This window comes from Mycetocola sp. 2940 (assembly GCF_040548835.1).
Lineage (GTDB): Bacteria > Actinomycetota > Actinomycetes > Actinomycetales > Microbacteriaceae > Mycetocola_A.
Window position 1 is genome coordinate 393,481 of record NZ_JBEPSK010000003.1, and the last position, 57,327, is coordinate 450,807.

Below are 57,327 nucleotides of genomic sequence, written 5' to 3' on the forward strand. Positions count from 1 at the left end.
CCAGCCAGTACTGTGACGCGATTCCGAGGGCGGCGACCGCACCCGCCAGCTCGACCTCGCGGGCGCGCGTGAGGGCATCCGCACCGGTGCCGGGCAGCGCACCGGCGACGATCTCGCCGCGTTCGCCCCGGGAAGCCGTCAGCAACGTCACCCGCACGCCGCGGGCAACGAGGTCCGCGATGAGCCCGCCCGAGGCGAGCGTCTCGTCGTCGGGGTGCGCATGCGCGAACAGTACCGAAGAGACGCCGTCGAGGATGCCGCCCGTCACGCCGAAACCCCGGCGCGAGCGCGAACCAGGCGCTCGTACACCTCGGCCGTCGCCGCAGCGGCGCGATCCCAGGTCTGGGTCGTCGCGTGGGCGCGCCCGGCGGCGCCGAGCCGGGCCGACAGGGCGTCGTCCTCGAGTAGTCGGCGCACGGCATCCGTCCACGCGGCGGGATTCCGGGAGTCGACGAGCAGTCCGGTGACGCCGTGCTCGACCGCTTCGACCAGTCCACCCGACGCCGTCGCCACGACGGGGATGCCACTCGCGGCAGCCTCGAGCGCGACCAGCCCGTAGGTTTCGGAGTGCGACGGGACGAGCAGCATCCGGGCGCCGCGGAGCAGGGTGGCGAGGTCCTCACGTGACTGCGGACCGAGAAAACGGATGCCGTCGGCCAGCCCGTGCGCGCGGGCATGCTCCCGCAGTTCAGCGGGGTAGGCGTCGTGGCCGGTGGTCGGTCCGCCGGCGATGACGAGCTCCGGCCGGATGCCGTCGGGCAGCGCCGCGATCGCTTCGATGGCGAGGTCGAGGCCCTTGAGCGGTTCCAGCCGGGCAGCGACGACGACGTAGCCGGGGTGCGCCGGTTGCGATGCAGCGGGGGAGAAGAGGTCAGCGTCGACACCGGGCGACACGACGACCACCCGGTCCGGGGACGCGCCGAGCCGCCGCACAACCGTGTCGCGCTCGGCGGCGCTCACCGTGAGAACGGCATCCGACGCCTGCGCGAGGTGCGCTTCGCCACGCATCCGACCGGGGGACTCGGGGCGTTCACCGTCGGACAGCGGCGTGGACGGGTCGGCGGCAATGCTGTGGAAGCTCTGCACGTGCGGGATGCCGCGGGCCGCCGCGTAGTCCAGCGCGGCCATGCCAGAAAACCAGTGGTGCGAGTGCACGACGTCGTACGGCCCGAGGGCCTGCATCGCGCGGGCGAACTCGGCGATATACGCCTCGTGGTCGCCCTTGACGCGGCGCTCGGCGGGTCCGGCATCGAGGTGACGAAGGGTGGCCCCCGGGGCGAGGTCCATGGAGGCGGGTGCATCGCGTTCGGAGCGACGGGTGAGAATCTCCACCGCGTGGCCGGAAGCGGCCAGCGCGAGGGCCGTCGCCCGAACCGCGACGTTCATGCCCCCCACATCGCCGACGCCTGGGTCGTCGTCGGGAGACGTATGCAGACTGACCAGGGCGATGCGAAGAGGCACCCGGCGAGTTTACGTGGCTCTACCTGAATGTTCCGTTTGTGCTTTTCGGGGAGGGGAGGGGCGACCGGGCTCAGCGGGTGGCGGGCACAGGCTCCGGCGCGACGTGGGCGGGCTTCCGCCGCAACTCCGAGCGAGCGACCGCGCGACGGTGAACGGCATCCGGACCGTCGACGATGTGCAGCGCCCGCGCCCATGCGGAGAAGTACGCGAGCGGGGTGTCGTTGCTGATGCCGGCCGCGCCGAAAACCTCGATCGCCCGGTCGATCACATTGGTGGCGACCTCGGGGGCGGCCACCTTGATGCCGGAGATCTCGGTGCGGGCTTCTTTCGCACCGACGGTGTCGATGAGCCACGCCGTCTTCTGCACGTAGAGACGCACCTGGTCGATCTCGATGCGCGAGCGGGCGATCATGTCCTGAACCACGCCCTGCTCGGCGAGCGGCTTGCCGAAGGCGACCCGGCTGTGCGCGCGTTCGACCATGAGCGCGAGGGCGCGCTCCGCCATGCCGATCGCCCGCATGGCGTGGTGAATGCGTCCGCCGCCGAGCCGCGCCTGCGAGATGAGGAAACCATCCCCTTCTCCGGCGATGAGGTTCGCGACAGGTACGCGCACATCGGTGAACCGCAGTTCGGAGTGTCCGTGCTGGTCCTGGAAGCCGAAGATCGGGAGGTGCCGCTCGATCTCGAAACCCGGCGTTCCCCGAGGAACGAGAACCATCGACTGCTGGCGGTGAGGGGCGGCATCCGGGTCGGTCTTGCCCATGACGATGAAGATCGAGCAGCGTTCGTCCGCGGAGCCGGTGATCCACCACTTGTGGCCGTTGATGACGTACTCGTCGCCGTCACGCTCGATGCGGGTGCTGATGTTCGTGGCATCCGACGACGCCACTTCGGGCTCGGTCATGGCGAAGGCGGATCGGATCCGGCCGTCGAGGAGCGGCTCGAGCCACTCCTTCCTCTGCGCCGGAGTGCCGAACAGGTCGAAGACCTCCATGTTGCCCGTGTCAGGCGCCTGGCAGTTGATCGCCTCCGGGGCGAGAACCGGAGACCAGCCGGTGATCTCAGCGAGCGACGCGTACTCGAGGTGGCTGAGGCCCGATAGCCGGGGGAGGAACAGGTTCCACAGGCCGCGAGCGCGGGCCTCGCGCTTGAGCTCCTCCATCACCGGAGGGTGTTCGTGCGCTCCGTGTTCGGCGAGGTACGCGTCCCATTCCTTCTCCGCCGGCAAGACGTGCTCGCGCATGAATGACCAGAGCTCTTCGCTCAGTTCGGTGACTCGTGCGCTCGGCTCGAAATCCATGGGGTCTCCTCGACGATGAGTTGAACCGACTCGCGGGTCGGTAGCATCCATCCTGCCTCCTCAGGCACTCGAATGCAATGGCCGCTTTCTCCGCGATTCCATTGACACTTACCCACCCCGCTCCTACCCTTGGTTTACCGACTGAGTGGTCGACTGCGTTCAGGAACGATGGCGTTCCCGCCGTCACCGCGGAACGGAGCCACCGTGACGGCAACCGCGCTTCCGGGCCTCGACCCGCACAACCTGCGCGAATACCTGCGCGACAGCATCCCCGGCGCGGGCGACGAGCCACTCAGTGCCGTGCTGCTCGCCGGCGGGCGATCGAACGTCAGCTACCTGATCGAGCAGGGCAGCAGGCGGCTGGTGCTGCGCCGCCCGCCGCTCGGAAACATCCTCCCCAGCGCCCATGACATGGGTCGCGAGTTCCGGCTCCTCTCCGGCATGGGCCGGGTGCAGTTCCCCGCCCCGGCCGCTGTCGCGCTCTGCGAGGACACCGCCGTGATCGGGGCACCGTTCATGCTGATGGAATTCGTCGAGGGCGAGGTCATCGCGACGGCCGAAGAGGCTGCGCTTCTCACGCCAGCCCAGGCGGATGCCGTCAGCTCGTCTCTCGTGACCACACTCGCGCGCCTGCATGGCGTGGACGTGCAGGCCGCGGGACTGGAGAACCTCGGCCGGCCGGAGGGTTACCTCGTGCGCCAGGTGGTGCGGTGGAGCGACCAGTGGCAACGCACGAAAACGCGCGAACTCGACGACATGGATGCGCTGTCTGCCTGGCTCGGTGAGCGCGTGGGCCAGGTCCGCCCGGATGCCCCGTGGTCGATCGTGCACGGCGACTACCGCATCGACAATGTCATCCTCGATCCGACGGACCACTCCGTGCGGGCCGTCCTCGACTGGGAGATGTCGACCCTCGGTGACCCGGTGAGCGACCTCGCGATCTCCCTCGTCTACTGGAGTGAAGCCGCGGATGTTCTCCGCCAGGACATCCCCGTGTCGACCGGCGTGACCGCCGGCGCCGGGTTCTGGACCCGGGAACGCATCGTCGAGGAGTACGCCGACCAGACCGGCTTCGACCTCGGCCACCTCGACACCTGCGTGGCGCTGGCCTGCTTCAAGCTCGCCGTGATCATGGAGTCGATCCACAAGCGCACGCGCGACGGCCAGCAGCTGGGCACCGCCTCGACGGACGACGGTGCGATGGGAGTCGCCGCGACCGCGCTGGCCCGTCTCGGCCGGAGCGTCACCGACGGTGGGGAAGTCGCCGCGTTGGGGCGGTGAGCGTCCGAGCCGACTCGAGCACAACTCCGCCATTCCCCAGGCGGCGGCCGGCCGCGACCGCTGAATGCCGCGGCCCGCATGGCGATACCGGAGGTGTCAGGCGGAGTTCTGCGCACGCTCAGTTTGTGACCCGCCCGGACGGGACGAGTCTCTCGGTGCAAAACTCCGCCAGTACGTTGGCCACCTTGAGCGCGTGCCGCGAAATGTCGCGGGCGCCGTCCCGGTGACGCATGGTTCAGGCGGAGTTGCGCGCGTGAGGGCGCACAAATCGGGCGGCGCAGCACAACGCCCCCGTCGACGAGGATCGACGGGGCGCCGTTGCCGTGCGGCTCAGGATCCCGCCGGGAACTCCTCGTCCAGGTAGCCGAGGGCGTGCGACCCGTAGTAGGTCGCGGGCCCGCCGCCCATGAGGATGGCGACGGAGATCGCCTCGGCGATCTCCTCACGGGTCGCGCCCTCCTTGACCGCCCCGCCGATGTGCCAGGCGATGCAGCCCTCGCACGAGGTGGCAATCGCAATCGAGACCGCCATGATCTCCTTGGTCTTGCGGCTCAGTGCGCCATCGGCGAGTGCGGCTTCATGCAACCCGCTGAAGGCGCGGTAGGCGGCCTTCGTCGTCGGGTCCTTGGCCAGCCGCCCGAGGCCTGCAGCGAATTCGTCCTTCGTGGTCGACATGGGGGCTACCTCTCGTTCGATGCGGGGGTCGTCACGGCGAGACCATGACCTTGATGGATTCGTTGCTGCGGCTCTGCACTTCGAACGCTTCCTGGATGTCGCCGAGCTGGAACCGGTGGGTGATGAGGCGGTCCGGCTGGACGGCCTTCGATGCGAGCAGCTCGAACGCGCCGCGCACGTCCTCGGTCGAGTAGGCGAAGCTCCCGACCACGCGGATCTCCTTCTGCACCACCACGTTGGGGTCGAGCGTGATCGGCTGGGCGGTCAGGGCGACGAGCGAAACCGACCCCGCTGCCCGAACGAGCTGGAAGATCTGGTCGAACACCGGCGCAGCGCCGGCGCACTCGAACGCGGCGCCGAACGCCCCGGAGCGATCCCGATACGGGGATCGGGTCACGCCGTACTTCTCGAGGAGCACGTCGACGACATCCTCCGACGTCGGATCCAGCACCTCGGTCGCACCGGATGCCAGGGCGCCTTCCCGCCGGATCGGTGACGTGTCGATCGCCACAATCCTCGACGCGCCCTGCGCGGCGAGGATCTGGACGACGCACTGCCCGATGGTGCCGAGGCCGGTCACGAGGATCGGCTCGTCGAGCGGCGGCCGCAGCTGGTTGATAGCGCGCATCGCCACCGACAACGGTTCGAGGAATGCGGCGGCCTCGAACGACACCTCGTCGGGAAGGACGAACACGTTGACGTCGCGCCGGGCGTTCGGAATGAGCACCCGGTCACTGAACCCGCCGGCGGCGCCAGACATGTTCTCGCAGAGGTTCTCGTGCCCGTCGAGACACCGGGCGCAGTGTCCGCAGTACGCGGCCGGGTTGACCGTGACACGGTCGCCGACCGAGATACCCTCCACGTTCGCGCCCACCTCGCGGACGACGCCGGCGAACTCGTGGCCGAGTGGCATCCCTTTCGCGATCCAGGCCCCCTCGGCGAACGAGTGGACGTCGGATCCGCAGATGCCGCAGGCAGAGACGTCGAGGACGAGGTCGGTCGGGCCGGGCGTCGGGGCGTCGATGGGGGAGACCTCCACAGAACGGATGCCCTCCCAGGTGGCAATGCGCATGTCGTGCCTTTCGTGACAGTGCGAGAACGACGGTGTATCTCGGCTCTCCCGACTCGCGGGTCGGGATGGAATCCACTGTGTCTTTCGGGAGCCCGGCTGTCAAGGGGATCCCGGCCCTTCGCCGGTTTCGCGGGGCGACAGACCCGATAAGCAGCGGGCGAAAGAAAATGAGGATTTGTGTTGACAACCCCAAACATCCCGTGCAGACTCATTCCGATCCGACCACCCGGTCGGTCGGGCGTCAGGCAGCGTAGCCTGGCCATAGGAATCCGAGCATCCAATGGAGGATGTGAATGAGCACTTCAACCGATCTCCCGTCTCTTGCGAAGCGCGACACGAACAAACGTCGCCTGGTTCTCATCACCATCGTTTTCGTCAATTTCGTGGTCTGGATGGATTCCGGCAAGTTCGGCCTCCTGACACCCTTCTGGTCTGCTGACCTCGGTTTCGACACCGCACAGATCGGCCAGATCTCGTCGGCCTACCTCCTCGGCTACTTCCCGATGCTGTTCATCGCCGGAATCCTGGCCGACCGGTTCGGGCCGAAGCCGCTCCTCATCACCTGCGTCGCCGGCGTCACCGTGCTCGGCGTTTCGATGGTGTTCGTCACCAACTACTCCGAACTGTGGTGGCGGAACCTGATCTTCGGCGTGTTCTTCGGTCTGCTCTGGGCTCCCTGCCAGCGGATGCTCGCGGTCTGGTTCCCGAACATCGACATTCCCCGGGTCACCGCGTTCTGGGTCGGCGCGATGATGCTCACCGGACTGGTCGAGCCTGTGGTCGCGCTTCCGATGGCGGATGCCTTCGGCTGGCGAGTCACCTTCATCGTCATCTCCATCCTCGGCATCCCGGCGATGCTCATGCTCATCTGGCTGACCTCGAGCAACCCGGCGACGAAGAAGGGCATCAGCGAAACCGAGCTGGCGTACATCCGATCCGACCGCCCCGCGTCGGTGAAGAGCGTTCCGTTCCGCGAGATCCTTGCCGCATTCAAGAACCGCACGGTCATCCTGCTCGTTATCGCCGGCGCCCTCGCTACGACGCCGACCTGGCTCACTGCGACGTGGGCATCGTACGGTGCGCTGACGGTCGGCGAGGCCGACCCGCTCATGGCGGCGTGGGTCATCCCGCTGCTCGCCATCCCCGGCATCGTCTACGCGTTCATGCACGGACGCGTCGTGAACACGGTCTTCAAGGGCCGGCTCAAGCCGCCGATGCTCATCGGCGTGCTGCTCCCCGCCTTCGGATTCTTCGCCGCGGCGCTCATCCCCGGGCTGCCCTGGTGGGCCTGGCTCTTCCTCGCCTCCACCCTCGGATTCTTCACGAACCCGCTCGTGTGGGGCAGCCTCAACCCGTTCTTCGTTCGGGTCGCCCGGCCCGAGGTCGTCGGCACGCTCAACGGAATCGCGGCGGGCCTGCAGGTGGCCGGCGGCTACATCCTCGTGTCGCTGTCAGGTGGCTGGATCAACCCGGAGCTCGAGGGCTTCCGCCAGCTCTCGCTCATGCTCATCATCGGTGGCGTCGTCTTCCTGATCGCCGCGATCCCGCTGCTGTTCATCAACGAGAAGAAGGTCGCGCCGATCCGTCAGGTCACGGAAGACGCAGGAGAACCGGTCGTGATCTCGCCCGTCGGGCACTGATCACTCGCGGCCCCTGCCTCCCTTCGAAAGGAATCCATCGTGACCATCGTGACAACACCCACCCCGACACCCGAAGCCGGCGTCAGCAACGATGCGCCGTTCTCGGTCGAGGGCAAGGTCATCTGGGTCACCGGAGCGAGCAAGGGCATCGGCGCCGCCGTCGCACGCGGGCTTGCAGCAGGAGGCGCACACCTCCTGCTGCAGGCCCGGTCGGGCGAGGCGCTGACCGCCCTCGGTGACGAACTCCGCGACAACGGCACCCAGGTCGAGACCATCACCGGTTCGGTCACCGACCCGGATGCCCTCGAACGCTCGGTCGAACGCGCCCAGGCCACCTGGGGCCGCATCGACGGTGTGGTCGCCTGCGCCGGGGTGAGCCCGATCTTCAAGCGGGCAGAGGCGATCTCGGTCGAGGAGTGGCGTGACGTCATCGACACGAACCTCACCGGAACGTTCCTCACCGCGACAGCCGCTGGCCGGGGGATGCTCGAACGGGGCTCCGGAAGCATCGTTCTCGTCTCGAGCGTGCACGGTACCGTGGGCGCACCGAAACTCTCGGCCTACTCCGCCTCCAAAGGGGCGGTGAACCTGCTCGCCAAATCGCTCGCCGCCGAATGGGGCCAGCGCGGGGTGCGGGTGAACGTCATCGCCCCGGGCTATGTCGAGACCGACATGACCAGTGCCCTGCGCGAGCACGACACCCACGGCCCGAGACTGCTGGCCCGGGTTCCCATGGGACGCTTCGCCGCACCCGACGAGATGTCAGGCGCGGTGCGCTTCCTCCTCTCGGATGCCGCCAGCTACATGACCGGCGCTGTCCTCGAGATCGACGGCGGCTGGACAAGTCAGTAGACACGACCGTCTTAACCAACGATCATCCGCATAGAGCAATCATTTTCAACGGAGAAAAGGAAACTCGGATCACCATGACCGACAAAGACACGCGAATCGCCATCTACCGCACGATGTACACAGCGCAGGCCTGGGAACTCGCCCTGATGCGCCTCATCGATGAGGGACTGGCGCCGCCCAGCTACCACCCGGGTCGCGGGTCTGAAGGCTCCGAAGTCGGGGCGACCCTGGCGCTCCGCAAGAGCGACTACCTGCTCTACGACCACCGCGGGATGTCGCACATCATCGCGAAGGGCACACCGCTGAAGGCCCTGTTCGGTGACTTCCTCGGCAACTCCTTCGGCACCACCCGGGGCCTCGGCGCCGGAATCGTGCACGTCGCCGACCCGGACAACGGGGTCCTCGGCCAGTCGGGCACCCTCGGCGGCAGCCAGCTCATCGCTGCCGGCGCTGCGCTCTCCTCCAAGATCCGCAAGACCGACCAGGTCACCATGTGCTTCTTCGGTGACGGGGCCGCCAACCGCGGAACCTTCCACGAGGCGGCGAACGCCGCCGGAGCGTGGAAGCTGCCCCTCATCTTCGTGATCCAGAACAACGGCTGGGCCGTGTCGACCTCGACCGAGCAGGCCACCGGCGGGCGCTATGTCGACCGCGCCCACGGCTACGGCTTCGTCGGCGAATGGGTCGACGGCGCTGACGCGTTCGCGGTCCACGACGTCGCCCAGCGTGCCGTCGACCGGGCACGCCGCGGCGAAGGGGCCACGCTCATCGAAGTGAAGACCGTCCGCCTGACCGGGCACTATGCCGGAGACCCGCAGGCCTACCGCACGACCGACGACAAGGAACTGGCGGCGACGCAGGATCCGATCGTCCTGGCGCGGGCCAAGCTCATCGAGCTCGGCGACCTCGACGAAGAAGGCGTCACCGACCTCGAGCTCGAGGCGCGTGCCGCGGTCGATGTCGCTGCCGAAGAAGCCAAGCCGGGCATCCAGCCCACCGCCGACCGTATCGACCAGTACATCTACGCCTAAGGATCCCGAGCCATGCCACGTACCATCAGCTACTCCCAGGCCATCAACGAAGCACTCACCGAAGAGATGGAGCGCGACGAGCGCGTCGTTCTCATGGGTGAGGATGTCGGACGGATGGGCGGGATCTTCGGGGTCACCCCTGGGATCTACGAAAAGTTCGGCGCCGACCGTGCCATCGACACCCCCATCTCTGAGATGCTCATCGTCGGCGGCGCCGTGGGAATGGCCATCACCGGCCTGCGGCCCGTCGCCGAGCTGCAGTTCGCCGACTTCATCTTCAACGCGGCGGACGAGACGTTCTCGAAGATGAGCAAGTGGCGCTACATGCACGGCGGTCAGTTCACCGTGCCGATGGTGCTGCGGCTCCCCGAGGGCGCGACGGGCGGCGGCGGCGCCGAGCACTCGCAGTGCCCCGAAGCCGCGCTGCTCGAACACCCCGGCTCGCACATCGTCGTCGCGTCGAACCCCGCGGATGCCAAGGGGCTGCTGAAGGCCGCGATCCGCGACGACAACCCGGTCGCGTTCTTCGAGCACAAGGGCCTTTACGCGATGAAGGGCGAAGTCCCCGACGGCGACCACCTCGTCGAGATCGGCAAGGCCGACATCAAGCGTCAGGGCACGGATGTCACGATCGTCGCCTGGGGCAAGATGGTCGGCCTCTCGCTGAAGGCGGCTGAGCAGCTGCAGAAGCAGGGGATCAGCGCCGAGGTGCTCGACACCCGCGGGCTTCGGCCGCTCGACACCGAGGCGATCTTCGCGTCGATCGAGAAGACCGGACGCCTGATCATCGCGCAGGAAGCACCGAAATCGGGCGGCGGAGCATCCGAAATCGCGGCGATTGTCGCAGAGGAGGCACTCGACCTGCTCGAGGCGCCGATCATCCGGGTCGGGGCGATGGACGTACCGATCCCGCAGAACGCCATGCTCGAAGCGCTCGTGCTGCCGACGTCTGCCGACATCGAGCGCGCCGCCATCTCGATGCTGCGCTGACCCGCTCCCACACACCCGTTCATTCGAAAAGGAACCCCGCGAATGCATCTGCTTCATCTGCCCAAGCTCGGCTACACCATGGAGACCGGCTCGATCACCGGCTGGCTCGTGGCCGAGGGCTCGACGTTCGACGTCGGCGAAACGCTGTACGAGGTCGAGACCGAGAAGAATGTCGTGGAGGTCGAGGCGCGGCTTCCCGGCACGCTCGTGCGGGTGATCGCCTCCTCCGACGAAGCGCTCGACGTCGGCGACCTGGTCGCCGTCGTCGCCGACCCGGGCGAGGATCTCTCGCCTGAGGACATCGACTCGGCCATCGGCAGCGACAGTCACGGGGATGCCGTCGACGACGGGGTGGCCGAGATCCCGCCGAGCGCGGAGACCGAAGCGCCGGGCATCACGTCGCAACTCGATGCTCCGATGGAAGGCCCCGCGTTCCTCGCGGCGTCGCCCAGCGGGCGGGTGCGTGCGCTGCCGAAGGTTCGTGCGGCGGCCGACCGCCTCGGTGTCGACCTCGCCACCGTGACCGGCACCGGCCCGCGCGGGTCGCTCACGGTCGAGGACGTCGAACGCGCCGCGTCGACCTCCGCGGCATCCGATTCGGGGAACGAGGGGCAGCCTGCGATCTCAGAGCGCCGCACACTGACCGGTGTGCGCAAGGCGATGGCGGCCGGCGTGACGAAGAGCTGGGCGGAGGTGCCGCAGTTCGTGCAGCAGATCCGCGTCGACATGAGTGCCGTCGCCGAGTACCGCGCCGCGAAGAAAGCTGCCGGTGAACCCGTCGGCGTAACCGCGGTGCTCGCCGCCGCGATCGCCCACGCCGTGCAGGCCGTGCCCGAGGTGAATGCGACGCTGCAGGGCAACGACCTTCTCCTCTATACCGACGTCAACATCGCTGTCGCCGTCAGTTCCGACCGGGGGCTCGTCGTGCCGACGGTCGGCGGGCTGCAGGGCGAGCCTCTCGCCGGCGTCGAGGCGAAGATCCAGTCGGTCGTCGCCGAGGCGCGGACCGGGTCGCTGCCCACCGACGTCCTTCCGACGATCACCCTGTCGAATCTCGGCGGATATGGGGTCGAAACCGGGATGCCGCTGGTCACGACACCGCAGGCGGCGATCGTCTTCGCCGGTGACATCGTCGACACCCCGGTCGTCGTCGACGGGCAGGTCGAGATCCGGCCGCTCCTCGGCATCGCGATCGGCTACGACCACCGGATCGTCGACGGGGCTACCGGCGGCGAGTTCTGCCGGGCCCTGCGGGCAGCACTCGAGGATCCGGGCTCGCTCGAGACCCCCGCACGGAGCGCATCATGAGCGGCCGTCGCGCGGTGATCACCGGGTCCGCCCAGGGCATCGGCAAGGCGGTGGCGCTGCGGCTCGCCGACGACGGGGAACGGCTGGTGCTCGTCGACCTCAAAGCCGACCGGCTCGAAGAGACCGCAGACGAGCTCCGGGGCCGAGGCGCCGAGGTCGAGACGGTGCAGTGCGACCTGTCGAAGTCCGACGGTGTCCTCGCGCTCGCCGAGACGCTCGAGGAGTCGCCGGTCGACATCCTCGTGAACGTCGCCGGCATCGGGATCATGTCCGAGTTCCGCGAGCTCACCCTCGAGCAGTGGAACCGCACCTTCGACATCAACCTCGTCGCGATGTTCCTCCTCTGCCAGAAGATCGGCGGGGCGATGGCCGACCGCGGTGCCGGCCGCATCGTCAACATGGCGAGCATCGCTGGCAAGCGCGGCGGCGAGAATCTCGCCGACTACTGCGCGTCGAAGGCCGCAACGATCACGCTGACGCAGTCCGTGGCATCCGCGTACGGAAAATTCGGGGTCACGGCGAACGCCGTCTGCCCCGGACTGGTCTGGACGCCGATGTGGGAGGCCACCGGTGCGTGGCTCGCCGACAACGCGCCCGGCTTCGCGGGATCCGGGATGAGCAACCACGATGCGTTCATGGCGAGTGTGAAGGCGACGACGCCGCTGCAGCGCCCAACCCGGGTCGAAGACATCGCATCGGCGGTGAGCTTTCTCGTCTCCCCGGACGCTGAGCTGATCACCGGCCAGGCGCTCAACGTCGACGGCGGAATCGAAGTGCACTGATGACGAACACAGAAATGGCCGGGTCCGATGTCTCTGCCGTGGCGACCGATGTCAACCGGCGGGTGATTCAGACCCGAACCGGTGTGCCGTCGGAGGTCGTCGAACTCGAGCGGGTCGAGGTGCCGCAACCCGGCCCCGGCGAACTGCTCGTCGAACTCGTCCTCGCGCCGATCAACCCGGCCGAAGTGCTCATGTTCGAGGGCAACTACGGGCACCGCGAGACGGTGCCGGCGCTTCCCCGGTTTGCGGGAATCGAGGGCGTCGGTCGCGTGGTCGGGGGAGCGACGGATGCCATTCCGCTCGGGTCACTCGTCTCGATCGCGGGAGTTCCCCCGGTTTTCGCCGACTACCGGGTGATCCCCGCGGCGTCGGCGCTCGTGCTGCCCGACGACATCGACCACGAATCGGTCGCTGTCGCCTTCGTCAACACCCAGGCGGTGCTGATGATGCTGCACGAGAGCCCCGAGATCGGGGCGGGCGACTGGATCATCCAGAACGCGGCCAACTCCGGTTACGGGCGGATTCTCGACGCGGTCGGGGCGAAGCGCGGCATCCGGGTGATCAATGTGGTGCGCTCCGAGTCGGCGGCCGAGATCATCCGCGAGTCGGCTGTCGGGCCGGTCGTCCTCGACGGTCCTGACCTGGAGGCGCAGGTCGCGGCGCTGACCGCGGGGGAGTCGCCGAAGCTCGCGATCGACGCGATCGGTGGGGAGGCGACCAACCGACTCGCCGCGACCCTGGCGCCGGGCGGGCGCGTGCTCGTCTACGGGCTGATGTCGGGCGAGGACTGCGTCGTGGATACGCGACTGATCGTGTTCGGCGGCATCCGGGTGGAGGGGTTCTGGATGCCACGGTCGTTTCCGCGGATCGGGGCCAAGGCGCTGGGTGACATCGCGGCCACCGCGCTGCAATACGTGCGCGAGGGAGGAATCGACGTGCCGATCGAGGCGCGCTACGGGCTCGACGACATTGCGGCCGCGCTGGAGCATGCCAGCCGGCCGGGTCGGACCGGCAAGGTGGTCGTCACGCGGTAGGCGTCGGAGTCGCCGTCGGAGCGTGCCGCGCGGGGCCGGTTCGCTCCGATATCCTTGCCAGAACGCTCACGAGGGGTAGGCATGTCCAATTCGAATCCAGCGCTCCGGGCCGCTCGGCGTCGGATGACATCAGACCAGCGGCATCATGAGATCGTGACGGTCGCCGCGCAGCTGTTCGACGAGTCCACTTTCGCCAACACGACGATGGACGACATCGCCAAGAGGATCGGCGTCGCCAAGCCGACGCTGTACCACTACTTCTCGAGCAAGGAAGAGATCCTCAACGCGATCCACGAGGAGTTCATCGACGTTCTGATCCGCCATCACAGCGAGCGCGACAACGCCGGGCTGCGCCCGGAGCAGCTTCTGCTCGAGGCGATGGCCGACATTCTTGAGCTGATGCAGACCCACCGTGGTCATGTACGGGTGTTCTTCGAGCACCACCGGGAGCTGGCGCCCGAGGCGCGCGCCGTCATGCGCAGCAAGCGAGACGACTACGAGCGAGTCGTCGAAGACCTCATCAAAGAGTGCATCGCGCGGGGAACGTTCCGTCCGGTCGACCCGCGGCTGGCCAGCCTGGCGTTGTTCGGCATGTGCAACTGGGCGTACCAGTGGTATCGGTCCTCTGGGTCGATCCGGCCGCGAGAGATCGCGTACCAGTTCTGGAACTTCCTCGTCTTCGGGCTGGCCGCGGACACCCTCCGTGCCGATGCGGGCCTGCTGCAGGGCCCGCCGCTCGCTGCGCGCGACTGAGCCGCCAATCGCCGTAATGCTATTATCTGCGTATGAATGCAGATAAGAAGATTTGCGGACGCGAGCCGGATAGTCAGTTTGTCGAACTCGCCGTCGAGGTCTTCGCGATGCTGGCGGACCCGACGCGTGTTCGGATGATCCTCGCCCTTCGAGATGGCGAACGCTCGGTGAGCGAATTGGCAGAGATCGTTGATAAGTCTCCTGCGTCGGTGTCCCAGCACCTGGCGAAGCTTCGCCTCGCCCGATTCGTGACAACAAGACAGGAAGGCACCAAAGTCTTCTATCGCCTCGAGAACGAACACGCGAGTCAGCTCGTTTCGGATGCCATATTCCAGGCCGAGCACTCCCTCGGAGGCACTCCGCGTCACCACCACGCCGGTATCGAGGCGGCATCGTGATGTCAGGGCATCCGCCGCGCGAACTGGATCACAACCACGACCACGACCATGACCACGATCACGGCGAAAGTCATGACCACAGTCACGACCACGGCCACCATCACGGTTCAGCCGGCCACTCTCATCCGAGCGGCATCAAGGGCTTTCTCCACGGGCTCTTCGTGCCTCACACCCATGATTCCTCGGACTCCATCGACGACGCTCTGGAGGCGAGCACACAGGGGATTCGGGTTCTGAAGATCAGTCTGTTGATTCTTCTAGCCACCACGATTCTCCAGTTCGCTGTTGTCCTCATCTCCGGTTCCGTCGCGCTCCTCGCCGACACAGTCCACAACTTCTCCGACGCCCTCACTGCTGTCCCTCTGTGGGTCGCGTTCATCCTCGGACGCCGAGCAGCCAGTCGCCGGTACACCTACGGCTATGGGCGCGCGGAGGACCTTGCCGGTCTCTTCATCGTTGCCGTCGTCGCTCTCTCCGCCGTGGTCGCCGGATGGCAATCCGTGGAACGGCTTCTCAACCCGCAACCGCTCGACAACTTGTGGTGGGTGGCAGTCGCCGGCATCATCGGATTTCTCGGCAACGAAGCGGTGGCGATCTACCGCATCCGCGTCGGGCAGCGGATCGGCTCGGCCGCTCTCGTAGCTGACGGCGTCCACGCCCGAACCGATGGGTTTACCTCACTCGCCGTGGTCATCGGGGCTTTTGGTGTCATGCTCGGGTTCCCGCTCGCCGACCCGATCGTGGGCCTCATCATCTCAGCCGCCATCATTGTGCTGCTCTGGGGGACAGTCCGCAGTATCGGACGTCGTCTCATGGACGGCATCGACCCCGATCTGCTGGATCGTGCTTCGCACGCACTCCAGCACACCCCGGGCGTCGTGTCCGTGCCGCGGCTGCAACTCCGGTGGGTCGGCCACCGCCTTCAGGGGGCAGCAACCATTGCCGTACCTGACTCGTCACTATCCGATGCCGAAGCGGTCGCAGTCGATGCGCAGCGTTCACTCGAGCGTGCCCTCCCCACGTTGGACGACATGACCATTCGGACGATCGCAGCCGCAACACCAGCGCGGTAACCCCCGGGATCCCCGGTGCATTGGCTTCGGGCCCATTCGCGGTGCCAACCCGGGCACAGCGAAAAGGCGGGGATGCCGCTCCGCGACATCCCCGCCCGTCTCAACTAGTCGCGACTAGTGGTCCTCTCCGTGCGAGTGACCGCCGCTGCTGCCGGTGGTGCCCTCAGGACCAGCCGGTGCAGGCAGGGTGAGCCCGCCGGGGATGTGCTTGCCGACCACTCCGTTGACCGACTCGGTGGAGTAGGCGTAGACGAGAACAGACAGCGCAATCGCATCGATGTTCACATCGAGCGCCTCGACGCTGATGTTGTCGATGGTGTCGCAGGCCTGGTGGTAGCACTGGTCGTAGGACTCACCAGCGATACCGCCCCAGATGGCTTCCTGCTCCTCGGTCTTGATGACCTCGGCGCCGGTGAACAGGCCACCAGCCGGAATGCCGTTGAGGATGAAGGCCTCGTAGTCACTGCGACCGCTGAATTCAGCGTCGTCATACGGCACGCCAACGCTCGTGAAGTAGCTCTCGAAGAGGTCCTCGATCGCGACCGATCCCTCGGGAACGACGACAGGGGCCGGGAACTGGGACTCGTCACCGTCGTACACCATGAAGATGTAGTTGGGCGAAGCGACCATGTCGAAGTTCAGGTACAGCGCGATGCGGTCCTTCTCTTCCTGGCTCAGTCCGGCAACGTACTCTTCGGAGCCGATCAGGCCGGCCTCTTCAGCACCCCACCACGCGAAGCGGAGGGTGTTTTCGGGCTTGAGCTTCGAAATCGACTCAGCGATCTCCAGCAGCGAAGCGGATCCACTGCCGTTGTCGTTGATGCCAGGGCCTGCCTGAACCGAGTCGAGGTGCGCACCGGCCATGACGACGTTGTCAGTGTTCTTGCCTGGGAGCTCCGCGATGACGTTCACCTGCGGGCGTTCCTCGGGCAGCGGCACCGTGATGTGGGCAGTCGATCCGGCCTGTGCCAGCGCGACGCCCTGCTGGTAGCTTGCGCCCACCACGGGGATGCCGACGACATCCGATCCGCCGAGGGTACCCACGATGAGGTCCTGACGGTCAGCCGTCGTAAGGTTTCCCTGGTTGAAGATGATGACGCCGGATGCACCTGCCGCTTCCGCGTTCAACGCCTTAACCGCGAAGTCACAGCTGCCGCGCTGGATGAGCGCGATGTTGCCCGCCGGGAATCCGGTGAAGTCCGCGACCTCGCAGCCGCTGGTGCTCGTGTTCGGCGTGGTGAGCTGCACATCGACAGGCGTAACAGCTGCCGTCACATCGCCGGGACCACTGCCGGTGAACGGGCCGGTTGGGTACTCGGCCGCGATCGGCGTGAGCTGTTCGAGAGTCGACGGCCCCACATAGGTGAAGTCGAACTCGTCAAGTGTGACGGTCCATCCAGCCGCTTCGAGAGTCTCGACGACGTAGTCGACGCTCGCGTCGTAGCCGGAGGTCCCGGCCGCGCGGTTGCCGTCGTTCGCGTCGGCGATCGCCTGTAACGCCTCGAGATGCTCGACAGCGCCGTCGGCGTCGACGCACTGAAGGAGCTTCTGGACGGTGTTGTTGTTCTGATTCGCGCAGCTTTGCGCGGATCCAGGTGCGGCGATTGCGGCCCCGGTCGGGACGAGCGCGAACGCGGCGGCTGTCGCTGTAGCGACCAGAACCGTCCGTGCTCGCCTTGTCAGTGTGGCAGTTGACTTCATTGTCTCCCTTTCACTCGGTACCCCTTGGTCGGGGCACACGTTGATCGAGAGCATAGGTGGATTGAGCGCGCCTCAACAGCCCCCATTGCAAAGAAGGGGCTCTTGCAACCCTCCGCTGGTCGAGTAGCGAGGAACGCGCGCATCGAGCCCGAATTCGGCGGGCCCGGGAGATCTAGGATTGACCGGTGCCCACCCCCACCCGCCTGACCAGGTTGAGCCCGCTCGTGCTCGCCGCCATCGCGGTGACCGTGCTCGCCTGGGCGAGCGCGTTCATCGTCATCCGGGGTGTCGGGCCCCATTTCTCCCCCGGTGCGTTGTCGCTCCTGCGGCTCCTCGTCGGCACGGTAATGCTCGGCATCCTGCTCATCGGACGCCGCTGGGTGAAGCCCACCGGTCGTGAATGGCTGCTCATCCTCGGCTTCGGCGTCGCCTGGTTCGGCGCCTACAACGTCGCGTTGAACACGGCGGAACTGTCGCTGGATGCCGGCACCACCGCGATGATCGTCAACCTCGCGCCGATCCTCGTCGCGCTCGGAGCGGGGCTGTTCCTCGGCGAGGGTCTCCCGAAATGGTTGGCCATCGGTGCCGGTGTCGCGTTCATCGGGGTGGTCCTCATCGGCATCGGAGCCCGCGACGCCAACGGCAGCATCGACCCGGTCGCCGTGCTCTGGGCGCTTCTGGCCGCCGTCACCTACGCCGCCGGTGTGTTGTTCCAGAAACCGGCGCTCACGCGCTTGCCTGCCGCGCAGGTGACCTGGCTCGGTTGCGCCATCGGCACGATCACCTGCCTGCCGTTCACCGGCCAGCTGATCGCTGACCTGCAGTCCGCGCCGGTGCCGTCCATTCTCGGCGTCGTCTACCTCGGTGTCGTGCCGACCGCGATCGCGTTCAGCACCTGGGCCTACGCCCTGTCGCGGGTGCCGGCCGGGCAGCTGACCATCTCCACCTACATCGTGCCGCCCCTGGCGATCCTGATGGGGGTGCTGTTCCTCGGCGAACTGCCTACCGTGCTCGCGATCGTCGGCGGCATCCTGTGTCTCGTCGGGGTGGCGCTCACCAGGCGCCGACCCCGGGTCCGGCCGACCAAAACCCCGCTCGTCCGCCAATCGCCGTAAAATTCACGAGCCGACCGGCTCACCGAAGGGAAAATTGTGTCCTCTCACTTTCACCAGGTGATCGCCCATTACAGTGTTCAGCCAGGCGAGGCCGAACGGGTTCTCGAACTGCTCGCGGATCTCACCGCCGCAAGCCGCGCTGAACCAGCGAACCTGGCCTACGACTACTACCGCAGCCCGATCGACGAAAACCACATCGTGATCATCGAGCGTTACACGGACGTTGCGGGCTTTGCCGCGCACCGCGCCAGTCAACATTTCCAGCGCATCGGCCTCAACCAGATCATTCCTCTGCTCGCCAGCCGAACCGTCGAGGAGTATGTCCCCTTCGAGGCGCAGCCCGCTGAAGCGTCCGAAAAAGACGCATAGCGCGTTTCGGTCTACGGCACGTTGAACAGCCCGTCGACGTTGCCGAGCGCATGAGTCCCTACGGCGTGCTGGTGGGCGCCGGAATGTTGCCGCGGTGCTCGTCGACCCCGGCATTGAGCCAGGCGAGCATTCCGAAGGCGTAGCCGAAGATCAGCACGAAGGCGATCACCATCGACGCGAGGGAGAGACCGATGCCCCACGCGGCCCTCCGGCGCGGGCGATTCGCGAGGTTCAGTCCGACGATGCCGAGGGCCGCGCCAATGGGGCCAAGGGCGAAAGCCAGCAAACCGACGATCGGAAGAAATGAGATCACGACAGCGGTGATGCCGATGACGAACGCGGCAAGGCCGGGGCCGTTCGTGTGCATCGGCTCGGCCGGCCCGACCACCGTGTAGCCATGCGGTACGGCGCCCTGCTGGTGCAGCTGTGCGAGGTCGAGTGGCTGTTGCGGTGGGTTCGTCATGGGTCGAGTCTGCCGTACCCGGGCGCTCTCAGTTTCCGCCGGGCGCTGATCCATCGGTGGTCGAGTGGGCCGCCCGCGCCGAGACTGCGGTTCCCGTCTAGAGCCACCGGGGGGCGGGAGGTACCTCGGCGGAATCAGCCGTGACCCCGGCCGCGCCCCGCCCGGTCGCCCAGGCGGCCAGATCCGCGGCGCTGCCGCTCAGCGTGTCCGCCCCCGCGGGATCACCAGAGGTGATCCTCGCGTCGCGATCGATGGGCCGCAGAACGACCGAGGGCACGGGCTCAGAACCCCGACGCCGGTCCCACTCGCCGAGCACGTCGGTGAGCAGACGGTCGACGAACTCCGCGGGGAAGTCGCTGAACTGCGCACCGTTCCCCAGGTCGACGGCGTGAATCCAGACCTCGCGGGCACGCATCCACACCGTCAGCGACACCGGAATCTGCCGGCCCTGGGCGGAGCGCACCTCGTGCGACCAGGCATCCGGTTCCAGATCGCGCCAACCGGCGTCGAGTTCGGCGGCGGCATCCGTCGACAGTGTGCGGAGTTCCTCCACCGGGAGCTTGGCGTAGCGCGTGATGTCTTCGTTGCGCCGGGTGGGAGAGTTGTACATCAGCGTCTCAACACCGGTTGCCGCCCACCTCGTCAGGTTGCCGAGCGCACGCGCGTTGAGGCCGACGTGGGCGACGACGTCTCTCCGGCTCCAGCCGTCGAGGGCGGAATCCGCGTCGAAGTCGGCGTCGCTGAGCTCACCGAGTTTGCCCGAGAAGTAGTCCTGCCCCTGGCGCACCAGGCGAAGATTCTCCTGCACGGGGTCGGGAGCCTTGTCGTCTCCGGCCGTGCCGTCGGTGTGCACCATTGGGGTCCCCTCATCGATGGGCGGTTCGTCCCAACGATATCCGGGTGCTCTCTCCGATGGTGCAGCAGTACCGGTCAGAGGTTGGCGCCACCCCGGTACTGGGCGGCCGGGTGGGTCTCCGGAAGCCGCGGGTGCCCGAAGATCCGCTCACGGAGGGTTTCGCCGTCGACGTAGGCGTCGCGCATCCGGCCGCGTGCACGCAGCACTGGCGTGACCAGCTCACCGAAGTCGAGCGCTGTTTCGAACGAGTGGTACTGGCGCAGGTTGATGCCGTCGATGCCGTCTTCGTCGAGCCAGCGTTCGATGTCGTCAGCCACCTTCTCCGGTGTTCCGGCGCTGAAGAACTGTTTCTGATCCCACGCCTCGTCGACCGCCTGGCAGTACTGCGCGACGGTGAACGCGAGCGGCAGGCCGCCGGCTTCGATGAGGTCCTGTCTTCCTTCGCGTTCGAGTGCCTCACGCACGGTGATGTCGCCCGGGTGGTCGAGCGGCCGGAACGGCACGCTCTGGTGGATGAACTTGCCCTCCTCGCTGATGAACGAGCGGTAGCGTTCGAGCTTCTCGGCGACCTCTTCATCGGTCCGCCCGACGATCACCGTGGCCATGACGACGAACTTGAGATCGTCGGTGCTGCGCCCGCGCTCCACAGCGGCATCCTGAATCACCTGCATGTTCCGGGCGAGGGCGCCGTACGGGCGGTCGGCGGTGAACAGGACCTCGGCGTGCTTCGACGCGAAGGCGATTCCGGATGTCGACGCGCTCGCCTGAAAGAGGAGCGGCGTCCGCTGCGGCGACGGTTCGGAGAGATGCGGGCCGGCGACCTTGAAGTGAGTGCCGACGTGGTCGATGGGACGCACTTTGGTGGCATCCGAGAAGACGCCGCGTTCGCGGTCGACGACGACCGCGTCGTCATCCCAGGAGCCTTCCCAGAGCTTGTAGACGACGTCCATGTACTCGTCGGCGATCTCGTAACGCGTGGCGTGCGGGATCTGGTCTTCGAGTCCGAAGTTGCGGGCGGCGTTGGGCAGGTAGGAGGTGACGATGTTCCAGCCGACACGACCCTCGGTGAGGTGGTCGAGCGTGCTCATCCGGCGGGCGAACGCGAACGGCGGTTCGTAACTCGTCGAGAAGGTGACGCCGAAGCCGATGTGCTTCGTCACCGCGGCCATCGCGGGGATGACGAGGAGCGGATCGTTGTTGGGGATCTGCAGCCCCTCGGTCACGGCAGGCTCGAGGCTGTCACGGTACACGTCGTACGCGCCGATGACGTCGGCGATGAAGATCGAGTCGAAGCCGGCGGCCTCAGCCACGCGCGCGAGTTCGAGCCAGTAGCCGATCGACTTGTAGTGCTCGCGCTGGTTACCCTCCTGCCGCCAGAGCCCGTGGGTGATGTGGCCGGGCGTGTTCATCTCGAACAGGTTGACGATGAGGCGTTTGGGGGATGTCATTCGATCTTCTCTGGTGCTGAATTGCGGTCAAACCATTTTCGCGGCCATGAACGCCGGATGCCAACGCGCCGGTAACAGGACGACACGTGGCCTCAGCGTTGCATGAGCGCGTCGAGGCCCACCGCGACCGCCGCAGCAAGCCGGAAGTCCACTCGCTGGTCGGGCACCTCGACCGTGTACCGGTCCCGGAGGGTGAACTGCCGGGTGCTGGACAGAACCGATGCGCCGGTCATCTTGTCTGTGAAGTCGAAGTGGAACGAGAACGGAAAGTCGATGAACCGACGAAGGAGAGCGGTTGTGGCGTCGCGTTCCTGGCCGTAGGCCTCCAGACCCGGGCCGTTCAGGTGAAAGCTGGAGCGCATCAGGCTGGCTCCGAAGTCCTTCTGGAACGACCCGAGAACGGTTCCATCGGCGGCGGTGACGTCGTAGGCCGCGGCCAGGTCCATCACCCGCCGTGCCTTGAAACCGAACAACGGCTGAGTCCTGGCGTCGTCGGCGAAAAAGGTGACTTGTTCCTTCATGGCCATGCGCTTCTGCTGGGCGACCGCGAACATCCGCCCTTCGGAGCCGTCGGGGAGGGCCTCGCGAATCTCGTAGCGGTTCGCCAGCATCGTGAGCCTCTGCTTCACGAAGAAGCGCGGGAGGTACTGGAGCGAGAAGCCGGTCATGGGTGCCCTTCGGGGAGACGCGCGGTGGTCGTCTGTGGAGCGTATCGTGCACCAATGCACCCTGTCGGGCTCACCGCGACCGGCGTACGATACTGCGCAGAAATTCGAACAACGCCCGCTGGGTCGGCTTCCGGCCCGACGGACGAGGGAACCCGCAACGGCTGCGCATGCCCTCCTCCGAGTTCCCTGCCGGGCGACGCGCACCCCACAAAGCCGCGCTCGCCGCATAACTCCGCTCCACTTTTTCTGGAGGATGATTCCTATGTTGATGGAACTCCACTGCGTCCTTCCCGCCGCCGATATCAAACGAGCGCGCACCTTCTATCAGGAGATGCTCGACCTCGAACCCGACGAAGTACACGAAGCGACACTCGTGTACCACTCACCCGGTGGCACCTTCGAGATCTACGAGACCCCCAACGCCGGCAGCGCCAAGAACACGCAAATGGGCTGGGTGACCAACGACCTCGAGGCCGAGATGGCCCGCCTCCGCGAGCGCGGGGTCGTCTTCGAGCAGTACGACAACCTGCCCGGAATGGACATGAAAGACGGCATCGCCTACTCGGAAGAGGGACGAGCCGCCTGGTTCCGCGACACCGAGGGCAACTTCCTGGTCATTGAGGAACGAGCCTGACAATCTGAATCGCCCACTGTCCGGGCGCAGTCACCAGCCACGCTGCGTGAGTGCGCCCGGATTCGGTGAGTACGGCCCAACGGATGCCACTGGGCCGGCTGCGTGATCCCCCTCGTGTAACGCGCGCGGCGGCGCTACCCTCCCGTCATGGCATCCGTTCTTCTCTGCAGCACGCCGTTTCACGGCCACATCATGCCGCTCACGGCGGTCGCTCGGTACCTTGTCGCCCGCGGCCACCGGGTGCGCTTTCTCACCGGATCGAACTACCGCGGCGCGGTGGAAGCCACCGGCGCCACGTTCCTGCCTCTTCCGGCGGAAGCCGACTACGACGACACCGACATGGATGCCTCGTTCCCCGACCGGGTAGGAAGGTCCGGGCTCGACGGCGTCCGGTGGGACGCATCGAACATCTTCCTCCGCCCGGCCGCGGCACAATTGCGGGCGGTCGACGAGGCGCTCGCCGCCGAGCCCGTCGATGCCGTGCTCGTGGAGAGCACCTTCGTCGCCGCGGCTCTGCTGCTGATGCGACAGAAGCGGCCGACGGTCGTGTATCTGGGTCTCAGTCCGCTTGCGCTCCCCAGCGTCGACACCGCGCCCTTCGGACTCGGGATTCAACCCCTGCGCGGCCCACTCGGCCCGGTGCGCAACCGACTGCTCGCACTGTTCGTCGAGAAGGTCGTCCTCGGACCGGTGCAGAAGGAGGCGGAGCAGATCGCCAAGGACCTCACCGGCGAGCAGGCGCGGGGATTCTTCATGAACGCGCTGGCACGGGCGGATGCCGTCGTGCAGTTCAGCGTTCCCTCTTTCGAATACCCGCGGCGCGACCTGCCCTCGACTGTCCAATACATTGGACCGGTTTCGCGCACCACCCCATCGACCCGCGAATTGCCCGAGTGGTGGCCCGAGCTCGAAGGATCGCAGCCGGTCGTCCATCTCACCCAGGGGACCGTGGCGAACACCAACTACGACGAGCTCATCGCTCCGGCGATGGAAGCACTTGAGAATGAGGATGTTCTCGTGGTCGTGTCGACGGGAGGGCGGCCGGTGTCGACGCTGCCGAAGCCACTGCCCGCGAATGCGCGGGCGGCCGAGTATCTGCCGCATGACCGGCTGCTGCCGTTGACCGACGTCTTCGTGAGCAACGGCGGGTATGGGGGAGTGCACGTCGCGCTGGAGCACGGTGTGCCGCTCGTCGTCGCCGGCAAGACCGAAGACAAGGCCGAGGTGACTGCGCGGGTCGCGTGGGCGGGTGTGGGCATCAACTTGAAGACCAACCGGCCGACGCCGAAGCAGGTTCGGGATGCAGTGCGAAAGGTGCTGGCAGACGACAGGTATCGCGTGGCGAGCAGGCGGATCGGCGCCGACATCGCTGCGTCGCCGGGCCTGGCCGGCCTGGAGCGGGTGATCGAGGACCTCATCCGCCCGTCGGTGGTCGAGTAGCGAGGCTCCTTCGGTGGTCGAGTAGCGAGGAACGAGCGTATCGAGACCCCCCCCGTTGGTCGAGTAGCGAGGAACGAGCGTATCGAGACCGCACCGTTGGTCGAGTAGCGAGGAACGAGCGTATCGAGACCCCCCCCGTTGGTCGAGTAGCGAGGAACGAGCGTATCGAGACCAGGTATGCCGCGACCAGTCTCGCGTGACGCCCTCTCAGTCCGCCCTACTCAACCGCGAAGTAGTACCAGTCCCCTCCGTCGGACGGACCGCCGTACCTGACCGCCCACATGCCAGCGGCGGGGTCATCGCTCGGGATCGCGATGACGACGTTGCCGGTGCTGCGCTCGCCTGGTTCCATCCTGAGTTTGAAGATCAGCGCCGACTCTGGAGCGAGAGCGGGAGCGTCAAGCGGGCTGTAGCTCTGGGCATCCGAGGCCACGTACTGAACCGTGACATCGAGCGCTGGGAAGACCGTGGCGTCGGAGAGTGTCGTGAGATCAAGAGTGGCCATCGCCCACTGCATCCCGGCCGGGGCCTCCGGGTTTGCCGGGATGGCGGCTACCTCGTCGGTCGCGTCGAGAATGGATGCCGACAGGGTCACCCGGTAGATCGCGTCGCCGCTGTCGTCGGTCAGTTCGACGCTGGTGTTGAGTGGGTGGACTTCGTTGAAGGGCGCGCTCGTCGGCGGGGGATCGGTGACCTCGGTGGGCACCGGGCGGTTCTGTGTCGATTCGTCGACGCCTTCGGAGATGGCGAAGATGAGGCCGAAGGTGTAGACGAAGACCATGACGAACGCGAGAATGAGCGAGACGACGGACAGCACCGTGCCCCAGATCGCCATGACTCGTGGGCGGTCCACCAGCACGAGGCCGACGATGCCCAGGATGAGGCCGCAGGTGCCGAGCGGGAACGCGAGGAAGTTCACAATCGGGATGACGGCGGCGACGATCGCGATGATGCCGAGGATGAGGGCCGCGAGTCCGGGTCCGTTGCCGTGCTTCGCTGGCGGTTGTCCCGCCAGAGGGTACCCGGCAGGTGGCTGCTGCGCCTGCGGGTGGAACTGGTTCAGGTTGTACGTCGACTGCTGGTGCGGTGGATATGGCTGCGTCGGATGTGTCACCTGTGGTTGCTGGGGTTGGGGTCCCGCCGGTCCGGACGGGCTCTCCGGTGAGTTGGTCATGCTCAGAGTGTCTCTCTCAGCCGGACCTACGTCGAGGGGGTTTTAACCGCTGATTGGGCCGCCTGTCGCTGATCGAGCCTGTCGAGATCGAGGAACGAGGAACGAGCGTATCGAGACGGGCCGCTCAAGCTAACTGTCCCCGCCACCTCGCAACCGTCTCGACAAAGTCCTCCAACTGGGCACGCGTGGCATCCGGAGTGATCGCCCGCAGCACGACTTCGTCCACCGCCCGAAGGTAAGGCGCCAGATCTTCGCGGCCGCGAATGGTCGCCTGCATCGCAGTGACGCCGAGCCGCGCGAAGTTGGCGGCGTAGCTCGGAAAGCTCTCATAGGTCGATGCCTCAGATTTCAGCGTCGGCAACGCGCCGGCGTCGACGATGGTGCGCACGTAAATCGCACCGGAGACGGTGCGATCGTGGGCGTCGCGGTGCAGGTCGGCCATCGCCTGCTCGGCTTCGGCAGGTGGCAGCCAGTTCAGCAGCACGCCGTCCGCCTTCTCCGCGCCCAGCCGCCGCATCTTCGGGCCGAGCGCCCCGACATAGATCCGCGCCGTCGTGCGGCTCGAGAGGTCGTCGATCGCGTCGCGAACTCGGGAGAGCGGATGCCCCCCTCGGCCCGCTCCGATACCCAGAGTCAGCCGGTCGGCGGGGAGCGCGCTGACGTCCAGGCCGCTGGCGGGGCGACGATCGAGCGGGATCACGCCGGAACCGAGCCGAAGCCTTGATGTCACATCCGCGGCCACTCGCAGGCCGGCAAGCGAGTCGCCGCCGGGCACGTCGTTCAGCCAGAGCGCGTGGAAACCGAGCTGTTCGAGCCGCGGGGCGAGCGCAACGATCGTGTCGTGCGGGGTTGCCCCGTGCAAGCCGACCGAGAGGAGCGCGCCGCCGTCTGGCATCCCGGGGTCAGCGTCGCGACGCCCTGTCATCGCGGAGGAACCTTTGCTCTGGCATCCGACTTCCACAGCAGCCAGCCCCACCAGACCTGCGCCGCCCCAAACAGGAGCCCCGAAACGATTCCGGCGACGGGCACGAACGGTGCGCCGAGGGCATGGAATGCCACGGCGCCGACAGCAAGTAATACGCCGGCGGCGCGGGGAAATACCGCCGCGCGCGCAGCCGCGATCCCGATCAGAGTCAAGCCGACGGCCCACGCGAGCCACAACAGTCCGAGGCAGATGAACACCCATGATGTGAGCAACGGCCCCTGCAGCGCCAGCACGTCGGGGAGCCTCTCGGCAAGGACGGGGAACGCCAGTGCTTCCACGATGCCGATCCCGAGCCCGCCGATGGAGCCGACCAACGTCAGGATCAGGCCCACCTGCCCCAGTCGACCCATACTGTTGCCGTGCACAGCGACCAGGCCGGCCGCTCCGATGGCCGCGAGAACGAACATCAAAGCGAACGCGATGTGGAGGGGCTGCCACACGTCCGTCTCCCGAACCACGTCGGCCACCGGGCGGACCAGGATGCTCGGGTGCAGAAACAGAAGCATCGCAACGATCACGCCGCTGAGCGCGAGCAAAACGGCGGATACGCGAACGGGCACCTGCAGCACTGCCATGACCGAAGTGTACGACCGGTGCACGCCGCGAGATAGGGTGCGACTGCGCCCCGTCCCGCTGGTCGAGTGGCTCGTCGGAGCCCGCATCCCGCTGGTCGAGTAGCTCGCGAAGCGAGCGTATCGAGACCCCGTGCCAGCTTGACGCCGGGGACCGGCAGGTCCAACGTTGGGCCAGCGGAAATTCCGCGGTGAGGCTCGGGAATGGGTTCGACCATGAACGCGATGGACAGAGTCGGAGCGTTGAGCGGGGCGGCGTATGTGATTCTGGCCAACGTGGGCAACACTCTCGGCCAGGATGCGAGCCTTTCCGAAAGCGCGACCGGCGAGGAGGTGCTCGAGTCGTACGCCCGATTGGCCGATGATGTTGGACGCCAACTCGGTCTCAGTATCGAAATGCTGGGGCTCGCGACCTGGATGATCTTCGTTGGGTATGTCTACTCGCGAACGCGTGGCGCGGGATGGCTTGCACCCGCGGCTCTCGTCGCCGGAACCATCTCCATCGCCGTCAAGTTCGCATCGTTCGCGCCGGTGATTTCGATCTATCTGCTTCGTGGCGACATGGAACCGGGAACGGCGAGCATGCTCGCGAACCTGAACCTCGTATCGTTCATGATCGATACTCTGCCGGCCGGACTATTCGTGGCGTGTGGCGCCGCTGCGGCCATGGCCAGCGGCGCGCTTGGCCGGGTTCTGGGCTGGGCCGGAGTGGTGTGCGGCGTGATCGCGGCGGGCGCTGCCGTCGTGATCGGCATCCGGATTGAAGGGTCGTTTGCGCCGTCGTTCCTACTGGTCATGGTGTGGGTTTTCGCGGTCAGCATCCGCTGGGGATTCGCGCGCAGTCGCGCCAAGGCAGCGGTGACGGGCGCTGACTGATCGAGCCCGCCCCGCTGATCAAGCCCCACTCCGCTGAATCGGGCTATGGGTGAAAACCACTTCTAGCGGTAATGAACTCATCAACCAGCACTACTCCGGCGAGCATCAGCTCAGTGGCCCGTTCGAAGTCTTCCGGCAATACGTGGCACTTCCTTGTATCCGAATCTGGAGATCCTGAATTGCCGCCTGGCGTGGTCCTCAAGGGCCACTCTGCGAAGATGGCTCATGTGCTGGGCCAGACGTGCGTCCTGTTGACGACGTCGAGGTGTGACTCTCTGGTCTGAAGGCACCTGTGAAAGGTAGTCATGGATCGCGGGGCGAGAACGATCACCATCATCGATGTCGCGGCAAAAGCCGGGGTGTCGGTCCCGACGGTGTCCCGAGTACTCACCGGCGCGGCCCGAGTGAGCGAGAAGCGCCGCCGGTTGGTTCTTGACGCGATTGAAGAACTGGGTTTCCGACCCAGCGCAGCCGCACGCATGCTCGCTTCCCGGCGAACGAAGGCGATCGGCGTTCTGGCGGGAGACACGTCGCACTATGGGTATGCCGAGACGATCCGAGGAATCGAACTGGCCGCGCGCGCCGAGGGGCACACGGTGTCAATCACGCTGATTGAGAGCGCTGATGAGGACGCGGTTGAACGTTCCGTCGCGCTTACCTTGACCCAGGCGCTGTCCGGCGTGATCGTCCTCAAGTTCGACCCCGCTGGGGAGGCCGCGCTCGAGCGTCTTCCCTCGGACTTACCCGTCGTCGCCCTGTCGGGGGTTCCGTCGCCCAATTTCCCCCAGGTGCTGATGGCAGAGGAAGAAGCTGCCGCCGAATTGACGACGCGTCTCCTTGAGCTTGGTCATCGCACCGTGCACCATGTACGCATTCCGCCAGGCAACCATGAGGATGGACGCACGACGGGGTGGCGGAGGGCGTTGACGGATGCGGGCGCCCCCGTTCCGGCTGTACTCGATGCCACCTGGGAGCCGATAAGCGGTGTCCGGATCGGACGTGCGCTCGCGGCGACTCCCGACATGACGGCAGTGCTCTGCGGCAACGATGAAATAGCGATGGGCGTGATGCGGGGACTCGGTGAGATGGGTTTGCGGGTACCCGCCGATGTGTCCGTCGTCGGGTTCGATGATCACCCTCTCGCCCAGATCTGGATGCCCTCCCTCACCACGGCCCGGCAGGACTTTGCCGATTTGGGAGCCAGAGGCGTGAAGCTCCTGATGCAGGCGGCAGACCAGACGGAGGAGGTCGGTCACTCGGTGGCGCATCCCACGGTGATCTGGCGCGAGAGTGCCGCCCCTCCGCGCGTGACGTCGGAAGCCGGTGAATGAATGAGTGAGTGCCGGGCGCAGACGCGCCCGGCACTCACTGTCATCTAGCGGCAGGTGGCTCCGGTGAGCGGAACCGCTATCGCTTGGGCATTACCGGTCGCTCTTCAGCACGAACGGCGCGATCGCGATCCAGTCGACATCTGGCGCAACCGCATAGCCGGGGAGGACCGTGTCGTCGCTTGTGCTCGACGTCGCGCCTTCGTCGATGTACAACGTCGGGCGCGTGTTGCCGAACGTTATCGATCCGCCATTCGTCGAGAGGTCGAGGGGCATGACCGCTTCCCAGAAGTTGGTTGCGGTGTACGTGTACCGGAACGTCGTTCGTCCGGCCAGGCCCTCCGTGCCTTTCTCGCTCGCCTGGAGTCCCAGGTCCACCACTTGCGGGTTGTAATCATGCGTTCCTTCGATGTCGTCGTTGGAGAAGTGCACGATGGCGTCGTAGGCGCCGGCCTTGTGGAAGCCCTTGAGGCGGGGGATGGTGAGCGTGCCCTCGTCGGCGGCGTTGGCATTGGTGATGCCAAGGCCCTTGACGTACCCGTCGCCGCTGCCGTTCGTGAGAGCGTCACCGAATCCCGACACCTCTGCGGTCCCCGCGAGATCGACCACACCGAGGTTTTCCGCCTCGACGCGAATGATGCTCGCATCTCCGTCGACGGCTCGCGTCGTCGAAACTGAGTCAACGCTCACTGCAGAGCTGCTTTCCAACTCGATCTCGGTGATGCCTTCGGGCAGGTGAACTCGTGCCGTTGAGCTGGAATCCTTACCCTTCTTCGTGAACACTGCAGCCTCTCGGCCGTTCACGTTGAGCGTGATCTCGTTTCCCTTGGATCCGCTCCACGCCACAGTGATGTCGTAGTAGCCCGACTCATATGTCGATGGATAGAGATCCGCGCGTTCGCCGTCGGCAAGGCTGGCCTTACCATCCTCGAGGGTCGCGCCGCCGATGAGGCGGAACGTCGAGGCCGGGTAGTGGACCGACTCCGCGTTCACCGTGTCGCCGACCCGCACCAGTTCGAACCGGTCAAGCGTGACACCACCCTGTTCGCCAGCGCCGGGCAGCAACGTCGTACCGTCCTTGCTGGTTCGCAGGCTGAGGGTGTGGGCCCCGGCTTCGAGAGCGACGTAAAGCTCTGCGGTTCCTCGAGCCACGGTTCGAACGTTGCTGGGCTTGATCGCGTTGGCCCCGTACTGCACGACATTCGAGAATGCGTCGTCCACGAACAGAGCGTGCTGTGCAGCGGAACCCGGCGTCGCGCCGAGCACCTGCAGTCGATACAGGCCCGCCGTTTGAACGTCGACGCTCCAATCAGCACGCGAACCCACGGCGGCGAATCCAGACACGTCACGGTCGCCGGATGCACGGTATCCCGAGGGCGTGCGAATCGATGACGCCTGAAGGCTCGCCGCTTCGGCCTCGATCATGTGTCGCTCAGCCTGGGCTGCAGCTGCAGCCTCGACGTCGCGGCTCGTGGCGGGGGTGATGATCACCTGGTAGGCGCTGCTGGAGTTCGCTGACGGGATGCGAAGATCCACCTTTCCATCCACGACTGCGAGGTCGTCGGCTGCAAGAACAACCCTCGGCGTTCCGGCGATGCCGTCGGTTCCGTTGACGAGGTTCTCGCGTACCTCGACATCGACTGTGCCTCCGAACGTGGCGGAATCCAGGCCGGTCAGCGAAACTCCGCCGTCACGACCGTTCGGGATGCCACCGACGATGACCTGTCCGCGACGGGATTCGCGGTCGACAGCGCCGATCGCGAGTTCCTTGCCGGTGGTCACACCAACGGTGCGCGAACCGGTCATGTCCCCGTACCACTTGAACAGCCACCAGCCTCCGTTAGCCGCGTTGACCTTGGCCTGGTTGTCAGACAGGGTGCCTGATGCCGTCCAGTACGCGGTCTGTGCGTCCACTTTCGCTGCTTCGAAACCGGCGAACCATCGCAGCAGGTTGGCTGGCGAGCTCATGTCGCTGCTCGCGCCCCACTCGGTGATGTTGATCGACGGCATCTGCTCAGGCGTGAGACCCACCTCGGCTGCATACTTGCGAAAGAGTGCGGCGCGATCGGGGAGCCACTGATAACCGCGCAGCTCGTGCCAGACGTAGATGTCCGGAATGGTGCCCGTGGCCTTCGCCATCTGGAGGAACGTCTTGATGTTGGCCTCCCCACGCCAGGCCGCGTCGCCGGGGCCAGCGATCTTCGGCCGCTCCAGCCCGTTCTTCGCGTAGGTGTCGGTGATCACCTTCCAGGCCGCAGCCCAGTCAGTCGCACCACCGGGGGTGTAGCTGTTGGGCTGGTTGCCCAGATGCATGAAGCGGTTGTAGAGGTCGTTTGTGTTCAGCCACTGCAGGTCCACCTCGTTGAACGGGATGAAGACGTACTTCTCCGGGTTCTCGGCCTTGCGAGCAACCTCGTCGACGACAATCTCGAGCACTTCGAGGTAGTCCCATAGCCCATTCGCCGCAGCGGTGTACTCGCCGGTCAGGCGCCCGTCTGCATCGCGGGTGTAGGTGCGATCGTCACCGGGCCTCTTGCCGCCGTTGTAGGGCCAGTCCGGGTAGTAGTCCTGCGTGTAGAGGTACAGGTCCTCGCCGTACTTGTCGAAGAACGTGTCCTCGACGGTGAAGGCGTCGCCTCCCGGGTGCTGGGTTCCGAACGGCGGCTTCTGTGAGACGTTGGTCATCGCCGCGCCGTTCACCAGCGCCTGGGTGGGGGACCCTTCGTCTCCCAGACCGTAGAGAGTTCCGGAGGCCCCGCCGCGGAACTCTCCCGTGTCCTGGGCGAAGTTCACCACCACCGGTTCGAGAGGACGTTCGGTGACAGTGACGTTGGCGATGAACGGCTCCGACCAGCCTTCGGCTGTTCCCTGAACGGTGAACTTTGCGCCTGGCGTGGCGTATGCCGAGTGCGGCACGGCGTTCCAGGTGATCGCCGCGGTCGCGGTGATGCCTGATTCACGGGTGACGTTCACGGTGGCCGGGAGGGCAGGCGCGACGCCAGCCGCGGTCGACACGTCAAAGTTTTGGCGCTCGACGGAGACGATCCCGCCAACGTCATCGGTGTACATCCCCGACACCTGTGCGGCCGTCAGGGCGCTTTTGTACACCGCGAAGTCATCGAACTCGCCGCCGAAGAATGCGGCCCACGGACCAGACCACGGGACGCGCCCGATGAGACCGGAACGCGTGCTGTTAGCGGCCGCGAGCTTGGCGAAGTCGAGGGTGACCGCTTCCTTCCGTACCAGCGCACCGTTGATGTAGTAGGCGACTGACGTGCCATCTGAAACCGTCGTCACCTGCGCCCAGGTGTTGGTCGGGAGCGGGTTGGGGGCCACGGCCTTGACCTCGGTACCGGAGTTCGCGACTGCCTTTGACTGGCCGCCCTCGTTCGGAACGAGGTACAGGCCCCAGTTGTCTGACGGCAGCGCGTCGCTGCCGACGATGTATGCCCACGGCAGCTGATTCGCATTCGCGCCGTTCCACTTGATCCAGGTGGAGACCGTCATCGCCGTGGTGCCGGAGAACAGGCCGGCCGGGATGTCGAGATACGGCTTATCTGTCGCTGAGGAGTTCTGTGCGCCCCCCGGGAACAGGCCGGACTTGCCGGCGTCGGTGACAGGCCCGGAGCCTCGCGGGAGCGTCGGAGCATTCCGCACGCGCGCATCGAAGGCGTTCCCGAGAGAGCCCTCATTCTGGATGACGCTGGCGGATGCATCTCCGTCGAACGTATAGAGGATCGCCGGTTCTGGTGGGATTTCGTCCGCCGATGCGGGCGCGATGCCCACGACGGCTGAGGTGGCCACGAGCGGTACTGCCGCGAGTGCGGCGAGTGCTGCTCGAAAGCCCCGGGCCTGTGTGCTGGATTTTCTCATCTCGACCTCTGCGTTGAGTTGGATAAAATGAAAGCGTTATCATTTCTGGGTGCGAGCGTAACCGGATCTCCAACAAAGCGCTAGTGCGAGTCGGAACTTGCGGGTGAACGTCGCGAAATTTGCGGGCTGATATTGATAGCGCTTTCAGAAAATACTTGCATTGGAATTTGATAGCGCTATCATTTCTACTGCAGCACCCATTAGACATCCGCAACGACGAGGAGTTCCGTGCCAAACGACATGCTTACCTGGGGCCATGACCGGTTCCAGCTTCAGTTCTCCTGGTCAGCTGACGGGCCAGTGCGACTGACCGGCGTGTCCCGCAGCGGGAACGCGACAGAAGTTCACGCGCTGCCGGTCGTCGAGTTACTGACGATCGCTGCAGGAAGTTCTCCGGCATCGGACCGGCTGTCACACACGGCGACTGGGCAACGGCTTCGCTACGTGAGCCACAGCAGCGGCACGACCGGTTCCTCGGCCTGGTTGCACCTGGTGCAGACTGACGGTGTCGTCAGGGTGACCACGATGCTCGAACAACCTGACCGAGTCGCGGCGGTACGCGCCCGGACTCAGGTGGCGAACGTGGGGTCGGCCCCCGTCGTTTTGCGGTCCGTGACGAGCTGGTCCTCCGGCTTCTCTGCCAATGGCAGCGCGTCCCCGGATTCACTCGCCGGTTGGTCACGCCTCTTCGGATCCAGTGACTGGCTCGCCGAGGGCCGCTGGGCATCCACCCTTCTTCGCGGGCCGGAACTCCCTGACCTGGCCGAACACCTGACAGGACACAACCCGCGCAGCGCGATCGAAGTGACGTCGGACGGAACCTGGTCGACGGGAAAGAACCTGCCGACCGCATTCCTTGAGAACGCCGGCCAGGGCCTGGGTTGGGGTTGGCAGATCGAGCACAACGGGGCGTGGCGCTGGGAGATCGGCGAGGACACGTCAGGCGGATACTTCGCCCTGTCCGGGCCGACTGAGACAGACTCGGGCTGGACTCGGTGCCTCACCCCGGGCGACGAGTTCGAATCGGTTCCGGCGGTTGTGACCTTCGGCTCCAAATTCGACGACCTCGTCGGATCGCTGACCGCGTTTCGTCGGTGGGCTCGCCGGCCTCACGGCGACAACGCGTCGATGAAAGTCGTTTTCAACGACTACATGAACACGCTCAACGGCGACCCGACCACCGAAAAACTTCTTCCCCTGATCGAAGCGGCAGCCGCCGTCGGCGCCGAAATCTTCTGCATCGACGCCGGCTGGTATGACGACAGCGGGCACTGGTGGGACAGCGTCGGTGAATGGCGGCCATCGACGACTCGCTTCCCGGGCGGCCTGGGAGAGGTCATCGACGCGATCCGCGCTGCAGGCATGGCCCCGGGGCTGTGGCTCGAGCCGGAGGTCGTCGGCGTGCGCAGTGCCGTTGCGGAGAGCCTGCCGCTCGAGGCATTCCTTCTCCGGCACGGACAGCGGGTTGAAGAACACGATCGGTATCACCTGGACCTCCGTCACCCGGCTGCCGTCGCGCATCTGGACGGCGTCGTCGACTCCCTCGTTGACGAGTTCGGCATCGAGTTCTTCAAATTCGACTACAACATCAACCCGGGGGCCGGGACCGATCACGACGCAGACAGCGTCGGCGACGGTCTGCTTCAGCACAACCGGGCCCACCTTGCGTGGCTTGACGCTCTGCTCGACCGGCATCCGTCGCTCGTGATCGAGAACTGTGCGTCGGGTGCCATGCGGTCCGATTCAGCGATGCTGTCCCGGCTCGCGATGCAGTCGACCTCTGACCAGCAGGACTTCGTCAAGTTGCCGCCTATTGCTGCGGCAGCCCCCCTGTCGATGTTGCCGGAACAGGCAGCCAACTGGGCTTATCCGCAGCCGTCCATGGCCCCTGAGGAAGCTGCCTTCGCGCTCGTCACCGGGCTCCTCGGTCGCTTCTACCTGTCGGGATACATCAACCAGATGACGGCCGACGGCCGATCACTGATCTCAGAGGCTGTGACCGCGGCGAAATCGTTGCGTCCCGACATCTCAACAGGGACGCCATACTGGCCGCTCGGCTTGCCCGGATGGATGGACGGCTGGGTCTCACTCGGCATGCAGGGCACGACATCCGACGTCATCTCGCTCTGGCGTCGCTCCGCAGACGCGCCCGCAGTGACCATCGAACTTCCCCATCTGATCGGACGCGAGCTCTCGATCACCACAATCTTCCCGACGCAATTGGCCCCCTGGCAGACAGCCTGGGATGCCGCGACAGGAATCCTCAGCGTCCGCGGCGACGAATCACCGGTCGCGGCAAGGACGTTGCGCCTCCAACCCCTCGACACGACCGACTAGAGGCCTGCACCATGCGCGACCACCGGGTCGCGTACCATCACAGAAACATAGGAGCAATTCAATGAAGAACGCTTTGAAGGGGGCCGTGGCTGTCGCAGTCGCCGCCACCCTGGCCCTCGCCGGCTGCTCGGACCCGGGCGCAGGCTCGACCTCGGCGGCACCGGCCGAGTGGCCCGCCCAGGATGCCGACCTCAAGGGAACGACCCTCACGATCTGGGCCGCCCAGAACTCGAACACCGTGCCCGACTCTGTCGTTTCGGAGTTCGAGAAGCTGACCGGAGCAAAGGTCGAGGTCGTCACGATCCCCGACCCCTACGAGCAGGGTATCCAGACGAAGGTCGCGACCGGCGACAAACCGGACCTCGCCTTCTGGCAGCCCACGGCATCCCAGCTCACCGCCCTGAACGCCACGACGAACCTCCAGTCGCTTGATGGCGCACCGTGGCTGGGATCCTATGACCCGGCACTCCGCGACATCACCGGCACTCTCGACGACACCCGATATGCCGCACTCATCTCCACCCCCGCAGTTGAAGGCGTCTACTACAACAAGGAAGTACTCGCTGCCGCCGGAATCACCGAGACGCCCACCGACTGGGACTCCTTCGTCCAGCTCGGGCGCGACCTCAAAGCCAAGGGCGTCACGCCGTTCTTCGAAATGGGAGCCGACCGCTGGGCAACCCAGTGGTGGATCCAGGTGCAGCTCGCCGACGCAGCAGCCGATGGGCTCTGGGACCGAGTGAACGCCGGCGAAGAAAAGTTCACCGACCCGACGATCCAGGGCGCGATCGATACCTATGACAGCCTCATCAAGGAGGGTCTGTTCAACGACAACATCAAGACGGCCACCTTTGAAGACCAGGGTGACGCCCTGCTCGCCGGAGACGCCGCCATGGTGGTGCAGGTGAACTCCTTCTTCAGCCAGCTGCAGAAGAAGGCGGACACCGCCGAGCTCAACGACAAGATCGGCTTCTTCCCCATCGCGCCCTCAGGCAACGTCGGCACGTTCATCCCCGACCAGAGCAACGCCCTCGTCGCCTTCAAGACCGGTGACGACAAGCGCGAAGCAGGTGCGCGCCAGCTGCTGTCGTACTGGCTCGGCGACGGCTACGCCGACTTCGTTGACGCACAGGCGACAGTGTCCCTCCAGGAATCCGTCCCCACGCCAGACTCCGTTCCCGAGGCGCTCCTCTCCGTGAGCGACTCGCTGTCAGACTCGGTTGGATCGATGCAGGCGCTCGCTATCGCGAACCCCGACCTGTACATCTTCCTCGCCGACATGATCCAGGGCACGAAGACTCCCGCCGAGGTGGCCGAGGCCACTCAAAATCAGTTCGCGGAACTGGCCAAGGCTCAGGGAGCCTCGGGCTTCTAACTCACCCGGTGGTGGTGCCGGCGCTGTGCCGGCACCACCATTCCCGAAAGGTAACCCGCTCGTGGCCACCAATACCCTCCTTACTCGAGGTTCGACCCTGAAGGGGATCCGGACCGCTGGGCCGACTCGACGTTCCAAGCAGGACCACCCCCTCTGGTTCCTCGTCCCGGCACTCCTGGTGCTCGTTGTTTTCTTCTTCGTCCCCACGGTCTTCAACTTCGTCTACGCCTTCACCGACTGGTCGAGCTTCAAATCAGAGATCAACTTCATCGGGTTCGACAACTTCGTGTCACTGTTCAATAGCGGCACCCTGCTCAACTCGCTCCGGGTCACCCTGATCTACGCGGTACTTGTCGCCGTGTTCCAGAACCTCTTCGGACTCGCTCTTGCCCTGTTGCTCGAGCGGGACACCGCTGTGAACCGGGCCGTTCGCGTGGCATTCTTCGTGCCGGTCATCATGTCCGCACTCGCCGTGGGCTACATCTTTCAGGCGCTTCTGAAGCCTGAGGGGGGCCTGAACTCGATCCTGTCTTCCATCACCGGCACTGACGTCACGATCGCCTGGCTCGGCGACACGACCTGGACCATCGTTGTGGTCGCTCTGATCCACTCGTGGAAGTGGATGGGGCTGTCGATGCTGATCTACCTGGCCGGGCTGAAGACAATCGATCAGGACATGCTCGAGGCTGCTCGGCTTGACGGTGCGGGCTACTGGTCGACTTTCTGGCACGTCAAATTCCCGCTGCTGGCTCCCGCGGTCACCTTCAATTTCACGACCGCGCTCCTCGGTTCAATGAACGGCTTCGATGTCGTGCAGGCGACGACGGAGGGCGGCCCGGGTGGCACGACCGAACTCCTCAACATCTTCATCTTCCGAACCTTCGGCCAGGGGCTGTTCGCTCAGGCCACCACGATGAGCCTCATCCTGTTCCTTGTCGTCATCGTGCTTGCCTTCCCCGTCATCCGAACCCTGCGTAAACGAGAGGATGTCCTGTGACTTCCGTATTGCCCCGTCGTCCGCGGGTTCTGACACGCACATTCCAACCTGCCGCCGCCGTCCTCGCTGCGGTCCTCCTCCTCGGCCTCCCGTTCTGGCTCGTGATCGTGACTGCCTCGAAGACGCAGGAAGAGGCGTTCAACCCCACGCTCGCCCTGCCGAACGACTGGCAGTTGTTCGAGAACTTCGCCACCGTCTTCAACGACGGCAAGATGCTGCCGGCATTTCTCGGCAGCATCCTCGTGATGGTGCCTGCTGTCCTCGGTGTTCTCATCCTCGGATCGATGGCCGCCTGGATCCTGGGCCGACGGGGAGGCAGAGGACTCGCCGTCGTCTATGCGCTCGCCATCAGCGGCATCATCCTGCCGCCGGCGGTCGTCACAATCGTTCTGCTCCTCCGTCAACTCGGGCTCGCCGGAACAGCCGTCGGCATGATCGGCGTCTACATGGGGATGTACATGTCCACGGTGATCTTCTTCGTCACCGGTTTCGTGCGCACCATCCCTCGTGAGCTCGAGGAAGCAGCCCGCGTGGACGGAGCATCACCGGTGCGGGTTTTCATGAAGGTCATCCTGCCCCTTCTCATGCCGGTGCTTGCAACCGCGACAATCCTGATCTGCCTGTACATCTGGAATGACGTCTTCTACGCGCTCTTCGTCGTCGGTGGCAGGCTCGATACGCTGCCTCTCAATCTGTTCCAGGTGGCGAGCGCCGGCCTGTACCTGCAGAACTGGCACCTGATCTTCGCGTACATCATCCTGATGAGCCTGCCGTTGCTGATCACGTTCATCGTCGCCCAGCGGAAGATCATCTCTGGAATTACCAGCGGCGCTGTCAAGTGAGTGCCGAACGCGACAATCCGATGGGAGCATAAGAAGGTGAGAGAGCCCAGGCGCCAATCGACGATGGCTGACGTCGCCAAGCTCGCCGGCGTGTCCGTCCCGACCGTTTCGCGAGTGCTCTCGGGGACGGCCAATGTGAGCCCGAAGCGCCGGGTACGGGTCGAATCTGCCATCGCAGAGTTGCACTTCCGGCCGAGCGCCGCAGCTCGAGTCCTTGCTTCGCGGCGCTCTGAAGTAATTTCGATTGTCGCCGGCGACACCTCGAAGTATGGTTACGCCGAGACCATCCGCGGTATCGAGGAGGCAGCACGCTCGCACGGGTACACGGTCATGATCACGGTCGTCGAGACGACGGACGCGAGCGACCTCGATGCTGCACTCGCCTCAACGCTCTCCCAGCCGATCGCCGGGGTGATCGTGCTGAAATTCGATCCGCCCGGAGTCGCCGCGCTTAAGCGTGTGCCGGACGATATTCCTGTGGTGGCTCTCTCCGGAATACGTGAGACCCGCTTCGTGCAGGCCGTCATTGACGAGACGAAGGCGGCCGAGGAGCTCACCAACTACCTTCTGGAACTCGGGCACGAAACAGTGCATCACGTTCGAGTCCCTCCGTCGCGGCGGGAAGACGGCCGAACGACCGGATGGCGCCGCGCTCTACGGAATTCCGGCCGCGAGATTCCCGTCCCACTTGACGCGTCGTGGGAGCCTGCGTCAGGTCGGGCCATCGGATGGGACATTGCCGATGATCCGTCGGTTACCGCGGTGTTCTGCGGTAACGACGAGATCGCCATGGGGGTGATGCGCGGGCTCAGCGACAAGGGGCTCCGCGTGCCAGAGGACGTCAGCGTGGCGGGCTTCGACAACCACCCACTCGGGTCGCTGTGGAATCCGGAGCTTACGACGGCGTACCAGGACTTCGCCGGCCTCGGTGGTCGCGGATTTCAGCTTCTTATCGCTCAGTTGAGAGGTGAATCCGGGCCGCGGTTCTCCTCGGAGCGGCCACCCCTCATTGTGCGGGAGAGTACGGGTCGTCCGGGCATTCGCCGTGGCAGCGACTCGCTCGATCAGCCCAAGGCTGTGTGAAAGGTTTCGTCGCTCCGGCCGCCCGCTGGGCGCGCCGCCAGCGCTGATCGAGCCCCAAGCGCTGATCGAGCTTGTCGAGATCCGAGCCCGCGGAAACTTGGGCCGAGCCCAATTGCAGTAACGTCGCTGATCGCATCAGCGAATGTTGAGGCGGGGAAGCCACTCCTCTCGCATCCGGAACTTCAGGGACTGCGCTGTAGCCGGAGAACCACACTCCAACCAGGTGAGTTCGCACTCACGGATCCAATCGTTGACCACGCTGATCTGTACGGGACGCAACACGGTAAGCCGCGATCGGGCGGTTTCTCGGTCGATCCTCAACAGGTCTACGGCGACACTTGCTCGGAACGTGCTGCGGCTGAGATCAGGCCCAGTGGCGAGATGTTCGCGGATGCGACCGCGCAGTCCCTTTGTCCCGACAGCTTCCCCAACGAAGACCGGTTCGCCGTCATGCGACCACACGTGGACTCCCGGGGCCGTCGGGATGTCGGGCGCCGTGATGTCGTCAACGTCCCAAGATCGTTGCTTCATCATTCGAGCCCATTCGGGGCCTCGGCTCTCTGATCTCTCGTCTTCCACGCCGAGGGCTCGATCGATAGCATTGAGGATGGAGGAGTGACCTTCGGCGTCGTCGGCTCCATACGCCTGCATGTCGGCCAAGGTGAATTTTTCACGCATAGGTAACAGCCCTTTCTGTTAGCCGACCGCGGATGCTCACGCAGGAGATGAGGGTGCTGTCGCGGGTTACTCACACGCCCCAGACTGGCAGCGCCGCCGATCGCCTGACAGCACCAGTTCTGGTGGCACTCGCGGCCGACAGTTGGGGCCACGCTCCGCCCTCAGCTTCGCTTCACGCTTAGCCAGCGGGTGGGGGGCGAGAGCCATCGCACGTTTCCCGAAATCGTGTGCCGTGTGAACGGCCTGTTGCATGGCCTCCTGTGCCGCGCCCTGCCAGATGAGGTTCACGCCCCGGACTGGGGCGTGAACCAATGCGCGTCGGCCGGGAGACTGTAGTCGGATGCTCTCCTTCCGGCGATCACCTCTTGACCTCATCAGAAGGAGTGCAATGTCTGCGCCTACCCCCGGCTGGTACGCCGACGCATCAAGCGGAAACCAGGTCCGATGGTGGAGCGGTACCGCCTGGAGTGACTACCCGACGCCCAGCGTTCCTGCTCCCGCTGCTGCCCCTGCTCCTGCAAATAAGCGACCAGTTCCAAAGGCCGTGAAAGTCGCGATAGGTACGTCGCTGGGGTTCCTCTTTCTTCTCATCGCGGCTGGCAGTGGCATCTTCCTGCAACTCGTCGTTCTGGTGGGGCTGCTCGCTGCCGCCCTTGGTGCGTACGCAGCAGTCGTGGGCTCGGCACCCCGATTCAAGCTGAAATCGCGGAAAATCGGTGCGTTGCTGCTGGGCTCAGGCCTGGTTATAGCGATGATCGGTGGCGCTGCCAATGCGGCGACCTTTGCACCGCCTCCAGCGTCGCTTTCCGCGGGCGTGGCATCCGGGTCCGATGACTCCGAACCGACTAGCGCTTCGACTCCTACACCGACTCCAACCCCCACTCCAGTGGTGGAACAGAAGGAAGTGCGGGAGCCAATCGCCATCCCCTTCGAAAGCACCACAGCAAACGACGCCAATCTCGCAGTCGGCACGACGGCGATCGCTGTCGCTGGTGCGAACGGGGAGAAAGTCATTGTCCACTTGGTGACGTACACGGATGGCGTCGAGACGGAACGCTCAATCCTTCGCGAAGAGGTCATCACGCAGCCCGTCACGCAGGTGACGGCTGTGGGCACGAAGCAGCCAGTTGTCGTTCCTCCGCCCGCACCGGCCCCTCCGCCCGCTCCTGCTCCCGGGGTCTACTATGCGAACTGTGACGCTGTCCGGGCGGCTGGAGCCGCACCGATCCATGCAGGACAGCCTGGATACAGCACCAAGCTGGACCGGGACAAAGACGGCATCGGATGCGACACGTAGGAGACACCGTCACCGGGACGACGCTCACCCGACTGCGCCGCCCCGGATGGCAAGGTTTGTGCACACCAAGCTCCAGGGTAAGAAGGTCTCGGATCGCTCGTCCGATCGGCGTCCAGGCCTGATGAGTCAGCTCTGGGAACCGTCGCGCTTGGCGCGCCTTTTCGCCCCGGCGGCAGCGGGGCAGTGGAAGTTCGCGCTCGACGATGAGTTCCTCGTGGTGGCCGATCCCGCGGGTGACGCACAATGTGACCTGGGCGATCCCTTCGATATTGTCGTGTCACGGGGATGGCCGTGGGCGACCGTCGAGCTGACGATCGCCGACCGCTCTCACCGGCTGGGCGCACTCTCGACCTTCCGAGCCAAGCGCATTGTTTCGATCATTGAGGCCGCACGCGACGACCTCTTACTTCGCCGGCGGCTGAAGAAGCTGCAGGAGCAATTTGACCAGTCGATGGATCGGGTCGTTCACTGGGCAGGCGACCTCGACGGTGCAGCTGCCCGGCAGATTAGCGACCATGGCTGGCTCACCCACGAATTCGCGGTCCACTGGGGAGCCGAGAAGGAATCGACAGGATTCGGCACGTTCCTCGATGAGCCTCTGCTGAACAGCCATGTGGAAGCCCAACGCGAGTCACGGCATCCCTGCTTCGCGATCTGGGATCGAGACTTCGCCACCTTCATCCGCGGTCAGAACGACCTGCACCTGGACGACGTTGTCCGTAAATACCGCCCCTTCTTCGACACAGTCGAGAAGTCACCGCTCACAGACGAGCAGGCGCGAGCCGTTGTCTGCTTTGACAACCGGATGCTGGTTGTCGCCTCCGCGGGGTCCGGCAAGACCTCGACCATGGTGGCGAAGGCCGGCTACGCGCTGCGTCGCGGACTGGTTCCGGCGGACCGGATCCTCATGCTCGCCTTCAATAACGCGGCAGCCAAGGAACTCAAGCAGCGGACACTGGACCGGCTGATTCCACTGGGGCTGGATGCCGACAAGGTCACGGTGCGTACGTTCCACGCCTTCGGCATCGATGTGATTGGCCAGGCCACTGGCCGCAAACCCACTGTGGCACCATGGCTGCAGGGCGGGGACATCGCGCGCCTCGGCGACATCGTTCGGGATCTTCGGGCCTCTGATCCGGCCTTCCGGACGCGGTGGGACTTCTTCCGCGCTGTGCTGGCCCGTGACTACGTGGACTCCGCCGCCCATGACTCCACTGACGAGCCAACGGCGGACGCCGCGGTGTACCGAACCGCGCAAGGCGAGGAGGTGGCGAGCTCCGGCGAGCGACTGATCGCCGACTGGCTCTACTTCAACGGGGTCGCGTACGAGTACGAGCGTCCCTACGAAATCGATACAGCGGATTCCGAACACCGTCAGTATCGTCCTGACTTCTACTATCCGACGATCGGCGTTTACCACGAGCACTGGGCGCTGGATGAGGACGGGCAGCCACCGCCCGAATTTGAGGGCTACCTCGACGGCGTGCACTGGAAGCGGGGCCTGCACCGAGAGCACGGAACGGCCCTTCTCGAGACGACAATGGCTGAGCTGTGGAGCGGGCGCGCTCTCGACGCACTGGCCAGGGAACTGACGAGCCGCGGCGTCCGTCTGCAGTTCGACCCGGAGCGCCCGGTCCGCGGCGAGAAGATCATCGAGAATGAGAGGCTGCTCCAGACCTTCCGGTCCTTTCTCGTCCACGCCAAGAGCAACGAGCTCAGCGACGACGCACTACAGAAGAAGCTCGATGACGTCTCTGACGGCCAGGTACGCTTTCGCTACTCTTCGTTTTTGGCCTTATTCGCGGCTATCCGCGTCGAGTGGGAGCGCCGCCTTGCCGCGGAGGGCTGCATCGACTTCGAAGACATGCTCAACCTGGCGGCAGGGCATCTGGAGAACGGCGACTGGCAAAGCCCGCACGACCTCGTGATGGTCGATGAGTTCCAGGACGCCAGCTACGCAAGGGCGCGACTGTCGCGCGCCCTTGTCGCCCTGCCGGAGCGCCACCTATTCGCAGTTGGAGACGATTGGCAGAGCATCAACCGGTTCGCCGGCGCAGACGTGTCCGTGATGACGGACTTCGAGCGCTGGTTCGGACCAGCGGAGGTGTTGCGTCTTGAGCGGACGTTCCGCTTTCCGCAATCGATCGCGGATGTCTCGAGTCAATTCGTTCTGAAGAACCCAACGCAGATCGCCAAGAGTGTGACCTCATCGACGGCTGAGTATCCGCCGACGATCGAGGTCGTCTCTGTCGTGCGCGAGGATGCCGTGGCCGAGGCAATCCGGTACCGGCTGAAAGAGTTGCACCGGCGCATTCAAAACGGTGATGTTCCGGCGCTCGACGGCCGCAAAGTGACAGCGTTCGTGCTGGGCCGCTACAACTACCAGGCGAAGTACCTGTCTCATGCGAAGGAGGTCTCTGACCTGCTCGATGTGCGATTCATGACCGCCCACGGCTCAAAAGGTGCTGAGGCCGACTTCATCGTGATCCCGGGGATGACGTCCGGTAAGTGGGGTTTCCCGAGCACCATTCCAGACGACCCGGTCTTGCGCCTCGCGATGCCGGAGGCTGAAGAGTTCGCTCGGGCCGAGGAGCGCCGGCTGTTCTACGTGGCCCTGACGCGAGCGCGCCGAGGGGTGATGCTCGTGACGGTGGACAAGAAGGAATCTCCGTTTCTCGTCGAGCTGGTTCGCGACAGCGACCTCCTCCGCACCAACGTAATCGGTGAAGAACTCGACTCGGTTGTGTGCCCCTGCTGCGCTCGAGCCTTCATGGTGAAGCGCTCAAGCAAGGGGGGTCCGTTCTGGGGGTGCCAACTGTACCCGAGGTGCCGAGGAACGCTTGCATCTTCGGCCGGGGAAGTCGCTCATCCTTGAACCGAGGTCCTGAGCCCCGCCAACCTCGATCACGGTCACGACCTCAGCGAATCCGCGGGACCTAATCAGCAGGCATGTTGCTGCTTCGGTTCAGCAGGGGATCTTCGTGTACGGTCGACCCTTTTCATCTATTGACGTGCCGCCTTTTCCGTAGGCGCGACAACCGGTGTACCCGTCGTATCCGCTGGATGGAGGGGTAACCTTCGGGGCGACCGGCGGGGTGGCTGGAGGCGCTGACCTGGACCGCTCCTCATTCGCCTGTCGTGCTTCTTCCGCCTGTCGTGCTTCTTCCGCCTGTCGTGCTTCTTCCGCCAGACGAGCTTCTTCCGCCAGACGAGCTTCCTCCGCCAGACGAGTAGCTTCCTGTTCCTCCGCGGCGGCAAGAGCGGAGGCGGTAACGAACCCCGCGCTAGTTGTTGTGGCGTGCGCCGAAAGCGCGACCAAAGCGTCAAGTGCCCTTGTGCGATTCTTCCCCGACAGAATGGACCAGGCATCAGTATCTGTCGCTGCGAGGGCGTGTAGAGCAGCGGCCGAAGTGGCAATCGCTGTTGCGGCAATGGCGGACTCGGCCAGGCTCGCCGAAGTCACTCCCTCGGACACCGTTCCCTCAATTGTCTCTAGATCATCCTCCAAGGCAGACAACTGCGCCGGTACCGTGCATTCGATGTCCTCCGAGAAAAGGCCGGCTTGATCAGTTTGAGCTTCTTCCTGCGCCTGCGTCACCGCCCGATAAAAGCGATCATTGGAACCAACGACAATTGCGGTCCCGAGACCGTTCTCCGCGATCATCGCGTTCACGAGATTTCCATCCATGAGTTCCACGCCTGCGAGCAAACGCCCATAGCGGTCCTCGCGCTCTTCGTCGTATAAAAGCTTCACTGCGGTGCCTGCCGGAAGGAGTCCCTCTAGGTACTGCGAGGCTTCGATTCCGAGGCATTCGAGCTTGGAAGGGCTCGTCGATTCCGGTGCGTCGACATTGAGCAATCTGACTCGCACTTTATCGCCATGCAATTTCACGTCGATCGTGTCGCCATCCACGACCCGCACGACGGTCGCTTCGTCGGCGGAGGCAGAACCTGCGGACGCCAGTAGTGCGACGGGAATCCCAATAAGAGCGATAAGAACCGTGATGATCAGAAGATCTCGATGCAGCGGGCTACGACGCTCCCGAATTGTATACATGCGCGGGCCTTCGGTATCTGTCGAATGGCGGGGGATGCCAAATGAGTGAGAAACCCAAGTATGGCGACGATGCAGTTCGGGCGCCGTCGAAGCGTGAGAATCGCCCTCCTATTGGGGTGCTACGCGAGTAGTGGGGTGCGACGCGAGCATCTCCCGCACCAGCGGAATCACCTGCGTGCCGTACAACTCGATACTCGTCATCAGTTGCTCATGCGGCATCGTCCCGTTCGCGTACTTCAGGTCGAACCGGTCCAGCCCGAGCGTTCGGGCCGTTGCTGCGATCCGTCGGGCGACCGTCTCCGGAGAGCCGGCGTAGAGCGAGCCGTGCTCGACCTCGCTGAGGTACTCCGCCTCGGTCACCGGCGGCCAGCCGCGCTCGGCGCCGATCCGGTCGCGGTTCTTCTTGAAATGCGGCCAGAGCTGCTCGCGGGCGAGCTCGTCGGTGGCGGCGATGTGCCCGGGGGAGTGCGCGCCGAGCGGCATCCGCGGCAGGCCCAGCTGGTCGGACGCCCGCCCGTACAGTTCGACGTACGGCAGGAACCGTGCGGGGTCGCCGCCGATGATCGCGAGCATCATCGGGATGCCGGTGCGCACCGACCGGACGACGGACTCCGGTGATCCGCCGACACCGATCCACGCGGTGAGCCGGCCGGACTCGGTCTTCGGGAAGACGTCCTGGTCGACGAGCGGGGCACGGTAGCTGCCGGACCAGGTGATCGGCTTCTCCTTGAGCAGCTGCACGAAGAGGTCGAGTTTCTCGTTGAAGAGGGTCTCGTAGTCGGCGAGGTCGAACCCGAACAGCGGGAACGACTCGGTGAACGAGCCCCGGCCGAGGATGACTTCGGCGCGGCCGTTGCTGGCGGCATCCAGGGTGGAGAAGCGTTCGAAGACGCGGATCGGGTCGTCGCTGGAGAGCACGGTGACGGCGGTGCCGAGGTGGATGCGTTCGGTCTGGCCGGCGATCGCGGCGAGCACCATGTCGGGGGCGGAGATGGCGAAGTCGTCGCGGTGGTGTTCGCCGATGCCGATGAAGTCAATGCCGACCTGGTCGGCGAGGACGCCCTGGGCGATGGTGTTGCGGATCACCTGAGCGTCGCTCTGGCGCTCGCCGCTATTGTCGACGGTCACGTCGCCGAAGGTGTCGAGTCCGAGTTCGAGGTGCTTTGCCATGGTCCGCCCGTTCTACTAGGTCGATGCATACGCATCAATTTGCCCAACCGACGATGAGCGAAGGATATTCCGGCGCTAACGGAAGGTTCGCTTACTGTGCAGTCGGAATGAAGGCCCGGAGGTATTCACGAAGAGCGGGGTCGTAGACGTAAACGAATGTGCCACGGATGCCGCGAGTTAGGAGAACTGCGTAAATGTTACGAATGAAGCGGAGCAGGTCATCATCGGAGTACACCTTGCCGAGGACAGGATTGTTCTCTTTACCCTTCTTGTCGAAGTACGACGCGCGGTCGACGAATAGTCGCCCGGCCTTCGCGTCATAGCGAAGGTCAGGCCCAATGATCACGCCGGCGTAGTTGAGGTCGTATCCCTGCACGGTGTGGATTGACCCTACTTCTTCGAGGGACTTCCGCGACGCCACCCAGTCCGTCTGGGTGCTGTTCCAACGAAATCGGTGACCATCAATCTCAATGTCGTAGGCAGTCTTGTCATTCTTGGATTTCCAGGGCCATGCGAAGCCGGCCAGCATGCGAGAAAGCCCCGCTTCTTCTTCCTTCCGACGCACTTCAGCGCGCATGTCGGCAACACTGTCGAACATCCGGAAGTCGTATCCTTCGAACTGTTCTTTCGCGGGTGAATGGGGATCGTCCCAAGGGCCCGGCGAACCGAGGATGCGCCGAACATACGCCAGGTAGTCCGACCCTGCCTGGACCCGCATCTGCGTGGCCAGCGGGTAGTGACGGTGTCGATCCTTCGTAGCGCTGACAAGGGCACCGAGCAGTTCAGGCGGAACGTCGGCAGGGCGCACGCTCTGCTCGGCGTCCAGCAGATAGATCTGATGCTTGCTCTTCGCGCGGATCCAGTCGAGCTGGGTCTTGGCCAAGTCATCGAAGCCGAAGAGCTTCTTCGTGATGTCGGCGAAGTTCTTGTTTTGCACGCCGGATGGTTGATTTGCGCGCTGGTTGAGACGGTGCGCTTCGTCGACGATCAGGAGATCGAAGTCTTCATCAGCGTTCCCGACATCAAATGCCGTCAGCACCATCGAGGGATCTAGCCCTGGAGTCTTCCGGAACACCTTTCTGATCGACTCGCGCAGAGATTGCTGCGGCACCACGAGACCGATCCGCAGATCGGTCAAGAGCGCGCGATTTTGAGGGATGAACAGCTCCGAGAACATCGTGTCGCTGTCGAAGTCCTCTAGGGCGACGGTGTTCGCGATGTCCACAAGCAGTTTCAGCATGTAAATCGCGACAACTGTCTTGCCGGTTCCTGGCTCGCCCTGAATCACGATCGTGCTGTTGGCGCCCGACCCAAGGTCCGCGAAGAGTCCCTCGAGAATGTCCTCAACGGCAACCGCTTGATCCTGGGTCAGCGCCTTGAACGGAGAGAGTTTGAAGAGATCGCTGTTCTCAATCTCCGGGATGCTCCGGGTGAAGACTCCATCGGCCTGCAGCTTGTCGAAGACCTCACGAAACGATTCCCGGTACAAGTCGCGGTTGTAGTAGTCGCCATCCGTGATGCCGTCGTTTCGGTTCAGCACACGATATGCCCCATCGCCGGCGAGGAGCCGGATGAGGAACGACTCGAGGTCCAGACAGGCTGACTTGTTGAACCGTTCGTCGACGATCACGCGGATGCGTTTCAGGTGCCGTTTGTCTGGAGAGTCGAGGTGCTGTCGCATCCGAACTGCTGCGTTTCGAGACTCTCCCACGTACACGTCGCGAAGTCTCCCGCCAGTCGAGTTTGTCTTCTCGGCCTGGGCATCGTCGAGGACGTACACAACGGGCCAGTTGGTGTTTCGTGGGTGGCTCGGAGCCCACTGGGTGACCGCCTCAGGAGTGAAATCGAGGCGCGAGATATCAGAGGGCGTCATATTTCGTGCTTCGACCCCGTGCTTTTTCTGTCGGGTACTTCTCGCGAGTCTTGGCCAGCTTGTCTTTGACAATCTGGCTCGGGTCGGCGCCGATGCGGTCTGCAAGGAGCACGCAGTAGGTGAGTACGTCGGCGAGCTCCTCCCGGACGCGTGCAGGGTCGGCGGCGGCATCCCACTGGAAGCACTCGAGCAATTCACCGGCCTCGATCGCGATGCTTTTCGCGAGGTTTTCAGGGCTATGGAACTGTGACCACTCGCGCTCGGCCATAAACGCTGCGATCTCGTCGCGGACTGACTTTTCGACCATTCCGTCAACTTAGCAGCGCTACCTCGCAGGTCGAGGCTTACTCTGCCAGCCGTATGACACGCGTTCTGGGTGTCTTCCGCCGTGAGGTGCGTATGTCGACCTCAATCGACTACGGATCGAGTAACCAGACAAGGAGGTTCGAATGGCCCAGCGTCGAGGATTTTTTGCCGAAATGCAGCACCAGGCACGTCTCGCAGAAAAGCGCCAAGCCGCGGCTGTCCGTGAATACAACGCGGCCGTTCGACGCACTGAACAGGCGCAAAAGGCAGCGCAGAGAGCGACGTTGGCAGCTCAGAAAGCGTCAGAGGCAGATCGGCGGCGACTTGAGAAGGAAGCTGCTGCTGCCCATGTCGAGGCTATGCAGGCAGAAGTTGAGCAGCTGAACGGCCAACTTGCGGCGCAGTATGAGCGCATCGATTCGCTGCTCTCTGCGACCTTGAGCGTTGACGACTATGTAGATCTTGAAACGCTCCGAAAAGTGGTCACGCATCCGCCGTTCGATCGGCCCGATCTAATGCATCCGCTCCCCGCTCCTGTACCCATCCCGGAGCCGGCGCTCCCGGTAAAGCAGCCCGTTCAGCCTCCGAAGGGTTTGTTAGGACGAAAGCAGAAGCACGCTGAGGCGGAAGCGGCGGTGGAGGCTCAGTACGCTGCCGACTACTGGGCTTGGCATGCGGCGACGCAGGAGTTACCGGGTCGTCGCGAAGCGCAGGCTGCTGACCACACGGCAGCGGAGCAGCGACGCTTGGAACAGCTCGAGAATGAGAAAGCACGATACGACGCGGAGTGCGCGGCGCGAGAAGAAGCGGTCCGCGAACAGAATGCCGACCTTGACCGGCTCATTACCGGGCTCGGATACGGGACCGAGGATGCTGTCCAGGAGTATGTGGGCATCGTCCTCGCGAACTCGGTCTACCCGGAGGAAGTCGAGGTGCGTCATTCAGCGCAGTTCGAGCCATCGACCGCAGAACTCAGCATGAGGGTGTTGATCCCAGGCCCAGGCGAGTTTCCTGCTGTCAAGGGATACAGGTATGTGAAGGCGTCCGACGAGATTGTAGAGACACCACTCTCTCAGAAGGAAGCCAAAGAGAGGTACGCGGATGTCGCTCACAACGTTGCCTTGCGGAGCCTCCACGAAGTATTCGAAGCAGATCGACGTGGCTAATTCAAAGTATCGCTTTGGAACTTGGCACAGAGACCATCAATCCAGCCACAGGCCGTGAAACGTATGTGCCGCTTGCCGCCGTGGCCGTTTCCCGTGATGTCTTCTCCGAACTGGACCTATCGGCGGTCGTTCCCGCGGCAACGCTCGCCCATCTCGGTGCCATTGTGTCGAAGAATCCGTTGGGCCTGTTACCTGTGAGCGGTGCGGGTGTCCGGAGCGTGCAGGGTTGAGCGGGCTAAATTTCAACCCACCACCCGGGTGGCCCAAACCGCCGCCCGGGTGGCAACCGCCAGCGGGCTGGACGCCAGACCCATCCTGGCCAGACCCGCCTCCAGACTGGGAACTCTGGGTCGCGTCAGGAACCGCCAGTCATGAAGCTCCGGAAGAGGTTGGTCCAGCGACGGGCAGTCTGCCTCAAGACCTTCCGGTTGAAGAGCAACCCGCTCGACTCGAATCGGCCCGGGTCGCCTTGCTTGAAGCAGAGAATGCCGCGTTGCGTTCGCGCCTGGCTGCAACAACCTCAGAGACCTACGTTGAACTGGATGATGCGGTCATTCTGCAAGACGTGGGCATATATAGGTATCACCACCCACTCGAGTCCGCGGTCGCGTACCAGGAGCGCCTGGGCGCGATCGAAGGCCGCGCGGCCGAGCTCATCAAGACCGGGCGGGCGATCGTCAAGTCGGAGCTCTTCACCTTTAACAACTCGTTGGCTCAGGGGCGTCGAATGACAGACGATCTCTCCAAGCTCATGCTGCGCGCCTACAACGCCGAAGCCGATAACAGCATTAGGACTCTTAGAGCAGGAAACGTTGTCACGGCGAAGCGTCGAATGGATGCCACTCGCACTGCGATCGCGAAGCTCGGTCGAATGATGGAAATGCAGATCAACGACGAATTTCATGCGCTCCGAATTGAAGAGATCGAACTCACCTCTGACTGGCTGATGAAGAAGCAGGAAGAGAGAGAAGAGCAACGCGAGGAACGAGCTCGGCTCAAAGAGGAGAACCGGGTGGCGAAAGAACTCGCGGAAGAACGCGCGCGGCTGGACAAAGAGCGCGCCCACCTACTCAACGCCCTCAGCGTTCTAGAGCAGCAAGGGCAGTCCGACGCAGACCTCCTGGATCGCCTCTCACTCATCGATGCTGCGATCGAGCAGAACGATTTCCGAGCTGCCAATATCCGCGCGGGCTACGTGTACGTGATCTCGAACGAGGGCGCGTTCGGAAAGAACGTAGTGAAGATCGGTTTGACTCGCCGCCTCGAGCCGGCGGACCGGATCGCCGAACTCAGCGGCGCATCCGTCCCGTTCCGGTTCGACACGCACACCCTTTATTTCTCGGAGGATGCGGTGACGCTAGAGAACGAACTGCATAAGCATTTCGCCGATCGGGCGCTGAACCGGGCGAATGCCCGGAAAGAATTCTTCTTCGCGAGCCCCTCCGAGGTCCGAGATGTGTTGCTCGAGAAGGTGGGTAACCTGCTGGAGTTCACGGAGACCGCCGATGCCATGGAGTACAGGCAGTCGGTCGGCCTGTGGCCGACCCGCCAAACGTAGGCGCGGCCGCTGTCGGCGGCATCCAGTGTGCACGTTCGTTCCTTCGATGTCCGGAGACGGTCTGCTGTCGAAAATCCGTCAGTTAGTTTGAGCGCGGGGGCGGGTTGGCCGGTCGGGCTGTGTCGCTGGTGAGATAGCTTCGAACCGCGCAGCCGGAGGGACCGAGCGTCACGGTCGACGGTGATGTCGTCAGCTGGGCGATTTGGAAGTGCCAGGTCGGCTTCGACGTGCGCGAAGGGCTCGTGCTCCGTCAGCTCTCCTTCACGGATGCCCGTGAGGAACGCCCCGTGATCTACCGTCCTCGATCAACGAGATGCTCGTGCCCTACGGTGATCCGTCGCCGGTGCGGTTCTGGCAGCTCTTCCGCCCTCCGCCCCGTGGGGTGCGCTGGGCGAAACGGTGGAGTTCCTGCGGGCGATGAATCCTGCGAAGGTGATTCCGACACGACGCGCTGCTGTCTGAACTGGGGAAGAAGATCTTCCTGGCTCGGATCGCGGCGCTCGGCCCCGGCCGAGTGCGGGGTTCGTCTCACCAGACGGGACCGCCGATGCGGCATAGATCCAAGCACAACCGGTGGGCGACGCTTCAGCGCCGCCCACCGGCTGTGCTTTGGCGGCCGTGACTAAGGTGCTTTGCCCTGCGCGATCTCCCCCCAGACGCCGAGGAGGTGAGCGTGCGAGTGTGCTTCGGCCTCTTTCCGGTCTCCGGACGCAATGGCCCGCGCTAGGACGAGGTGCTGCTCCAGTGTGCCTGGTGCGGGAACGGTCGGATGCAGTCCAAGCTTCGTGCGCCCAGCGAGTTCCTCCGCCACCGGCGTCGCCATGGCGGCCAGCAGCGGGTTGCCCGACGACGTCAGCAGCAGCGCATGGAACGCAACGTCGACCCCGAGGTACTCCTCGGTCTGGCCGAGACCCTGCTGACCCAAGTCGTTGAGCTGCTCGGCCAGGCGCAGCAACTCCGCGCGCTGAGTGACCGTGGCGCGTTCGGCGGCGAGTGACGCCGCCATCGGTTCGACCGCCACGCGCAGCTCCATCAACGATTCGAGCTGCTGATGGCGGAGAGGTCCGTGCAGGCTCCACTGAATGAGATACGGGTCGAGCGCGTCCCAGAGCTCCCGGGGCTGAACGGTAATTCCGACCCGCCGACGGGCAGCCACCATGCCGATGTTCTCAAGCACGCGGATCGCTTCGCGGATCACAGTGCGAGACACGGAGTGCTCTTGCTCGAGCTGCGCGAGTTTGAGTACCGTCCCGGGCCGAGGGTCGCCCGCCGCGATCCGTCGCCCAAGCTCATTGAGCACGTCTCCATGCATTCCCATCGCCGCTCCCTTGCCGCCGAATCGATACGTATTATCTTAGCGGCCTAATAAGTAGTACCTTTATCGAGGCTCGCGCGAGGTTCGCGCAATTTGAGCAAGAAATTCAATGGAGAAACACATGGAAGATTGGACCCAGACCCTGGGCACCGGACCCCTACTGGCCATTGCGGCCGCGGCGGTAGCGCTCATTCTGTTCCTGGTGATCAAGGTCCGACTGCACGCCTTCCTGGTGCTTGTGGTCGTGTCGTTGCTCACGGCGATCGCAACGGGTATTCCCACAGCAAAGATCGTCAACGACGTCCTGATCACCTCGTTCGGGGGCACCCTCGGATCAGTCGCCCTCCTGGTCGGCCTCGGCGCGATCCTCGGACGGATGATCGAATCCTCGGGAGGCGCCCGCGTCGTCGCCGAGAGAATGGTCGCCATCTTCGGCGAGAAGCGCGCGGCCTTCGCGCTCGGCATCACCTCGCTGATCCTCGGCTTCCCGATCTTCTTCGACGCCGGTCTGATCGTGATGCTCCCGATCATGTTCGCCGTCGCCCGGCGCATCGGCGGCAAGAACCTGCTTCTTTACGGGTTCAGCGGCGCGGCCGCGTTCTCCGTGATGCACATCTTCCTGCCCCCGCACCCGGGACCGGTCGCGGCTACGGAATTCTTCGGCGCCAACCTCGGTGTCGTTCTCATCATCGGTCTTATCATCGCGTTCCCGGTTTGGTACGTCAGCGGTTACCTGTGGGCCAAGATCGTCAACAACCGCTACCCGATGATCGTCCCCGAGCTCTTCGGTTTCAAGGACGACGACGAGATCGCCAACCCGCCGAAATTCGGCACAGTCGTTAGCATCCTGCTGCTTCCGATGGTGTTGATCCTGATGAACACCGGCCTCGGCGCGCTGGCCTCAGCCGGCACCGTCGACTCCTCGGAAATGTGGGTCCAGGCGCTGCAGATGATCGGCACGTCGCCGGTCGCCCTGCTCATTTCGGCCCTCATCGCCCTGCTCGTTCTCGGCAAGGCACGTGGGCAGAACGGCACCGCACTTGAGAAGCTCGTCGACCAGACCCTCGGCTCTGTGGCCTCCGTCATTCTGATCACCGGCGCCGGCGGGATGTTCGGTGGGGTGCTGCGCGCCTCTGGTATCGGTGACGCGCTCGCCGACTCGCTCTCGGGCCTCGGTGTGCCGTTGATCTTCGCTGCCTACTTCGTCGCCGTCGCGCTCCGCGTCGCGCAAGGTTCGGCGACCGTCGCACTCGTCACCACCGGTGGCCTCCTCGCGCCCGCTGTGCTCGCCGGCAACTTCGGCCTCATCGACACCGCCGCCATCACCCTGGCCGCCGCAGCGGGTTCGGTGTTCGCCTCGCACGTCAACGACTCCGGCTTCTGGCTGGTCGGTCGCTTGATGAACATGGATGTGAAGACCACGCTGAAGACCTGGACCGTGCAACAGACGCTCGAATCGGTCGTCGCATTCGTCCTGATCCTCGCGATCTACGCGATCTTCTAATCCGGAGGACCCCATGAGCATGTTCGATATCACCGGCCGTCTGGCCCTCGTCACCGGTTCGTCTCGTGGTCTCGGCCGGTCCCTCGCTGAGGGACTGGCCGAGGCCGGGGCATCCGTCATCCTGCACGGCCGCGACCGTGCGGCCCTCACCGAGACGGCGGATGCCATCGAGCGCTCCACCGGGGCGCGGCCCGCTTCCGTCTTCTTCGACGTGACGGATGCCGTGGCCGTGAAGGATGCCGTCGGTGACCTCGTCGCAGAACACGGCGTTCCCGACATCCTTGTGAACAACGCCGGCGTGCAGCGCCGTGCGCCGTTCGAGGAGTTCGCCGTCGAGGATTGGGATGCCATCGTCAGCAGCAACCTGTCCAGTGCGTTCTACGTCTCACGCTTCATCGTGCCTGGCATGGTCGAGCGCCGGTCGGGCAAGATCGTCAACATCGCCTCGGTTCAGTCAAAGCTGGCGCGACAGACCATCGCCCCGTATTCCGCCTCCAAGGGGGGACTCGCACTCCTCACGCAGGGAATGGCGGCAGATCTCGCCCGCTACGACATCCAGGTCAACGCGATCTCGCCCGGCTACTTCGCCACCGAGATGAACAAGGCCCTCGTCGAGGACGAGACCTTCAACACCTGGCTCGTCAATCGCACGCCCGCCCACCGCTGGGGGAACTTCAGCGAGCTGCGTGGCACGTTGCTCTACCTCGTCTCGGACGCCTCGAGCTTCGTGTCTGGACAGAACATTTTCGTTGACGGCGGCATGACCGCCGTCGTCTGATTGGAGAACACTCATGCGCGCAGCCATCATCGAAGGCAAAGACCAGCTCGACGTCGTCGAGCTGCCCGTCCCGGTTCCCGGTAAGGGGCAGGTGCGGGTGCGGGTCTCTGCCGTGGGGATCTGCGGATCCGACCTGCACTATCACTTCGAGGGTGCGAACGGCGAGTATGTCGTTCGGGAACCTCTGATCCCCGGCCACGAGCTCTCCGGCTGGGTGGATGAGGATCCGTCCGGGCAGCTGCAGGCCGGCGACCCGGTCACGGTGCACCCGGCCCGGTTCGGCACCCCGGTCGATGGGATCGAGGATGCCGCGCACCTCTGGCCCGGAGGCTCCTACCTCGGAAGTGCGGCGACCACGCCGCACACCCAGGGCGGGATGAGTGAGTACCTCGTCGTCGAACGCGGAATGATCCGGCCGCTTCCAGCCGGTCTCGCGGTCGTGGACGCTGCGCTGGCCGAGCCGCTGGGCGTGGCCCTGCACGGCGCGACCCGCGCCGGGGACCTGACCGGGCGCCGGGTGCTGGTATCGGGCGCCGGCCCGATCGGCCTCCTCGCCCTCGTCGCAGCGAAGGCGCGCGGCGCCGCGCACGTGACGGTCAGCGACGTGCTGGCGGGCCCACTGGCTCGCGCGACCGAGCTCGGAGCTGACGCAGTCGTGCAGGTCAGCGCGGAGAAGCTTCCCGTCGAAGCGTTCGATGTCGTGCTGGAGTGCTCGGGTGCCGCCGTCGCGATCTCGGCGGCCGTCGCCGCGGTACGCCGCCGAGGCATCCTGGTTCAGGTTGGCATGGTTCCGAACGAGGCACGCCCGATCAATCTGGCTCCGTTCATCTCCAAGGAGGTGACCATGCTGGGCTCGTTCCGTTTCTTCGAGGAGATCGACGAGGCGATCGAACTGCTCGCTGCCGACTCGGGGATCGCCCGGATCATCACCCACCGCTTCCCGATCGACCAGGTGCGCGAGGCCTTCGCCGTCGCACGGAACTCGGAGCGGTCCGGCAAAGTCGTCGTGACCTTCCCGCCTGCGGGTTAGGCGGTCGTACTGCTCCGCTTCGGTCGCTTCGCTACCTTCTAGCGAGCGGAGTGCGAGCGAGCGGCGTGCGAGCGAGACGTCACTGAACCGCCCGGCAGGCGAGATGCAGCGCGAGCCGCACCTCGGGGTCGCTCATGTCGACGCCGAGCAGTTCCTGCGCACGTTGGATGCGCGTCGCGACAGTGTTGCGGTGCAGGCCGAGCGCGGTCGCCGTCGGTGCCACGGCCGACTCGTGGTCGAGGTACGCGGACAGCGTCGTCAGCAGCTCGCCGCCGCCCGACTGGAGGGGCGCGAGGAGCGAACGGGCCGCAGGCACGAAGGTGTCGTTGCCGGTCCACGCCAGCAGCAGCTGCTCGAGCCCGAGCCCGTCGACGCGGACGAACCAGCCCGTGTTCGAACGGTTCACCGCGATCCGGGCCGCGTCCGCGGCCTCGCTCAGCGACGCCGTGAGGCCGGCCGATCCACTCGCCAGCGACCCGACCCCGGTCGCGACGTTGAACGAGCGGCGGGCTGCGACGTGCAGGTCGCGCAAGGACGCCACGTAGTGCTCGACTTGCGAAGCGGCGGGAGGTTCCGAGAACGTCAGCCACCCGCTCACCCCTCGTCCAGTCGTCGTGGCGTGGGAGTCGACGGAGATGCGGCCGAGCTCACCCATGACGAAGCGGAGCAGCTGTAGGGCATCGACTCTGCTGCGACCGACGGTACGGAACGCCAGGTGGTACCCGGTCGTGCGCCAGCCACGTTCGAGCATGCGGCGTTCGACTTCCGGGTCCGGCGTGCCGCGCAGGTCCACAAAATCGCGCAGCACC

General features: G+C 65.0%; 49 protein-coding genes and 1 pseudogene (2 of these 50 cut by a window edge). 30 read left to right on the plus strand and 20 right to left on the minus strand.

All coding sequences use genetic code 11. From position 1 onward, the window contains the following. From ABIE24_RS06690 to ABIE24_RS06700, 3 genes are all read right to left on the minus strand, one after another. Positions 1 to 268, minus strand: partial view of a PIG-L deacetylase family protein gene (locus ABIE24_RS06690; protein ID WP_354497990.1) — the beginning only. 548 nt of this gene lie to the left of the window's left edge; only the first 268 of its 816 coding nucleotides appear in the window; its start codon is at positions 266 to 268; its stop codon lies off the left edge, out of view. Further along, entirely contained in the window at positions 265 to 1,461 is a 1,197-nt protein-coding gene (locus tag ABIE24_RS06695) for a glycosyltransferase (RefSeq protein WP_354497992.1), read from the minus strand. Before ABIE24_RS06695 ends, ABIE24_RS06690 begins: the two co-directional genes overlap by 4 nt. 70 nt (positions 1,462 to 1,531) lie before the next feature. Then, complete coding sequence (locus tag ABIE24_RS06700; protein WP_354497994.1) at positions 1,532 to 2,761, minus strand: acyl-CoA dehydrogenase family protein; 1,230 nt, start codon at positions 2,759 to 2,761, stop codon at positions 1,532 to 1,534. Positions 2,762 to 2,965: 204 nt separating this feature from the next. On the opposite strand from ABIE24_RS06700, the gene ABIE24_RS06705 reads away from it, so the two are divergent. Then, entirely contained in the window at positions 2,966 to 4,042 is a 1,077-nt protein-coding gene (locus ABIE24_RS06705) for a phosphotransferase family protein (RefSeq protein WP_354497996.1), read from the plus strand. 330 nt (positions 4,043 to 4,372) lie between these two features. On the opposite strand, the gene ABIE24_RS06710 is transcribed toward ABIE24_RS06705, so the two are convergent. Both ABIE24_RS06710 and ABIE24_RS06715 read right to left on the minus strand, forming a co-directional pair. Further along, positions 4,373 to 4,717 carry a carboxymuconolactone decarboxylase family protein gene (locus tag ABIE24_RS06710; protein ID WP_354497999.1) on the minus strand — a complete coding sequence of 115 codons (345 nt, stop codon included), beginning with the start codon at positions 4,715 to 4,717 and terminating at the stop codon, positions 4,373 to 4,375. A 31-nt stretch (positions 4,718 to 4,748) separates the two neighbouring features. Beyond that, positions 4,749 to 5,789: a zinc-dependent alcohol dehydrogenase gene (locus ABIE24_RS06715; protein WP_354498001.1), complete on the minus strand. Its 1,041-nt coding sequence runs from the start codon at positions 5,787 to 5,789 to the stop codon at positions 4,749 to 4,751. Positions 5,790 to 6,082: 293 nt separating this feature from the next. On the opposite strand from ABIE24_RS06715, the gene ABIE24_RS06720 reads away from it, so the two are divergent. The 10 genes from ABIE24_RS06720 (at position 6,083) to ABIE24_RS06765 (ending at position 15,650) form a co-directional block, all read left to right on the plus strand. Continuing rightward, positions 6,083 to 7,429: an MFS transporter gene (locus tag ABIE24_RS06720; RefSeq protein ID WP_354498003.1), complete on the plus strand. Its 1,347-nt coding sequence runs from the start codon at positions 6,083 to 6,085 to the stop codon at positions 7,427 to 7,429. A gap of 39 nt (positions 7,430 to 7,468) precedes the next feature. After that, the gene (locus ABIE24_RS06725) at positions 7,469 to 8,281 is read left to right on the plus strand and encodes an SDR family NAD(P)-dependent oxidoreductase (RefSeq protein WP_354498005.1); all 813 of its coding nucleotides are present in this window, start codon (positions 7,469 to 7,471) and stop codon (positions 8,279 to 8,281) included. A 74-nt stretch (positions 8,282 to 8,355) separates the two neighbouring features. After that, complete coding sequence (locus ABIE24_RS06730) at positions 8,356 to 9,312, plus strand: thiamine pyrophosphate-dependent dehydrogenase E1 component subunit alpha (protein WP_354498007.1); 957 nt, start codon at positions 8,356 to 8,358, stop codon at positions 9,310 to 9,312. 12 nt (positions 9,313 to 9,324) lie between these two features. Beyond that, positions 9,325 to 10,302, plus strand: a complete 978-nt coding sequence (locus ABIE24_RS06735; RefSeq protein ID WP_354498009.1) for an alpha-ketoacid dehydrogenase subunit beta — start codon at positions 9,325 to 9,327, stop codon at positions 10,300 to 10,302. Between the two features lie 42 nt (positions 10,303 to 10,344). Beyond that, a complete protein-coding gene (locus ABIE24_RS06740; protein ID WP_354498011.1) occupies positions 10,345 to 11,610 on the plus strand; it encodes a dihydrolipoamide acetyltransferase family protein in 1,266 nt (421 codons plus the stop codon). Further along, a complete protein-coding gene (locus tag ABIE24_RS06745) occupies positions 11,607 to 12,392 on the plus strand; it encodes an SDR family NAD(P)-dependent oxidoreductase (protein WP_354498013.1) in 786 nt (261 codons plus the stop codon). Before ABIE24_RS06740 ends, ABIE24_RS06745 begins: the two co-directional genes overlap by 4 nt. Further along, positions 12,392 to 13,426 carry a zinc-dependent alcohol dehydrogenase family protein gene (locus tag ABIE24_RS06750; RefSeq protein ID WP_354498015.1) on the plus strand — a complete coding sequence of 345 codons (1,035 nt, stop codon included), beginning with the start codon at positions 12,392 to 12,394 and terminating at the stop codon, positions 13,424 to 13,426. Before ABIE24_RS06745 ends, ABIE24_RS06750 begins: the two co-directional genes overlap by 1 nt. Before the next feature lie 123 nt (positions 13,427 to 13,549). Beyond that, a complete protein-coding gene (locus tag ABIE24_RS06755; protein WP_354498017.1) occupies positions 13,550 to 14,179 on the plus strand; it encodes a TetR/AcrR family transcriptional regulator in 630 nt (209 codons plus the stop codon). Positions 14,180 to 14,211: 32 nt separating this feature from the next. Continuing rightward, positions 14,212 to 14,577, plus strand: a complete 366-nt coding sequence (locus ABIE24_RS06760) for an ArsR/SmtB family transcription factor (RefSeq protein WP_354498019.1) — start codon at positions 14,212 to 14,214, stop codon at positions 14,575 to 14,577. Positions 14,578 to 14,738: 161 nt separating this feature from the next. After that, positions 14,739 to 15,650, plus strand: a complete 912-nt coding sequence (locus ABIE24_RS06765; protein WP_354498021.1) for a cation diffusion facilitator family transporter — start codon at positions 14,739 to 14,741, stop codon at positions 15,648 to 15,650. 114 nt (positions 15,651 to 15,764) lie between these two features. Here the strand turns inward: ABIE24_RS06765 and ABIE24_RS06770 are convergent, their stop codons facing one another. Continuing rightward, on the minus strand, positions 15,765 to 17,351 hold the full coding sequence (locus ABIE24_RS06770) for a M28 family metallopeptidase (RefSeq protein ID WP_354498023.1): 1,587 nt from the start codon (positions 17,349 to 17,351) through the stop codon (positions 15,765 to 15,767). A 185-nt stretch (positions 17,352 to 17,536) separates the two neighbouring features. Here ABIE24_RS06770 and ABIE24_RS06775 point away from each other — a divergent pair, with 185 nt between their 5' ends. Beyond that, the gene (locus ABIE24_RS06775; RefSeq protein WP_354498025.1) at positions 17,537 to 18,466 is read left to right on the plus strand and encodes a DMT family transporter; all 930 of its coding nucleotides are present in this window, start codon (positions 17,537 to 17,539) and stop codon (positions 18,464 to 18,466) included. A 57-nt stretch (positions 18,467 to 18,523) separates the two neighbouring features. After that, complete coding sequence (locus ABIE24_RS06780; protein ID WP_354498027.1) at positions 18,524 to 18,835, plus strand: putative quinol monooxygenase; 312 nt, start codon at positions 18,524 to 18,526, stop codon at positions 18,833 to 18,835. 58 nt (positions 18,836 to 18,893) lie between these two features. On the opposite strand, the gene ABIE24_RS06785 is transcribed toward ABIE24_RS06780, so the two are convergent. The 4 genes from ABIE24_RS06785 to ABIE24_RS06800 all read right to left on the minus strand — a co-directional run bounded on the left by ABIE24_RS06785 (position 18,894) and on the right by ABIE24_RS06800 (position 22,270). Beyond that, positions 18,894 to 19,298 (minus strand): hypothetical protein, encoded by a 405-nt coding sequence (locus ABIE24_RS06785; RefSeq protein WP_354498029.1) that lies wholly within the window; start codon positions 19,296 to 19,298, stop codon positions 18,894 to 18,896. A gap of 97 nt (positions 19,299 to 19,395) precedes the next feature. Then, a complete protein-coding gene (locus ABIE24_RS06790; RefSeq protein WP_354498031.1) occupies positions 19,396 to 20,154 on the minus strand; it encodes a maleylpyruvate isomerase family mycothiol-dependent enzyme in 759 nt (252 codons plus the stop codon). 74 nt (positions 20,155 to 20,228) lie between these two features. Continuing rightward, positions 20,229 to 21,602 (minus strand): NtaA/DmoA family FMN-dependent monooxygenase, encoded by a 1,374-nt coding sequence (locus tag ABIE24_RS06795; RefSeq protein WP_354498033.1) that lies wholly within the window; start codon positions 21,600 to 21,602, stop codon positions 20,229 to 20,231. 92 nt (positions 21,603 to 21,694) lie between these two features. After that, positions 21,695 to 22,270, minus strand: coding sequence for an LURP-one-related family protein (locus ABIE24_RS06800; protein WP_354498035.1), 576 nt, complete (start codon positions 22,268 to 22,270; stop codon positions 21,695 to 21,697). A 262-nt stretch (positions 22,271 to 22,532) separates the two neighbouring features. On the opposite strand from ABIE24_RS06800, the gene ABIE24_RS06805 reads away from it, so the two are divergent. Both ABIE24_RS06805 and ABIE24_RS06810 read left to right on the plus strand, forming a co-directional pair. Next, positions 22,533 to 22,904, plus strand: a complete 372-nt coding sequence (locus ABIE24_RS06805) for a VOC family protein (RefSeq protein ID WP_354498037.1) — start codon at positions 22,533 to 22,535, stop codon at positions 22,902 to 22,904. A gap of 147 nt (positions 22,905 to 23,051) precedes the next feature. Continuing rightward, entirely contained in the window at positions 23,052 to 24,344 is a 1,293-nt protein-coding gene (locus tag ABIE24_RS06810) for a glycosyltransferase (protein WP_354498039.1), read from the plus strand. 217 nt (positions 24,345 to 24,561) lie between these two features. On the opposite strand, the gene ABIE24_RS06815 is transcribed toward ABIE24_RS06810, so the two are convergent. The 3 genes from ABIE24_RS06815 to ABIE24_RS06825 all read right to left on the minus strand — a co-directional run bounded on the left by ABIE24_RS06815 (position 24,562) and on the right by ABIE24_RS06825 (position 27,078). Next, a complete protein-coding gene (locus ABIE24_RS06815; RefSeq protein WP_354498040.1) occupies positions 24,562 to 25,518 on the minus strand; it encodes a DUF4190 domain-containing protein in 957 nt (318 codons plus the stop codon). A gap of 124 nt (positions 25,519 to 25,642) precedes the next feature. Beyond that, complete coding sequence (locus ABIE24_RS06820; protein ID WP_354498042.1) at positions 25,643 to 26,443, minus strand: LLM class flavin-dependent oxidoreductase; 801 nt, start codon at positions 26,441 to 26,443, stop codon at positions 25,643 to 25,645. Then, a complete protein-coding gene (locus ABIE24_RS06825; protein ID WP_354498045.1) occupies positions 26,440 to 27,078 on the minus strand; it encodes a hypothetical protein in 639 nt (212 codons plus the stop codon). Before ABIE24_RS06825 ends, ABIE24_RS06820 begins: the two co-directional genes overlap by 4 nt. A gap of 222 nt (positions 27,079 to 27,300) precedes the next feature. On the opposite strand from ABIE24_RS06825, the gene ABIE24_RS06830 reads away from it, so the two are divergent. Beyond that, positions 27,301 to 27,951 (plus strand): hypothetical protein, encoded by a 651-nt coding sequence (locus ABIE24_RS06830; protein WP_354498047.1) that lies wholly within the window; start codon positions 27,301 to 27,303, stop codon positions 27,949 to 27,951. Between the two features lie 305 nt (positions 27,952 to 28,256). Beyond that, positions 28,257 to 29,282 carry a LacI family DNA-binding transcriptional regulator gene (locus ABIE24_RS06835; protein WP_354498049.1) on the plus strand — a complete coding sequence of 342 codons (1,026 nt, stop codon included), beginning with the start codon at positions 28,257 to 28,259 and terminating at the stop codon, positions 29,280 to 29,282. A gap of 90 nt (positions 29,283 to 29,372) precedes the next feature. Here the strand turns inward: ABIE24_RS06835 and ABIE24_RS06840 are convergent, their stop codons facing one another. Further along, positions 29,373 to 33,152 carry a LamG-like jellyroll fold domain-containing protein gene (locus ABIE24_RS06840; protein ID WP_354498051.1) on the minus strand — a complete coding sequence of 1,260 codons (3,780 nt, stop codon included), beginning with the start codon at positions 33,150 to 33,152 and terminating at the stop codon, positions 29,373 to 29,375. A 228-nt stretch (positions 33,153 to 33,380) separates the two neighbouring features. Here ABIE24_RS06840 and ABIE24_RS06845 point away from each other — a divergent pair, with 228 nt between their 5' ends. From ABIE24_RS06845 to ABIE24_RS06875, 7 genes are all read left to right on the plus strand, one after another. Then, a complete protein-coding gene (locus ABIE24_RS06845) occupies positions 33,381 to 35,489 on the plus strand; it encodes a glycoside hydrolase family 36 protein (protein ID WP_354498053.1) in 2,109 nt (702 codons plus the stop codon). A gap of 61 nt (positions 35,490 to 35,550) precedes the next feature. Next, positions 35,551 to 36,864 carry an ABC transporter substrate-binding protein gene (locus ABIE24_RS06850; protein WP_354498054.1) on the plus strand — a complete coding sequence of 438 codons (1,314 nt, stop codon included), beginning with the start codon at positions 35,551 to 35,553 and terminating at the stop codon, positions 36,862 to 36,864. 61 nt (positions 36,865 to 36,925) lie between these two features. Next, the gene (locus tag ABIE24_RS06855; protein WP_354498056.1) at positions 36,926 to 37,861 is read left to right on the plus strand and encodes a carbohydrate ABC transporter permease; all 936 of its coding nucleotides are present in this window, start codon (positions 36,926 to 36,928) and stop codon (positions 37,859 to 37,861) included. Further along, the gene (locus ABIE24_RS06860) at positions 37,858 to 38,703 is read left to right on the plus strand and encodes a carbohydrate ABC transporter permease (protein ID WP_354498058.1); all 846 of its coding nucleotides are present in this window, start codon (positions 37,858 to 37,860) and stop codon (positions 38,701 to 38,703) included. The genes ABIE24_RS06855 and ABIE24_RS06860 overlap by 4 nt, the downstream gene beginning before the upstream one ends. Before the next feature lie 63 nt (positions 38,704 to 38,766). Continuing rightward, complete coding sequence (locus ABIE24_RS06865; RefSeq protein ID WP_354498060.1) at positions 38,767 to 39,786, plus strand: LacI family DNA-binding transcriptional regulator; 1,020 nt, start codon at positions 38,767 to 38,769, stop codon at positions 39,784 to 39,786. Positions 39,787 to 40,852: 1,066 nt separating this feature from the next. Further along, positions 40,853 to 41,761, plus strand: a complete 909-nt coding sequence (locus tag ABIE24_RS06870) for a G5 domain-containing protein (protein WP_354498062.1) — start codon at positions 40,853 to 40,855, stop codon at positions 41,759 to 41,761. A gap of 148 nt (positions 41,762 to 41,909) precedes the next feature. After that, positions 41,910 to 44,636 (plus strand): UvrD-helicase domain-containing protein, encoded by a 2,727-nt coding sequence (locus ABIE24_RS06875; protein ID WP_354498064.1) that lies wholly within the window; start codon positions 41,910 to 41,912, stop codon positions 44,634 to 44,636. Between the two features lie 90 nt (positions 44,637 to 44,726). On the opposite strand, the gene ABIE24_RS06880 is transcribed toward ABIE24_RS06875, so the two are convergent. The 4 genes from ABIE24_RS06880 to ABIE24_RS06895 form a co-directional block, all read right to left on the minus strand. Beyond that, positions 44,727 to 45,818, minus strand: a complete 1,092-nt coding sequence (locus tag ABIE24_RS06880; protein ID WP_354498066.1) for a thermonuclease family protein — start codon at positions 45,816 to 45,818, stop codon at positions 44,727 to 44,729. A gap of 108 nt (positions 45,819 to 45,926) precedes the next feature. Continuing rightward, complete coding sequence (locus ABIE24_RS06885) at positions 45,927 to 46,988, minus strand: LLM class flavin-dependent oxidoreductase (protein WP_354498068.1); 1,062 nt, start codon at positions 46,986 to 46,988, stop codon at positions 45,927 to 45,929. A 91-nt stretch (positions 46,989 to 47,079) separates the two neighbouring features. Beyond that, the gene (locus ABIE24_RS06890; protein WP_354498070.1) at positions 47,080 to 48,861 is read right to left on the minus strand and encodes a DNA/RNA helicase domain-containing protein; all 1,782 of its coding nucleotides are present in this window, start codon (positions 48,859 to 48,861) and stop codon (positions 47,080 to 47,082) included. Then, on the minus strand, positions 48,848 to 49,168 hold the full coding sequence (locus ABIE24_RS06895; RefSeq protein ID WP_354498073.1) for a nucleotide pyrophosphohydrolase: 321 nt from the start codon (positions 49,166 to 49,168) through the stop codon (positions 48,848 to 48,850). Before ABIE24_RS06895 ends, ABIE24_RS06890 begins: the two co-directional genes overlap by 14 nt. 142 nt (positions 49,169 to 49,310) lie before the next feature. Here ABIE24_RS06895 and ABIE24_RS06900 point away from each other — a divergent pair, with 142 nt between their 5' ends. From ABIE24_RS06900 to ABIE24_RS06910, 3 genes and pseudogenes are all read left to right on the plus strand, one after another. Then, positions 49,311 to 50,333, plus strand: coding sequence for a hypothetical protein (locus ABIE24_RS06900; protein ID WP_354498075.1), 1,023 nt, complete (start codon positions 49,311 to 49,313; stop codon positions 50,331 to 50,333). 226 nt (positions 50,334 to 50,559) lie between these two features. Then, on the plus strand, positions 50,560 to 51,891 hold the full coding sequence (locus tag ABIE24_RS06905) for an SNIPE associated domain-containing protein (RefSeq protein ID WP_502916248.1): 1,332 nt from the start codon (positions 50,560 to 50,562) through the stop codon (positions 51,889 to 51,891). Positions 51,892 to 52,040: 149 nt separating this feature from the next. Further along, positions 52,041 to 52,249 (plus strand): annotated as a pseudogene (locus ABIE24_RS06910) (copper amine oxidase); the annotation flags it as partial. 264 nt (positions 52,250 to 52,513) lie between these two features. Here ABIE24_RS06910 and ABIE24_RS06915 read toward each other — a convergent pair. Next, positions 52,514 to 53,209 carry a FadR/GntR family transcriptional regulator gene (locus tag ABIE24_RS06915; protein ID WP_354498079.1) on the minus strand — a complete coding sequence of 232 codons (696 nt, stop codon included), beginning with the start codon at positions 53,207 to 53,209 and terminating at the stop codon, positions 52,514 to 52,516. Between the two features lie 118 nt (positions 53,210 to 53,327). On the opposite strand from ABIE24_RS06915, the gene ABIE24_RS06920 reads away from it, so the two are divergent. Genes ABIE24_RS06920 through ABIE24_RS06930 form a run of 3 tightly spaced genes read left to right on the plus strand, consistent with a single transcriptional unit; the run spans position 53,328 to position 56,518 of the window. Next, positions 53,328 to 54,710: a GntP family permease gene (locus tag ABIE24_RS06920; RefSeq protein ID WP_354498081.1), complete on the plus strand. Its 1,383-nt coding sequence runs from the start codon at positions 53,328 to 53,330 to the stop codon at positions 54,708 to 54,710. Between the two features lie 13 nt (positions 54,711 to 54,723). Beyond that, positions 54,724 to 55,488 carry an SDR family oxidoreductase gene (locus tag ABIE24_RS06925; RefSeq protein ID WP_354498082.1) on the plus strand — a complete coding sequence of 255 codons (765 nt, stop codon included), beginning with the start codon at positions 54,724 to 54,726 and terminating at the stop codon, positions 55,486 to 55,488. A 13-nt stretch (positions 55,489 to 55,501) separates the two neighbouring features. Beyond that, on the plus strand, positions 55,502 to 56,518 hold the full coding sequence (locus tag ABIE24_RS06930) for a zinc-binding dehydrogenase (protein WP_354498084.1): 1,017 nt from the start codon (positions 55,502 to 55,504) through the stop codon (positions 56,516 to 56,518). A gap of 79 nt (positions 56,519 to 56,597) precedes the next feature. On the opposite strand, the gene ABIE24_RS06935 is transcribed toward ABIE24_RS06930, so the two are convergent. After that, a protein-coding gene (locus ABIE24_RS06935; protein ID WP_354498086.1) for a PucR family transcriptional regulator crosses the window boundary here: on the minus strand, positions 56,598 to 57,327 show its 3' portion. The gene runs 761 nt beyond the window's last position; only the last 730 of its 1,491 coding nucleotides appear in the window; its start codon lies beyond the right edge, outside the window — the gene reads right to left on this strand; the stop codon is at positions 56,598 to 56,600.

Excerpts from the sequence above, each read along its gene's own strand:
- ABIE24_RS06745 (WP_354498013.1), top strand. The coding sequence starts at position 11,607 with ATGAGCGGCCGTCGCGCGGTGATCACCGGGTCCGCCCAGGGCATCGGC.
- ABIE24_RS06820 (WP_354498042.1), bottom strand. The coding sequence starts at position 26,443 with ATGACAGGGCGTCGCGACGCTGACCCCGGGATGCCAGACGGCGGCGCG.
- ABIE24_RS06815 (WP_354498040.1), bottom strand. The coding sequence starts at position 25,518 with ATGACCAACTCACCGGAGAGCCCGTCCGGACCGGCGGGACCCCAACCC.
- ABIE24_RS06720 (WP_354498003.1), top strand. The coding sequence starts at position 6,083 with ATGAGCACTTCAACCGATCTCCCGTCTCTTGCGAAGCGCGACACGAAC.
- ABIE24_RS06735 (WP_354498009.1), top strand. The coding sequence starts at position 9,325 with ATGCCACGTACCATCAGCTACTCCCAGGCCATCAACGAAGCACTCACC.
- ABIE24_RS06885 (WP_354498068.1), bottom strand. The coding sequence starts at position 46,988 with ATGGCAAAGCACCTCGAACTCGGACTCGACACCTTCGGCGACGTGACC.
- ABIE24_RS06740 (WP_354498011.1), top strand. The coding sequence starts at position 10,345 with ATGCATCTGCTTCATCTGCCCAAGCTCGGCTACACCATGGAGACCGGC.
- ABIE24_RS06750 (WP_354498015.1), top strand. The coding sequence starts at position 12,392 with ATGACGAACACAGAAATGGCCGGGTCCGATGTCTCTGCCGTGGCGACC.
- ABIE24_RS06755 (WP_354498017.1), top strand. The coding sequence starts at position 13,550 with ATGACATCAGACCAGCGGCATCATGAGATCGTGACGGTCGCCGCGCAG.
- ABIE24_RS06700 (WP_354497994.1), bottom strand. The coding sequence starts at position 2,761 with ATGGATTTCGAGCCGAGCGCACGAGTCACCGAACTGAGCGAAGAGCTC.
- ABIE24_RS06880 (WP_354498066.1), bottom strand. The coding sequence starts at position 45,818 with ATGTATACAATTCGGGAGCGTCGTAGCCCGCTGCATCGAGATCTTCTG.
- ABIE24_RS06825 (WP_354498045.1), bottom strand. The coding sequence starts at position 27,078 with ATGGCAGTGCTGCAGGTGCCCGTTCGCGTATCCGCCGTTTTGCTCGCG.
- ABIE24_RS06895 (WP_354498073.1), bottom strand. The coding sequence starts at position 49,168 with ATGGTCGAAAAGTCAGTCCGCGACGAGATCGCAGCGTTTATGGCCGAG.
- ABIE24_RS06805 (WP_354498037.1), top strand. The coding sequence starts at position 22,533 with ATGTTGATGGAACTCCACTGCGTCCTTCCCGCCGCCGATATCAAACGA.
- ABIE24_RS06785 (WP_354498029.1), bottom strand. The coding sequence starts at position 19,298 with ATGACGAACCCACCGCAACAGCCACTCGACCTCGCACAGCTGCACCAG.
- ABIE24_RS06890 (WP_354498070.1), bottom strand. The coding sequence starts at position 48,861 with ATGACGCCCTCTGATATCTCGCGCCTCGATTTCACTCCTGAGGCGGTC.
- ABIE24_RS06930 (WP_354498084.1), top strand. The coding sequence starts at position 55,502 with ATGCGCGCAGCCATCATCGAAGGCAAAGACCAGCTCGACGTCGTCGAG.
- ABIE24_RS06795 (WP_354498033.1), bottom strand. The coding sequence starts at position 21,602 with ATGACATCCCCCAAACGCCTCATCGTCAACCTGTTCGAGATGAACACG.
- ABIE24_RS06730 (WP_354498007.1), top strand. The coding sequence starts at position 8,356 with ATGACCGACAAAGACACGCGAATCGCCATCTACCGCACGATGTACACA.
- ABIE24_RS06770 (WP_354498023.1), bottom strand. The coding sequence starts at position 17,351 with ATGAAGTCAACTGCCACACTGACAAGGCGAGCACGGACGGTTCTGGTC.
- ABIE24_RS06710 (WP_354497999.1), bottom strand. The coding sequence starts at position 4,717 with ATGTCGACCACGAAGGACGAATTCGCTGCAGGCCTCGGGCGGCTGGCC.
- ABIE24_RS06790 (WP_354498031.1), bottom strand. The coding sequence starts at position 20,154 with ATGGTGCACACCGACGGCACGGCCGGAGACGACAAGGCTCCCGACCCC.
- ABIE24_RS06925 (WP_354498082.1), top strand. The coding sequence starts at position 54,724 with ATGAGCATGTTCGATATCACCGGCCGTCTGGCCCTCGTCACCGGTTCG.
- ABIE24_RS06835 (WP_354498049.1), top strand. The coding sequence starts at position 28,257 with ATGGATCGCGGGGCGAGAACGATCACCATCATCGATGTCGCGGCAAAA.
- ABIE24_RS06920 (WP_354498081.1), top strand. The coding sequence starts at position 53,328 with ATGGAAGATTGGACCCAGACCCTGGGCACCGGACCCCTACTGGCCATT.
- ABIE24_RS06865 (WP_354498060.1), top strand. The coding sequence starts at position 38,767 with ATGGCTGACGTCGCCAAGCTCGCCGGCGTGTCCGTCCCGACCGTTTCG.
- ABIE24_RS06715 (WP_354498001.1), bottom strand. The coding sequence starts at position 5,789 with ATGCGCATTGCCACCTGGGAGGGCATCCGTTCTGTGGAGGTCTCCCCC.
- ABIE24_RS06840 (WP_354498051.1), bottom strand. The coding sequence starts at position 33,152 with ATGAGAAAATCCAGCACACAGGCCCGGGGCTTTCGAGCAGCACTCGCC.
- ABIE24_RS06830 (WP_354498047.1), top strand. The coding sequence starts at position 27,301 with ATGGACAGAGTCGGAGCGTTGAGCGGGGCGGCGTATGTGATTCTGGCC.
- ABIE24_RS06900 (WP_354498075.1), top strand. The coding sequence starts at position 49,311 with ATGGCCCAGCGTCGAGGATTTTTTGCCGAAATGCAGCACCAGGCACGT.
- ABIE24_RS06850 (WP_354498054.1), top strand. The coding sequence starts at position 35,551 with ATGAAGAACGCTTTGAAGGGGGCCGTGGCTGTCGCAGTCGCCGCCACC.
- ABIE24_RS06760 (WP_354498019.1), top strand. The coding sequence starts at position 14,212 with ATGAATGCAGATAAGAAGATTTGCGGACGCGAGCCGGATAGTCAGTTT.
- ABIE24_RS06870 (WP_354498062.1), top strand. The coding sequence starts at position 40,853 with ATGTCTGCGCCTACCCCCGGCTGGTACGCCGACGCATCAAGCGGAAAC.
- ABIE24_RS06810 (WP_354498039.1), top strand. The coding sequence starts at position 23,052 with ATGGCATCCGTTCTTCTCTGCAGCACGCCGTTTCACGGCCACATCATG.
- ABIE24_RS06800 (WP_354498035.1), bottom strand. The coding sequence starts at position 22,270 with ATGACCGGCTTCTCGCTCCAGTACCTCCCGCGCTTCTTCGTGAAGCAG.
- ABIE24_RS06915 (WP_354498079.1), bottom strand. The coding sequence starts at position 53,209 with ATGGGAATGCATGGAGACGTGCTCAATGAGCTTGGGCGACGGATCGCG.